Source organism: Flavobacterium arundinis, from assembly GCF_038289855.1.
Classification (GTDB): domain Bacteria; phylum Bacteroidota; class Bacteroidia; order Flavobacteriales; family Flavobacteriaceae; genus Flavobacterium; species Flavobacterium arundinis.
The window spans coordinates 227,947-285,617 of the sequence record NZ_JBBYHR010000004.1; the positions used below are offsets into that span (position 1 = coordinate 227,947).

Annotated in this window: 59 protein-coding genes (2 of these 59 only partly in view); 38 read left to right on the forward strand and 21 right to left on the reverse strand. The window is 42.0% G+C overall.

The features are described 5' to 3' along the window. On the forward strand, positions 1-1,062 hold the 3' portion of the coding sequence (locus tag AAEO56_RS09285) for an alkaline phosphatase (RefSeq protein ID WP_341696769.1). 357 nt of this gene lie to the left of the window's left edge; the window shows 1,062 of its 1,419 coding nt (coding positions 358-1,419); its start codon lies off the left edge, out of view; its stop codon occupies positions 1,060-1,062. Between the two features lie 3 nt (positions 1,063-1,065). Further along, positions 1,066-1,689, forward strand: a complete 624-nt coding sequence (locus tag AAEO56_RS09290) for a YiiX family permuted papain-like enzyme (protein WP_341696770.1) — start codon at positions 1,066-1,068, stop codon at positions 1,687-1,689. A gap of 78 nt (positions 1,690-1,767) precedes the next feature. On the opposite strand, the gene AAEO56_RS09295 is transcribed toward AAEO56_RS09290, so the two are convergent. Beyond that, positions 1,768-2,712, reverse strand: coding sequence for an NAD(P)H-dependent flavin oxidoreductase (locus AAEO56_RS09295; protein WP_341696771.1), 945 nt, complete (start codon positions 2,710-2,712; stop codon positions 1,768-1,770). A gap of 16 nt (positions 2,713-2,728) precedes the next feature. Then, complete coding sequence (locus AAEO56_RS09300; RefSeq protein WP_341696772.1) at positions 2,729-4,345, reverse strand: S8 family serine peptidase; 1,617 nt, start codon at positions 4,343-4,345, stop codon at positions 2,729-2,731. A gap of 104 nt (positions 4,346-4,449) precedes the next feature. Between AAEO56_RS09300 and AAEO56_RS09305 the strand changes: the two genes are divergently transcribed. Together AAEO56_RS09305 and AAEO56_RS09310 are read left to right on the forward strand one after the other, a co-directional pair. Then, entirely contained in the window at positions 4,450-5,337 is an 888-nt protein-coding gene (locus AAEO56_RS09305) for a hypothetical protein (protein ID WP_341696773.1), read from the forward strand. Between the two features lie 80 nt (positions 5,338-5,417). Then, the gene (locus tag AAEO56_RS09310) at positions 5,418-6,281 is read left to right on the forward strand and encodes a DMT family transporter (protein ID WP_341696774.1); all 864 of its coding nucleotides are present in this window, start codon (positions 5,418-5,420) and stop codon (positions 6,279-6,281) included. Between the two features lie 160 nt (positions 6,282-6,441). Here AAEO56_RS09310 and AAEO56_RS09315 read toward each other — a convergent pair whose 3' ends face one another. Together AAEO56_RS09315 and AAEO56_RS09320 are read right to left on the reverse strand one after the other, a co-directional pair. Further along, positions 6,442-7,344 (reverse strand): hypothetical protein, encoded by a 903-nt coding sequence (locus AAEO56_RS09315; protein ID WP_341696775.1) that lies wholly within the window; start codon positions 7,342-7,344, stop codon positions 6,442-6,444. 9 nt (positions 7,345-7,353) lie between these two features. Further along, positions 7,354-8,157, reverse strand: a complete 804-nt coding sequence (locus AAEO56_RS09320) for a nucleotide-binding protein (RefSeq protein WP_341696776.1) — start codon at positions 8,155-8,157, stop codon at positions 7,354-7,356. Positions 8,158-8,270: 113 nt separating this feature from the next. Between AAEO56_RS09320 and nadC the strand changes: the two genes are divergently transcribed. From nadC to AAEO56_RS09355, 7 genes are all read left to right on the forward strand, one after another. Continuing rightward, on the forward strand, positions 8,271-9,128 hold the full coding sequence (gene nadC / locus AAEO56_RS09325; protein ID WP_341696777.1) for a carboxylating nicotinate-nucleotide diphosphorylase: 858 nt from the start codon (positions 8,271-8,273) through the stop codon (positions 9,126-9,128). Then, complete coding sequence (locus AAEO56_RS09330; RefSeq protein ID WP_341696778.1) at positions 9,128-10,054, forward strand: YihY/virulence factor BrkB family protein; 927 nt, start codon at positions 9,128-9,130, stop codon at positions 10,052-10,054. The genes nadC and AAEO56_RS09330 overlap by 1 nt, the downstream gene beginning before the upstream one ends. A 20-nt stretch (positions 10,055-10,074) precedes the next feature. Beyond that, complete coding sequence (locus AAEO56_RS09335; RefSeq protein WP_341696779.1) at positions 10,075-10,503, forward strand: DUF2147 domain-containing protein; 429 nt, start codon at positions 10,075-10,077, stop codon at positions 10,501-10,503. A 611-nt stretch (positions 10,504-11,114) separates the two neighbouring features. Then, entirely contained in the window at positions 11,115-11,735 is a 621-nt protein-coding gene (locus AAEO56_RS09340) for an HD domain-containing protein (protein ID WP_341696780.1), read from the forward strand. A gap of 30 nt (positions 11,736-11,765) precedes the next feature. Continuing rightward, entirely contained in the window at positions 11,766-12,284 is a 519-nt protein-coding gene (locus AAEO56_RS09345; RefSeq protein WP_341696781.1) for a hypothetical protein, read from the forward strand. A 110-nt stretch (positions 12,285-12,394) separates the two neighbouring features. Continuing rightward, on the forward strand, positions 12,395-13,666 hold the full coding sequence (pepT, locus tag AAEO56_RS09350) for a peptidase T (RefSeq protein ID WP_341696782.1): 1,272 nt from the start codon (positions 12,395-12,397) through the stop codon (positions 13,664-13,666). Continuing rightward, complete coding sequence (locus AAEO56_RS09355; protein WP_341696783.1) at positions 13,638-14,216, forward strand: YdeI/OmpD-associated family protein; 579 nt, start codon at positions 13,638-13,640, stop codon at positions 14,214-14,216. The genes pepT and AAEO56_RS09355 overlap by 29 nt, the downstream gene beginning before the upstream one ends. A gap of 594 nt (positions 14,217-14,810) precedes the next feature. Here the strand turns inward: AAEO56_RS09355 and yajC are convergent. From yajC to AAEO56_RS09375, 4 genes are all read right to left on the reverse strand, one after another. Continuing rightward, on the reverse strand, positions 14,811-15,092 hold the full coding sequence (gene yajC, locus AAEO56_RS09360) for a preprotein translocase subunit YajC (RefSeq protein WP_341696784.1): 282 nt from the start codon (positions 15,090-15,092) through the stop codon (positions 14,811-14,813). 3 nt (positions 15,093-15,095) lie between these two features. After that, on the reverse strand, positions 15,096-15,572 hold the full coding sequence (locus AAEO56_RS09365) for a DUF1573 domain-containing protein (RefSeq protein ID WP_341696785.1): 477 nt from the start codon (positions 15,570-15,572) through the stop codon (positions 15,096-15,098). Between the two features lie 24 nt (positions 15,573-15,596). Next, positions 15,597-16,541 (reverse strand): transcription antitermination factor NusB, encoded by a 945-nt coding sequence (nusB, locus tag AAEO56_RS09370; protein WP_341696786.1) that lies wholly within the window; start codon positions 16,539-16,541, stop codon positions 15,597-15,599. Between the two features lie 87 nt (positions 16,542-16,628). After that, complete coding sequence (locus AAEO56_RS09375) at positions 16,629-17,729, reverse strand: Glu/Leu/Phe/Val dehydrogenase dimerization domain-containing protein (RefSeq protein ID WP_341696787.1); 1,101 nt, start codon at positions 17,727-17,729, stop codon at positions 16,629-16,631. A gap of 195 nt (positions 17,730-17,924) precedes the next feature. On the opposite strand from AAEO56_RS09375, the gene AAEO56_RS09380 reads away from it, so the two are divergent. From AAEO56_RS09380 to AAEO56_RS09390, 3 genes are all read left to right on the forward strand, one after another. Further along, positions 17,925-19,685, forward strand: a complete 1,761-nt coding sequence (locus tag AAEO56_RS09380; RefSeq protein ID WP_341696788.1) for an ABC transporter ATP-binding protein — start codon at positions 17,925-17,927, stop codon at positions 19,683-19,685. 71 nt (positions 19,686-19,756) lie between these two features. Then, positions 19,757-20,137, forward strand: a complete 381-nt coding sequence (locus tag AAEO56_RS09385) for a PUR family DNA/RNA-binding protein (protein ID WP_341696789.1) — start codon at positions 19,757-19,759, stop codon at positions 20,135-20,137. Positions 20,138-20,223: 86 nt separating this feature from the next. Continuing rightward, positions 20,224-21,006, forward strand: coding sequence for a hypothetical protein (locus AAEO56_RS09390; RefSeq protein WP_341696790.1), 783 nt, complete (start codon positions 20,224-20,226; stop codon positions 21,004-21,006). Here the strand turns inward: AAEO56_RS09390 and AAEO56_RS09395 are convergent. Further along, positions 20,975-21,325 carry a tRNA-binding protein gene (locus AAEO56_RS09395; protein WP_341696962.1) on the reverse strand — a complete coding sequence of 117 codons (351 nt, stop codon included), beginning with the start codon at positions 21,323-21,325 and terminating at the stop codon, positions 20,975-20,977. The two genes, AAEO56_RS09390 and AAEO56_RS09395, sit on opposite strands and share 32 nt — an antisense overlap. Positions 21,326-21,419: 94 nt before the next feature. Between AAEO56_RS09395 and AAEO56_RS09400 the strand changes: the two genes are divergently transcribed. Continuing rightward, the gene (locus tag AAEO56_RS09400) at positions 21,420-21,983 is read left to right on the forward strand and encodes a thioredoxin family protein (RefSeq protein ID WP_341696791.1); all 564 of its coding nucleotides are present in this window, start codon (positions 21,420-21,422) and stop codon (positions 21,981-21,983) included. Positions 21,984-22,113: 130 nt separating this feature from the next. On the opposite strand, the gene AAEO56_RS09405 is transcribed toward AAEO56_RS09400, so the two are convergent. Next, positions 22,114-22,656 (reverse strand): hypothetical protein, encoded by a 543-nt coding sequence (locus AAEO56_RS09405; protein ID WP_341696792.1) that lies wholly within the window; start codon positions 22,654-22,656, stop codon positions 22,114-22,116. Positions 22,657-22,794: 138 nt separating this feature from the next. Then, positions 22,795-23,727, reverse strand: coding sequence for a peptidylprolyl isomerase (locus tag AAEO56_RS09410; protein WP_341696793.1), 933 nt, complete (start codon positions 23,725-23,727; stop codon positions 22,795-22,797). Between the two features lie 108 nt (positions 23,728-23,835). Between AAEO56_RS09410 and AAEO56_RS09415 the strand changes: the two genes are divergently transcribed. Then, complete coding sequence (locus AAEO56_RS09415; RefSeq protein WP_341696794.1) at positions 23,836-24,636, forward strand: class I SAM-dependent methyltransferase; 801 nt, start codon at positions 23,836-23,838, stop codon at positions 24,634-24,636. Between the two features lie 40 nt (positions 24,637-24,676). Here the strand turns inward: AAEO56_RS09415 and AAEO56_RS09420 are convergent, their stop codons facing one another. Beyond that, positions 24,677-25,345, reverse strand: coding sequence for a hypothetical protein (locus tag AAEO56_RS09420; protein ID WP_341696795.1), 669 nt, complete (start codon positions 25,343-25,345; stop codon positions 24,677-24,679). A gap of 113 nt (positions 25,346-25,458) precedes the next feature. Between AAEO56_RS09420 and AAEO56_RS09425 the strand changes: the two genes are divergently transcribed. The 13 genes from AAEO56_RS09425 (at position 25,459) to AAEO56_RS09485 (ending at position 41,939) form a co-directional block, all read left to right on the forward strand. Next, positions 25,459-25,911: a DUF1569 domain-containing protein gene (locus AAEO56_RS09425; protein ID WP_341696796.1), complete on the forward strand. Its 453-nt coding sequence runs from the start codon at positions 25,459-25,461 to the stop codon at positions 25,909-25,911. Positions 25,912-26,004: 93 nt separating this feature from the next. Continuing rightward, on the forward strand, positions 26,005-26,679 hold the full coding sequence (gene trmD / locus AAEO56_RS09430) for a tRNA (guanosine(37)-N1)-methyltransferase TrmD (protein ID WP_341696797.1): 675 nt from the start codon (positions 26,005-26,007) through the stop codon (positions 26,677-26,679). A gap of 204 nt (positions 26,680-26,883) precedes the next feature. After that, positions 26,884-27,234: a 50S ribosomal protein L19 gene (gene rplS, locus AAEO56_RS09435; RefSeq protein ID WP_341696798.1), complete on the forward strand. Its 351-nt coding sequence runs from the start codon at positions 26,884-26,886 to the stop codon at positions 27,232-27,234. A gap of 169 nt (positions 27,235-27,403) precedes the next feature. After that, positions 27,404-27,637, forward strand: a complete 234-nt coding sequence (locus tag AAEO56_RS09440) for a hypothetical protein (protein ID WP_341696799.1) — start codon at positions 27,404-27,406, stop codon at positions 27,635-27,637. Between the two features lie 208 nt (positions 27,638-27,845). After that, the gene (locus tag AAEO56_RS09445; protein WP_341696800.1) at positions 27,846-30,071 is read left to right on the forward strand and encodes an NADP-dependent isocitrate dehydrogenase; all 2,226 of its coding nucleotides are present in this window, start codon (positions 27,846-27,848) and stop codon (positions 30,069-30,071) included. Between the two features lie 289 nt (positions 30,072-30,360). Beyond that, positions 30,361-30,609, forward strand: a complete 249-nt coding sequence (locus AAEO56_RS09450) for a type II toxin-antitoxin system ParD family antitoxin (RefSeq protein WP_341696801.1) — start codon at positions 30,361-30,363, stop codon at positions 30,607-30,609. Continuing rightward, positions 30,602-30,895: a type II toxin-antitoxin system RelE/ParE family toxin gene (locus AAEO56_RS09455; protein ID WP_341696802.1), complete on the forward strand. Its 294-nt coding sequence runs from the start codon at positions 30,602-30,604 to the stop codon at positions 30,893-30,895. Before AAEO56_RS09450 ends, AAEO56_RS09455 begins: the two co-directional genes overlap by 8 nt. Before the next feature lie 220 nt (positions 30,896-31,115). Beyond that, positions 31,116-31,412, forward strand: a complete 297-nt coding sequence (locus tag AAEO56_RS09460) for a hypothetical protein (RefSeq protein ID WP_341696803.1) — start codon at positions 31,116-31,118, stop codon at positions 31,410-31,412. Between the two features lie 254 nt (positions 31,413-31,666). Beyond that, the gene (locus AAEO56_RS09465; RefSeq protein ID WP_341696804.1) at positions 31,667-32,200 is read left to right on the forward strand and encodes a helix-turn-helix domain-containing protein; all 534 of its coding nucleotides are present in this window, start codon (positions 31,667-31,669) and stop codon (positions 32,198-32,200) included. Between the two features lie 185 nt (positions 32,201-32,385). Then, a complete protein-coding gene (gene uvrA, locus AAEO56_RS09470) occupies positions 32,386-35,226 on the forward strand; it encodes an excinuclease ABC subunit UvrA (RefSeq protein WP_341696805.1) in 2,841 nt (946 codons plus the stop codon). Between the two features lie 211 nt (positions 35,227-35,437). After that, entirely contained in the window at positions 35,438-36,163 is a 726-nt protein-coding gene (locus AAEO56_RS09475; RefSeq protein ID WP_341696806.1) for an LOG family protein, read from the forward strand. A 214-nt stretch (positions 36,164-36,377) separates the two neighbouring features. After that, positions 36,378-39,209: a gluzincin family metallopeptidase gene (locus AAEO56_RS09480; protein ID WP_341696807.1), complete on the forward strand. Its 2,832-nt coding sequence runs from the start codon at positions 36,378-36,380 to the stop codon at positions 39,207-39,209. A gap of 324 nt (positions 39,210-39,533) precedes the next feature. Further along, entirely contained in the window at positions 39,534-41,939 is a 2,406-nt protein-coding gene (locus AAEO56_RS09485) for an alpha-ketoacid dehydrogenase subunit alpha/beta (RefSeq protein ID WP_341696808.1), read from the forward strand. Between the two features lie 96 nt (positions 41,940-42,035). On the opposite strand, the gene AAEO56_RS09490 is transcribed toward AAEO56_RS09485, so the two are convergent. Beyond that, positions 42,036-43,388, reverse strand: coding sequence for an NAD-dependent succinate-semialdehyde dehydrogenase (locus tag AAEO56_RS09490; RefSeq protein ID WP_341696809.1), 1,353 nt, complete (start codon positions 43,386-43,388; stop codon positions 42,036-42,038). 131 nt (positions 43,389-43,519) lie between these two features. Here AAEO56_RS09490 and AAEO56_RS09495 point away from each other — a divergent pair, with 131 nt between their 5' ends. Together AAEO56_RS09495 and AAEO56_RS09500 are read left to right on the forward strand one after the other, a co-directional pair. Further along, positions 43,520-44,809 (forward strand): OmpA family protein, encoded by a 1,290-nt coding sequence (locus AAEO56_RS09495; RefSeq protein ID WP_341696810.1) that lies wholly within the window; start codon positions 43,520-43,522, stop codon positions 44,807-44,809. A gap of 73 nt (positions 44,810-44,882) precedes the next feature. Continuing rightward, entirely contained in the window at positions 44,883-45,281 is a 399-nt protein-coding gene (locus AAEO56_RS09500) for a glyoxalase (protein ID WP_341696811.1), read from the forward strand. A 51-nt stretch (positions 45,282-45,332) separates the two neighbouring features. On the opposite strand, the gene AAEO56_RS09505 is transcribed toward AAEO56_RS09500, so the two are convergent. The 4 genes from AAEO56_RS09505 to AAEO56_RS09520 form a co-directional block, all read right to left on the reverse strand. Further along, the gene (locus AAEO56_RS09505) at positions 45,333-45,572 is read right to left on the reverse strand and encodes a hypothetical protein (protein ID WP_341696812.1); all 240 of its coding nucleotides are present in this window, start codon (positions 45,570-45,572) and stop codon (positions 45,333-45,335) included. 191 nt (positions 45,573-45,763) lie between these two features. Then, positions 45,764-46,258, reverse strand: a complete 495-nt coding sequence (locus AAEO56_RS09510; protein WP_341696813.1) for a hypothetical protein — start codon at positions 46,256-46,258, stop codon at positions 45,764-45,766. A gap of 12 nt (positions 46,259-46,270) precedes the next feature. Beyond that, on the reverse strand, positions 46,271-46,543 hold the full coding sequence (locus AAEO56_RS09515; protein WP_341696814.1) for a hypothetical protein: 273 nt from the start codon (positions 46,541-46,543) through the stop codon (positions 46,271-46,273). 155 nt (positions 46,544-46,698) lie between these two features. Beyond that, a complete protein-coding gene (locus tag AAEO56_RS09520; protein ID WP_341696815.1) occupies positions 46,699-46,953 on the reverse strand; it encodes a hypothetical protein in 255 nt (84 codons plus the stop codon). 231 nt (positions 46,954-47,184) lie between these two features. Here AAEO56_RS09520 and AAEO56_RS09525 point away from each other — a divergent pair, with 231 nt between their 5' ends. Next, complete coding sequence (locus AAEO56_RS09525) at positions 47,185-48,534, forward strand: DEAD/DEAH box helicase (protein ID WP_341696816.1); 1,350 nt, start codon at positions 47,185-47,187, stop codon at positions 48,532-48,534. 138 nt (positions 48,535-48,672) lie between these two features. Here the strand turns inward: AAEO56_RS09525 and AAEO56_RS09530 are convergent, their stop codons facing one another. Beyond that, positions 48,673-49,779, reverse strand: coding sequence for a lactonase family protein (locus AAEO56_RS09530; protein ID WP_341696817.1), 1,107 nt, complete (start codon positions 49,777-49,779; stop codon positions 48,673-48,675). A 123-nt stretch (positions 49,780-49,902) separates the two neighbouring features. Between AAEO56_RS09530 and AAEO56_RS09535 the strand changes: the two genes are divergently transcribed. The 5 genes from AAEO56_RS09535 to AAEO56_RS09555 are packed head-to-tail and all read left to right on the forward strand — an operon-like array spanning position 49,903 to position 54,506. Beyond that, positions 49,903-51,828 (forward strand): BatA and WFA domain-containing protein, encoded by a 1,926-nt coding sequence (locus tag AAEO56_RS09535; RefSeq protein WP_341696818.1) that lies wholly within the window; start codon positions 49,903-49,905, stop codon positions 51,826-51,828. Beyond that, positions 51,825-53,078 carry a dihydroorotase gene (locus tag AAEO56_RS09540; protein WP_341696819.1) on the forward strand — a complete coding sequence of 418 codons (1,254 nt, stop codon included), beginning with the start codon at positions 51,825-51,827 and terminating at the stop codon, positions 53,076-53,078. Before AAEO56_RS09535 ends, AAEO56_RS09540 begins: the two co-directional genes overlap by 4 nt. Before the next feature lie 4 nt (positions 53,079-53,082). Continuing rightward, positions 53,083-53,529 carry a hypothetical protein gene (locus AAEO56_RS09545; protein ID WP_341696820.1) on the forward strand — a complete coding sequence of 149 codons (447 nt, stop codon included), beginning with the start codon at positions 53,083-53,085 and terminating at the stop codon, positions 53,527-53,529. Positions 53,530-53,531: 2 nt separating this feature from the next. Then, positions 53,532-53,855, forward strand: a complete 324-nt coding sequence (locus AAEO56_RS09550) for a DUF4870 domain-containing protein (protein ID WP_341696821.1) — start codon at positions 53,532-53,534, stop codon at positions 53,853-53,855. Positions 53,856-53,858: 3 nt separating this feature from the next. After that, positions 53,859-54,506 carry an alpha/beta hydrolase gene (locus tag AAEO56_RS09555; protein ID WP_341696822.1) on the forward strand — a complete coding sequence of 216 codons (648 nt, stop codon included), beginning with the start codon at positions 53,859-53,861 and terminating at the stop codon, positions 54,504-54,506. A 99-nt stretch (positions 54,507-54,605) separates the two neighbouring features. On the opposite strand, the gene AAEO56_RS09560 is transcribed toward AAEO56_RS09555, so the two are convergent. Genes AAEO56_RS09560 through AAEO56_RS09570 form a run of 3 tightly spaced genes read right to left on the reverse strand, consistent with a single transcriptional unit; the run spans position 54,606 to position 56,415 of the window. Continuing rightward, positions 54,606-55,103 carry a hypothetical protein gene (locus tag AAEO56_RS09560; RefSeq protein WP_341696823.1) on the reverse strand — a complete coding sequence of 166 codons (498 nt, stop codon included), beginning with the start codon at positions 55,101-55,103 and terminating at the stop codon, positions 54,606-54,608. Positions 55,104-55,139: 36 nt separating this feature from the next. Beyond that, positions 55,140-55,643: a hypothetical protein gene (locus AAEO56_RS09565; protein WP_341696824.1), complete on the reverse strand. Its 504-nt coding sequence runs from the start codon at positions 55,641-55,643 to the stop codon at positions 55,140-55,142. Between the two features lie 7 nt (positions 55,644-55,650). Beyond that, positions 55,651-56,415, reverse strand: a complete 765-nt coding sequence (locus AAEO56_RS09570) for an MBL fold metallo-hydrolase (protein WP_341696825.1) — start codon at positions 56,413-56,415, stop codon at positions 55,651-55,653. Between the two features lie 85 nt (positions 56,416-56,500). Between AAEO56_RS09570 and AAEO56_RS09575 the strand changes: the two genes are divergently transcribed. Beyond that, on the forward strand, positions 56,501-57,671 hold the 5' portion of the coding sequence (locus AAEO56_RS09575; RefSeq protein WP_341696826.1) for a TonB-dependent receptor. It continues 299 nt past the right edge of the window; 1,171 of the gene's 1,470 nt are visible here — the first part of the coding sequence; its start codon is at positions 56,501-56,503; its stop codon lies beyond the right edge, outside the window.

Consider the following 57,671-nt stretch of genomic DNA (forward strand, 5'->3'; position numbering starts at 1 on the left):
GTTGGCCCAAAAGGCGAAAGGCCGTTGCCAATACTCCAGAAATTTAAAAAAGCAGGTAAGATGGTCGGTTGCGTGACCACGGTGCCAATTACCCATGCTACCCCGGCGGGATTCTGCGTGAACAATGACAGCCGAAACTCACAGCCTGAAATCGCGGAAGATTACCTGAAAATAGGATTTGATATCATGATGGGCGGCGGCAATAAGTACTTCAGCGCTGAAAAGAGGGAAGATAAAAATGATGTATATGCCGACTATAAGGCCAAAGGCTGGCAGGTAGCAAAGAACAGGCAGGAAATGATGCAGGCAACCGAAGGCAAACCTATATTGGGCGTTTTTGCAGAGGATGCACTGCCCTTCAGCATAGACCGCAGCAGCAGTGGGACGCTAATGGCCAATACACCTACCCTGGCCGAAATGGCTAAAAAAGCCATTGACCACATGAAAAACAGCAAGAACGGTTTTGCCCTGCAAATCGAGGGCGGAAAGGTGGACTGGGGAGCGCATTCCAATGATATTGCCGCATTGCTCTACGACCAGGTGGCATTTGATGAGGCCATTAAAGTCGCAATAGATTTTGCAGAAAAAGATGACGAGACACTGGTAATCATTACGACCGACCACGGCAATGCCAATCCCGGGGTGATATATGGCAAGGAAGCCAACAAGAATTTTGACAACCTGCAGAATTATGTACAGACCAATGAATGGGTATTGAATGAGATAAAGCCAACTTCGACCACAGCACAGGTGCGGGACCTTATAAAAAATTCTCAGGCCACCACCATAACCGATGAGGAGGCAAAAACACTTTTGAGCTACTATACCGGTAAGTTTGGAAAGAAAGACGGGCTGTACAATTATAATAATCTTCCTTTTAGAGAATTTGCAGAAATGCAGAAAAAATACAATTCGGTGGGCTGGATAAGCATGGATCATTCGGCGGATTATGTAGAGCTGGCGATGTTTGGCCCCGGCAGTGAATTGCTGAAGCCTTTTGTAAAAAACACCGACCTGCATTACCTGATGCTTCAGGCAGCTGAAGTTGAGAATAAATTTTAGCCTATGAAAATCCTGCTTTGTTTCTTCGCTTCGGTATTGATTTTTAGCTGCAACACATCGGGAAACCTTCCTGATGAAGATGACCTCCAGGACGGTGACCTTATTTTCCAGGAATCTACATCAGCGCAAAGCAAAGCTATTCAATTGGCCACACATTCTAAATATTCACATTGCGGGATTATTTTTAAGGGAGAAGGAGAATGTTTTGTGGTTGAAGCTGTGCAGCCGGTGCAGTCGACCCCGGTTAAGGATTGGATAAAACGCGGGAAAGGCGGCCATTATGTAGTGAAGCGCCTTAAAGATGCTGATGATATACTGACGCCCAGGTTTCTTGGTGAAATGAAAAAAATAGCCAGGCTGTCGGCCGGGAAAGATTATGACCTTCATTTCAGCTGGGATAATGATAAAATGTACTGCTCTGAACTTATCTGGAAAATTTACAACCAGAAAGGCAAAGGGCCGGAAATAGGTCGGCTCCAGAAACTCAAAGATTTCGACCTCTCCAACCCGGTCGTAAAACAAAAGCTTACCGAACGCTACGGAAATAAAATACCTTATAATGAAAAAGTTATTTCTCCCGCTGAAATGTTTGACAGTGAATTGCTTGAAACGATTATTTCTGAGTGAGAAGCAACACGGATGAAACTGATTTTTTTGATTTACACAGATAATTTTTTAAACGCTAGTGAGGCATAAGGCCGTTGATTAAAACTGAACAGCCATCATTTCCTGCTTTGCGGATTCAAAGTCAGCAATCATTTCCTGTACAATTTCGCCTGCCGGCTTTATATCATGGATCAGTCCTGCTATCTGCCCTATTTCGAGTTCGCCTTCTTCAAGGTCACCCTCAAACATTCCTTTTTTGGCACGGGCACGGCCTAACAATGTTTTTAGGTCATCTACCGTTGGCGCGGTCGAATATAATGCCATCACATCATGAAAAAACTTGTTTTTTATCAATCGTACCGGCGCTAATTCTTTAAGGGTAACGTGGGTATCGCCATCCTGAGTATTGACAATTGCCTGCTTAAACTTTTCGTGCGATGAGGATTCTGTTGAGGCCGCAAACCGGCTCCCCACCTGCACCCCATCGGCACCCAATACCATTGCGGCGAGCATTCCGCGGCCCGTGGCGATACCGCCTGCTGCAATCAGGGGCACGGATAGTTGTTCCTTTACCATCGGGATAAGGGTAAAAGTTGTAGTCTCTTCGCGTCCGTTATGGCCCCCGGCTTCAAAACCTTCGGCTACAACAGCATCCACACCGGCCTCCTGCGATTTAAGCGCAAATTTCACGCTGCTTACCACATGTACTACAGTAATACCTTTCTCCTTTAAAAATGCCGTCCATGTTTTAGGATTTCCCGCAGAAGTAAATACGATTTTCACACCTTCTTCCACGATGATATTCATGATCTCTTCGATGTTCGGGTACAGCATCGGTACGTTTACAGCGAAAGGCTTATCGGTTGCTTTTTTACATTTTTGGATATGCTCCCTCAGCACTTCCGGGTACATTGACCCTGCCCCGATGATGCCGAGGCCGCCTGCATTGCTTACGGCGCTTGCCAGTTTGTAGCCACTGGCCCAAATCATTCCTGCCTGTATTATTGGATATTGAATGCCAAATAGTTGCGTAATTCTGTTCATGTGTTTGTTAAAGTGGTTATTCCTTTATTATCCTCCCCGATTGAACTCCCTGCAAGCTCTCGATACTATAACTATAAATGCCCTTGGTAAGCTCATTTGTTGTTAACGAAGCGTGATCTGCAGTTACATTCTCCTCTATCACTTTTTGTCCAATAGTATTGAAAACCTTTACAGTTGCATTGAGCATTCCTTTCGGAAACACAAAGTTTACGGTTCCGTGCGTTGGGTTTGGATAGATAAGGAAAGGCTGTTTTTCGATATTTTCAAGCCCAAGTCCGCTGTTCAGGGCCAGGGCAAAATCGGGAATGCCATAGCCAAACTGTGCATTAGGGTTGGCATAACGGTCCGCTGATTGTTTTACTAATTGAAGTATCTCTGCATTGCTCAAACCGGGCAGCGCCTGCCAAAGGCATGCTACCAATCCTGCGGTTATGGGGCTGGAAAAAGAGGTGCCGTTTGCAGCGCCTATAGCACCTTCGGTATTGGATAAAACCGATGCCACACCCTGGGCCATCACATCGGGCTTGACCCGCATATCATAGCTGGGCCCAATAGAGCTGAAGGGAGCATATTCTTCGGTTGCATTTACTGCGCCAACCGTTAAGGTATCGAAGGCATCGGCAGGCACAGCAATGTGTACATTGGCGGTAGTCGCACTATTTCCGGCAGAAGTAACACACAACATACCACGCGTAAAGGCAACATTGGCACCGCGCGTTATAAAAGCGGTCTGGCCATTGATATCTTCGTATGTATAACTATAGGCAGGATTATCATATATAAAATACCCAAGCGAAGTATTGATCACATCGGCACCCAGGCTGTCGGCCATCTCGGCGGCCTGTACCCAATAGGACTCCTCAACAGGGTTTTCGCCGGAAACATCTTCGGTTACAAAAAGGTAGTAAAACGCATCAGGGGCCGTACCCACAAGCTGTCCCTCGGTATAACCGCCCATGGTTGAAAGCACAAGTGTGCCATGCGTGCCCCCTGAATAATAGTTCTCCGACTGGCCAACAAAATTATAGCCGCCCAGTATAAGGTTGTTGTCCCGAAGCCTTTGGAAAGGCTGTAAATTATCAACTCCCGGAAACCCTGCGTCGAGTACCGCGATGGTCATTCCGGAGCCGGTGAAATTTTGCTGGTGCAACAGGTGGCCATTTAGCATTTGGATCTGGTTTACCGAAGTGCCGTAACTAAAATCGGCAGACGTTTCCATTACTTTATTAACCGCTGTTGGCTGGTGAATGCTTCCCGGCCTTCCGGAGGTATTCAACAGCTTGTTGGCAAAGTCAACATGGTCGACAAAATCAAGGTTGGCAAGCAGGTTTATGGCATCTTCACTTCCGCGGATGTGCAGGCAGTTGAGCCATTTAGATCGCGCCATAACTGTGATTCCTGGCGAAGCAGTTATTGCATCAATATACGCCTGATGAATGGGTATATCAATAATGTCCAGCGCAATATTGTGTGCTTCCCTCCTGTCGAGTGCTTTTTGCGAAAGCATTTCTAACGGGTTAGCGAGATAGAAGTCGGCATCAGGCTTATCTTTAAAATATACCCACGCATCCTCCTCCTGTGCAGAAACAGCTGCGGAAATAAGCAGTATCAGGACATATAACAGCTTTTTCATAGGCGAAAAGTATGACATTTTCTAAAATTAAGCAAGCGAGTAAACATCTTGCCGGATTAAATTTAAAATCTATTTTTGTTATATCTACGAAAGAAAACCATTTTATGAAAAAATTAATCGCCGGGCTCCTCCTGTTCGGCTGCTATACTGCCGTTGCGCAGGTAAAATTAAGTGATTCCGACTTTAAAAACCTGGTTGCCATAAGCGAGATACGCTCGAAAGATTACATGGCAAACGGAAAGGATTATGATAAATCGCTCAAAAAACTCCGCACGCCAAAACTTAGCCATATACTCGACGTATTAATGCTGCTTGATGGCAACGACAAAGCGCTACTCAACCCTGAACACCTTACCCGCCCCGATAACGAAGAACTCCAGCTTTGGTATGTCCTAAACGAGATTGGGAATAATTTGCAGGAAGACAACAAAAACCCAAGGCCAAATATTGATGTTGCCAAAGAAACCCTTGCCAAACAAATTGATGAGCGCTGGCTGGTGGACAATTATTACAACGAACTTGACAGGGGACTCTCGATGCTGTTTAATGAGAAAGACCTCAGTGCTATCAATCTTGACATCGACAGCTACAGGTTGAAAAACCAGACTGAAAAAGTGATCTTTTTCCTGAATATAACGAAACCCTTTATACAGCGTTTTCAGGTGCTTAACCATGTGAAGAACCCTGATAAGCTGATGGAGTTCGCTGCCCGGATGCCACAATTTAACGGTAAAGGCTATTATGCGTTTACCAATTTCGATTTTGAGGATTTTGAATATCCTTACGACGATGGCATGGCCTCCTATACAATGACCGGGCTGCAGCAGTACTACCATTCGCTGATGTGCCATTTTATGGCGACTGCCGAAAAAGGGATGTCGGCGGTTACAAGGGAAATATATTATAACTCGATACTGTCTGTCCCGAAATATTTCAAATATTCGGGCGTGGAGACCGACCTCACGGAGATATACAATGATGCGAAGAAATAGCTTTTATACTATTTATTTCACGATTCCTGATTTTTTTGTTACTTCACAAATCTTATTTTTGTAAGATAACTTTTAAAGAAATGCTATACCTTATTTTAAGTATTATCTGCAGTGTAACGGTGGGCGTTATCTTTAAGATTGCCAGGAAATACGACACCTGCATTACGCAGGTTATTGCCTGGAACTATGTTTTCGCTATCATCCTCTGCTACGTTTTTTTCAGTCCCGACCTGGCGGCTATAGCGCCAACGGAGCACTGGAGCCTTTATACCCCGCTTGCAGTATTACTGCCTGCCATATTCATTCTGATGGCTACTTCGATCAGGCATATGGGTATTGTACGGACAGATGCCGCGCAAAGGCTGTCGCTGTTCATACCTATACTTGCAGCATGGTTCATTTTTAAAGAAGACTTCAATATATTAAAACTGGCAGGGCTGGCCGTAGGATTCCCCGCCATTTTACTTATCGTATCGCGCCAGCAGGAAAACCAGGGGCGGCAATGGGTATATCCACTTCTGGTATTGTTCGGGTTCGGAATCATCGACGTACTTTTTAAGCAGGTGGCGTTACTTCCTTCGCCGGGCTATACAACATCGCTGTTCATTATTTTCTGCGGGGCGCTGGCGGTAACCGTACTAATCGTTCTATACCAGGTTATCTTCAAAAAAGCCGCCCTGAAGCTTATGAGCCTTGCCTTTGGGACACTGGTGGGCATATTCAATTTTGGGAATATCCTCTTCTACCTGAAGGCGCACAAGGAGTTCGCCGATAACCCGTCCACTGTTTTTGCCGCCATGAATATGGGCGTTATTGTTGTGGGAAGCCTTGCAGGGATATTGCTCTTTAAGGAAAAACTATCGAAAGGGAATTATGTTGGGATCGTTTTGGCGTTGGTGGCGATTGTTTTGATAACGTTGTCGCAAATTTATAAGGGGGCGTGATGGAACGCGGATGATAACGGATTTTCTTGGCAACATTTTTCATTTTGAGAGAAGGCAGAAATCTCTAATCGGTATGAGTGTAGTTGCGCTGGCGCGATGCTTCTGGCTCGTGTCCAAATCATTACCGGCACTGGCAAGATGCCCGCGTTAGCGGGGAATATTAAAACGGAAACCAACCTTTTTTTAAGCCTGAAATCTTTTGTATTTCAATTACTTTGTTATTTCTATCTAAGCAATAATCTTTTAATAAATTAAAAAAATTAGGCAAGTAATCCGATCTTTTCGGATGTTCTAGAATATATTTAATTTTTTTGGAACCTGTTTTCTGATAATCATATCCATATTTATTCAAGAAAATTAAAATACTTAGATGGAACAAATGAAATCTATCCCACCTTTTACGACTTTCCAAGGGTGACATTCCTTCAAAATATACAAATAAATCATCTAGAAGTTCATTATTATTACTTAAGTCTTTAATATATTCAGAATAGGACTTAATCCCATCATCAGTGATTAAACAATATGCATATTTATCAAATGTGTTTTTGTAAAAGTGATCAGAACCATCTGCATTTGCTTGCAATCCTTCCATGAATGTCAAATCACAAAACATACATTGAAATACGTTTAAAAATTTTATAAAATCTAAATCATCACGCGTTGCAATTGTTGTATCAAGATATATCATTTCCTTTTGAATTTTTTTAGTCCATGCAAACACAGCTAAAAATCTATATATAAATGAGTGAAAATAATATCTATCGGTATTCAAATAATCAACGCGTTGAACATTCAACCAATTCTGATTATAGTTATTCTCAAAATTCCACATACGATAATTAAAATCTTCGCATGCGATTAAAAGATGTACTTTATTTTTTGCTAAAACTTCTTTAATTTTTTTTCTCTGATCAAATTTATGCTCAGTATTTAATTTAGAGCGTAGAATCCTTGTATCAATAAAATTTTTGGTAAATAACGTTAAGAAAAACACCAGCACTGTGGTTATGGCACTTATAAAAACGGGTAATACTTTATCATTTTTTAAAAATTCGAACATAAAATAAATTTATAACTTATTTAAATCAATATTATAGCCTGATTTTCTCAACTCTTTTGATAGTTTTAGATGCCAAGCATCTTCTTCATCCATATTAACATAAACAATTCCTGATATATCATTAGGTTTTTCTACTAAATCCTTAACTAGTGCGCAAACATTATGTCGCCCAATTTTACCAATTAAATATCCGTGTTCAAAAACAACATTTTGCCTAGCTCTAGGTAGTAAGTCCGATGAGTTCTTCATTTTTCCCACGTCACACGGTGTATAAAGCACAACCCCAAAACCTACATTAGAATATTCTTCAATTTTTTCAATAATTGTTTTACCTTGGCTTGCTTGTTCATGTAATATTATTGGCGTAAGACCTAATTTTTCAACAAACCTAGCCGTTTTAATTTTTGCCTCGTTATCGTGACCATGTACAATAAAAACTTTAGTTTTATCTATTATAGTTTCTTCTTGTTTAGTTTCATCCTCTATTATTTTATCCTTAACTCTTTTAAAAACTTGTTTGGTAATATCTCTAGCAACATTTTCTTTATAAATTATATCTCTTGATTCAACTATATATGGAAAATCTTCATGCATACCTTGATTTTCTAATTCTTTATACACTTCAGAAGAAATTTTACTCTCTTTTACAACAATTCTCGATACTTTATTTGGCTGAATAAAATACCCATCAAATTGAAATTTAATATTTGACAAGTATGGAATAATTATGTCATTTTCAATTTCCAAAATATTTTCTTTGTCGAGTTCATGGTAATGTTCGTTAGACATTTCAACAAGTACGTGATAATACATAATATTTAAATTAACTTTATTAGGTAAAAATAACATTTTCAATTTAACAAATCATACAGTTTCTTTCTTCAATACAAATTTCCTACCTTAGCCTTCCTGATTAAAACCAAACAATGATCTCCGACATTCAATTCCAGAACGAACTTGACCTTATCATAGCCAATGCCATACGCGAAGACGTTGGCCCCGGCGACTACTCTTCCCTTGCCTGCATACCGGCCTCCGCTACCGGGCGCGCCAAACTGATCGTAAAAGACAATGGTATCCTGGCAGGTGTGGACTTTGCACAGCAGGTATTTAAATATGTTGACCCCAGCCTTGAAATTGAGGTATTTATTGAAGACGGTATGCCTGTAAAATATGGCGATATTGCTTTTCACGTTTCGGGGAGTTCGCAAAGTATTTTAAAGAGCGAACGACTGGTATTAAACGCCATGCAGCGTATGAGCGCCATTGCTACAAAGACCAAAAAATACGTCGATATCCTTGAAGGGACGGGTACCAAAATACTCGATACCCGCAAGACCACGCCGGGCATCCGCGCGCTCGAAAAATGGGCAGTGAAGATAGGCGGCGGCGAGAACCACCGCTTTGCACTGTACGATATGGTGATGCTAAAAGACAACCACATCGACTTTGCCGGGGGCATTACTCCTGCCATACAGAAAACGCATGAGTACCTGAAGGCTAACAATCTCGACCTGAAAATCATCGTTGAGGCACGCAGCCTTGAGGAAGTGAAAGAGATTATCAGCAATCCTGGCATTCACCGCATATTGCTGGATAATTTCGATTACGAAACAACACGCAAGGCTGTAGCGCTTATTGGCGACTACTGCCAGACGGAATCTTCGGGCGGCATCAATGAGGACACGATGCGCCACTATGCCGAATGCGGTGTGGACTATATCTCGTCGGGCGCGCTCACCCACTCCGTTTATAATATGGACCTTAGCCTAAAAGCATTTTAATGTCGATAGAACTGGAACATAGGTTAGAGCGGATACCCGTCATAAAGTATTTGGTGCGCTTTGGCAAAAGCATAAAACTTCCTTATAGCGAAGGCCTTACGCTCTATCACCTAACTGAATTGTACATCACCGGGATTGTGAACGGCGATATCTCCTACCGTGCGGGAGCCATCGCATTCAGCTTTTTCATGTCGCTGTTTCCGTTCACGCTGTTCCTGTTCAACCTTATTCCCTACATCCCGCTGCAGGGCTTTAAGGAAGACTTCATGCTGTTCGTACACGACAACGTCCCGCCCAACACATACGATGCCATTGCCGATATCATCACCGATATTATGACCGATAAGAAGGCTAACCTGCTTTCCTTTGGTATCGTGCTGGCCATCCTCCTGATGAGCAACGGTATGAACGCCATCCTTAGTGGTTTCCAGAACAGTATGCACATCACCATAAAACGTACGTATTTCAGGCAGTATGCGCTGGCTATAGGGCTTTCCCTCGTCTTTGCGATTATACTCATCGTTACCGTGGCATCAATTGTGATATTAGAGTATTTCATCCAGACCCTCACCAATCAGGGCTGGCTGGATGATGATGTCTGGCTGCTCAGACTGGTGCGTTACCTTATCCTTATCATGATGATCCTCACCACGACGTCGCTGCTATTCAAGTTTGCCGCCAAGGAAACGAGGCAGGCCGCTTTTTTCAGCTACGGTTCAGTGTTCAGTACGGTTTTATTTGGCTTAACGTCGTTTGGTTTCAGCATCTACGTGTCGCAATTCGCGCAGTATAACAAGCTGTATGGGTCTATTGGCACGCTACTTGTATTGATGCTGTATATATGGATCAACTGCTTTATCCTTTTATTAGGATTCGAATTAAATGCACTGATCCATAAATTAAAACGAAAAAATTTATATATTTAACAAATTAACAACTTTAAATTATGAAGAAAGCATTATTAACCATCATGTTTGTTGCCGTTGCGGGAATTTTTTCTGTGCAGGCACAAGTCACGGGCAGATGGAAAACCGTTGACGACGAGACAGGCCAGGCGAAATCAATCGTAGAGATCTACGAGAAAGACGGCAAGGTTTATGGCAAAGTAGTAGAGATACTCAACCCGGCCAAAAAGAACGCTACATGTACCAAATGTAAAGGTGCAGATAAAGACAAACCTATTCTTGGCCTTGTAATCATCAAAGGCCTTACCAAAGACGGCGACGAATGGACCGACGGCGACATTCTTGACCCAAGCAAAGGAAAGCTGTACAGCTGCACCATTGAGCTTGAAGGTAAAGACACACTGAACGTTCGCGGATATATGGGAATTTCCCTTTTGGGCCGTACCCAGACATGGACACGGGTGAAATAGTTTTCGGTCATACCTGTCATTCTGAACAAAGCGCAGCGTAGTGAAGAATCTCATTTAAGAAAACAAATAAACTAAATACCTGAAACACTTTCGGAAACGGAAGTGTTTTTTTATTTGGCCTTCTCCTACTATAGTCCTCTCCCCAACCCTTCTCCCAAGGAGAGGGGGCAGCTACACTCATGCCGTAACCCATGCATGAATATTAAACGCAAGTATTTTGTTTTGCAGCAGTTATCTAATTGCTTCTTTGTTATCGTCGGTCCCGCTGTCCGCTTTATCTGCTTCGTTCCTCAGCAGGATGCCGCTTCCATCGGGGCTATGGGGAAGGGTTGTTGTTGCTTCGGTGAAGTTATTGAGTATAACGAAGCCCCTTTGTCTCGCGAGCTGACTGATTATTGTGTGAAATTCAGGCACCGGGTATATAGAGCCCGTTCCAATCATAATTTTTGCAATTATAATTTCATCGTGAAGCTTTAGTATATTGGTGTATTAGCCTATATTTATAGCTATAAAAGAGAGCATCAAAATCGTATCCGCAATATTATTATATAAGCTGATTTCGACAAATAACTGATGGATATCGATATAACACGATAAAGCCATAGCTGTATATGCTTAAAACAACATTTTTTGACCTGGCAGGGAAATATACCACGGATAGCGAGCTGATTGCCCAACTTTGGACAGTCATTGAAAAGCACTATTCAGGTAAAGGACGTTACTACCATAATCTCAGTCATTTGGAGAATATGCTTGGCGAACTAGAACATTGCAAAAATGAGATAGCAGATTGGGATACAGTATTATTTGCGCTGTTTTACCATGACCTTATTTATAAATCTACAGCAAAAGATAATGAAGAGAAAAGCGGTGAAGAAGCGGTGAAGGCTTTGCGAAAGACAGGTTATCAGGAAGATAAGATAACCAAGTGCAGTGCGATGATACTTGCTACCAAATCGCATACTGTGAGCTCAGACAACGATACCAATCTTTTTACCGATGCCGATCTTTCGATATTGGGAAGCAGCTGGGAAAAATATTATATTTATTGCCAAAACGTCCGGAAGGAATATTCTGTTTATCCCGACTTCCTGTACAATCCGGGCCGAAAGAAGGTGCTTCAGCATTTCCTTGAAATGGAATACATCTTTAAGACGGAACTATTCAGGGAAAAATACGAAGGAAGTGCCCGTGAAAACCTGATCCGGGAAATAGCTATACTTCAGAAATAAAATCTAAATTGTCAGGATAAAAACAGTACTATGGTTACAAAAGAAGATCTCGAAAAACGATATGCAGCGCTTTCCAATTCGGAGCTGATGGATATCATCGACCGCAAGTTTGAGTATACAGAACTTGCTGTAACAGTTGCCATTCAGGAGTTGGGAAAACGGAATGTGAATGAACAGGATGTAGCGCGTTATAAAGAAAAGGTATTTACTGAATTTCATGACGAAATACAAAAGAATTTTGTTGATGATCTTACGGTTACGCAGAAATTATTGTTCTTTTATTTTTTCTGGATACCATTTGTTACCATCCCCATTAAAAACAATTTTGTCCGCGACGGTTTCCTGTTAAAGCGAAGCCAGGCTGGCTTTTTCTCGACAATGGGTTTTGCAGCATGCTTCATTTCAATACTTTTGGTTAGTGTCAGCTCTGTGCTGACGTACGCCATTTTTATCCTGCTTGGTTTTCTGACGCTACAGTATGACCTTATCATACGAAGAAAGAAACGCATGCAAACAGTTTACGAACAAATCAAGCAATCTGAAGAGTAGATTAGTTGGTTAATTTTGAAAATCTAAAAAAATAATACGCTGTTTAACTTGTCAAAATAGGGCAATTAACACTGTAAATTGTAAATTTGTCCTTCAACAAATAAAACAATATGCAGCACATAATAGACCGGTTCATTAGCTATGTAACCGTTGACACCGAATCTGACCCGAATTCTGATACTACGCCAAGCACCGCAAAACAATGGGACCTTGCCAATAAGCTTGTAGAAGAGCTTAAAGCCATAGGCCTTGAAGATGTGACGATTGACGATAATGCTTACATCATGGCGACACTGCCATCAAATGTAGAGCACGATGTACCGGTTATTGGGTTCGTTTCCCATTTTGATACCACGCCTGATTTTACAGGGGCCAACATAAAACCACAGATAGTGGAAAACTATGACGGCGGCGACATCATCCTGAATAAGGAACAGAATATCGTTCTTTCACCCAATTACTTTAAAGACCTTCTGCAATACAAAGGACAGACCATCATCACTACCGATGGCACTACCCTGCTTGGCGCCGATGATAAGGCGGGTATTACCGAGATCGTTACCGCGATGGAATACCTGATACAGCACCCCGAAATTAAGCACGGAAAAATTCGCATCGGCTTTACCCCTGATGAGGAAATAGGACGTGGCGCACATAAATTCGATGTGGCAAAATTCGGTGCCGACTGGGCGTATACCATGGACGGGAGCCAGATAGGCGAACTGGAATATGAAAACTTTAATGCAGCCGGTGCGAAAGTGACTTTCAAAGGTAAGAGCGTCCACCCGGGGTATGCTAAAGGCAAAATGATCAATTCGATGCTCATTGCCAATAAATTTATTTCTAAACTACCAAAAGAGGAAGTTCCGGAGATGACTTCGGGCTATGAAGGATTTTTTCATATTACGGGAATTACCGGAAGCATTGAGGAAACTACGGTACAGCTGATTATTCGCGACCATGATAAGAAGCGGTTCGAGAAACGCAAAAAGCTGGTTAAGAAAATCGCTGAAAAAATAAACAAGAAGTTTGAAAAGCAGTTTGGCGGCGACATTGCCATTGCTGAAATAAAAGACCAGTACTTCAACATGAAGGAAAAGGTAGAGCCTGTTTTCCATATTGTAGATATTGCGGAGCAGGCCATGAAAGACCTTGGCATCAAACCGCTTATCAAGCCAATACGCGGCGGTACCGATGGCTGCCAGCTCTCGTATATGGGCCTGCCCTGCCCTAACATTTTTGCAGGTGGACATAATTTCCATGGCAAATATGAATATCTGCCTGTAGAAAGCATGCAGAAAGCCGTTGAAGTGATTGTAAGGATTGCCGAGCTTACAGCGAAAGAAATAAATTATGGAGCAGCCGAAAAAAACATGGAATAAGGAACATTTATGGCCCGGGGGACTGGATGCACTGAAGACCATCATCAATACAACCGGATTGGTAGAAACAACAAAATGGGGCGGCCCTATCTACACCTATAATGGAAAGAACGTGCTGGCTATAGGTGGGTTTACTAACTATTTTGCGGTATGGTTTCATAAAGGCGTTTTCCTGAAAGACCCTGCAGGCGTACTGATAAATGCGCAGGAAGGTACAACTAAATCCTTGCGACAGTGGCGTTTTACCGATATAAGACAGATCGATGAAAAACTGTTGCTGGAATACATCAGCGAAGCAATTGAGGTAGAAAAGGCAGGACTTGCCATAAAGCCGGAACCGAAAGAGTTTCCAATGCCGGAAGTCCTGCAAAAGGAGCTCGATGCTTCACCTGAAATGGCGGAAGCATTTGCAAAGTTATCTCTTTATAAACAAAAGGAATTTTTAGAATTCATCGGTTCGGCAAAGCGTTTGGAAACGCAGGTCGCACGGATGGAAAAGTCTAGACCCATGATAATGGCGGGTATCGGATTGAATGATAAATATAGATAGTTTTCATTCGCATTAGTCATTCTGAACGTAACCCGCGGAGTGAAGAATCTCTTTTCAAAATTAATACTTTACTGAGATTCTTCCTTCGTCAGAATGACACTGAGTACCTTGTCATTCTGAACGTAGCTTGCGGAGTGAAGAATCTCTTTTCAAATTAGTACCTTACTGAAATTATTCCTTCGTCAGGATGACAAATTCCTGATTGAAGAAACAAGAAAAGCTGCCATACATAAAATGTAAGACAGCTTTATCTAATAGGTTTCGCTGCTATTGCAGCGATCAGGTCAAACTACGTTGTTGTATACTTATTCGCCGATATTTGCCGTGTTGCTGACCGGTTTCCGCATAAAGCGCCGGCGTAGGTTCCTATCCTGCACGAACGGGTGGAAAGTGCAGCACCCCTTACAGCCTCCAGCGGCAAAACTGACTACCCGTCATCTTCGCTTCGACATCGTGTACTGTAGGCTGTTCCCTGTTTATAATGTAAAGTTACACCATGAATTGTTATGCTGTTCTTAATGGCAACTTAAACTGTTGTTAATATAATATCAGCCTAATATGAAAAATCCCCATCAAATGATGAGGATTCTATTATTATGCTTTTGCCGGTGTGTTCAGTTTCTGGCTCAGCTCGTTGGAAATCGCGGTGCGCTCCATCTTCAGCTTTCCTGCCATAGTTTCTATAACCACGGTATCTTCAGCAAGTTCGGATATCCTTCCGTGGATGCCACTTTTGGTGATGATCTTATCGCCTACCTTAAGCGCCTTTTCAAATTCTTTTTCAAGTTTCTGCCTTTTCTGTTGTGGCCTGATCATTAGGAAATAAATGACCACGAACATTAAGACTAATGGTAAAAACGTTTGTAACTGTTCCATGAATTAGTGTTTTACAACGCCTATGCCGCCTGCTTTTGGCGTAACGTTGGCTTTAAAGTTAAGTACTTCGGTTCCTTTTTCTGTATTCAGGGTTACCGTAACCTGTTTTGACTGTGCGCCGCTTTTGCCGCTTGAGTTAAATGTAACCTTAATCTCGCCGCTTCCGCCCGGCTTAACCGGAGTTTCAGTATAGCTTGGAACGGTGCAGCCACAGCTCGCTTTTACATTGCTTACTACAAGGTCGGCAGTACCTTCGTTAGTGAAAGTATACGTGTGCTCTACCGTTTCGCCTTCTGAAATGGTACCGAAATCATGGTCCATACTTGCAAATTTTATGACAGGCAGTTTCCCTGATTCAGCGTGGGCAAGCTCTGCTTTTTTGGCAGTGGCATCGTCAATGCGCAGTGCAGCGTTTTCTTTTTTGCATGATGTAAGCGCTAAAGCTGCTATGGCAAGCATAGCTACAGATCTTTTAATCATAACTATTTTGTATTTTAAATTGTTTTACATTAAACCTCTTCCGGTCTTTACTAATTTATTATTGGCCTCATACTCCTTGATAAGATTATCGAGGATACCATTGATAAATATACTGCTTTTTGGCGTAGAATATTCCTTGGCTATCTCCAGGTATTCGTTTATGGTCACTTTTACCGGGATCGAAGGGAATTTCAGGAATTCGCAAATCGCCATTTTAAGGATTATCGCATCTACCTCTGCGATACGCTCGGTATCCCAATTCGGTGTTTTGTCAATAAACTCCCTGGCAAGCTCGACTTCATTGAGTACCGTTTTGCGGAACAGGCTCCTCACAAACTCCTTATCATCAGCGTCCTTGTACAGCTTTGGTATATAAAAAGCATCTTTGCCCTCAAGTGTCAGCTGCTTCAACTGCTTGCTGATGAGTGTGTTTACCAACGGAATATCATCTACCCACGTTAGCTTATGATCTTCAAGGTAGTCGTACAGCTTTTCGTTAGGAGCAACAACTTCGGTAAAAAGATCCACCACGAACTGGCGGTCTTCCTCAAAATTGTTCTCCTTGTTATGCATGTATTTCGCATACACTTCACTACTCTTCACATCTTCGAGAAGCAGGAGTATATAATCATCATTAAGCTTCCAGTTATTGATCCTGCGTTCATCAAGCGCCGAATTGAGCGCGTCACTTTCAGCAAGTATCCGGAGGATCTTGTTATTCAGGAATTTGTTGTTAGGATTGCGCTCCTCGGCAGTTGCAAGGTGCTTTTTTTGCGATTTTGCAATAAAATCCTCTTCGCTGTTCCTTATTTCTACCAATGCTGAAAGCATGATAAGATAGAGGTCACCAATGTTTTCTATGCTGTTAAAAAGAAATTTCTCTTCCTTTTCAAGATTATCTGAACCATTTTGATGCATGGCATAAATAGACTGCATCACCTTCACCCGAATATGTCTTCTGTTTAACATCCGCCTTTAAGAACCTTTAAAAATTAAAGAAGCGAAAGAAAGATTCTTTCGCTTCGCAAAATTAAGAATAATATCTTTTTACGCTAATTATTTAGCGGTTTCTTTTTTCCTGTCGTCAATACGCTTTTGAGCGATAGACATTGCAGCCTGTTGTGTAGTGATACCGTTGGCTTCAGCAAAATGGAATATCTCAAGCGTGGTGTTGTAAATATTCTCGGTCCTTCTCATAGCCTCAGCTTTGTCATAACCCACAATCTCAGCATATACGTTGATGATACCGCCTGCATTGATAAGGAAGTCCGGCGCATAAGCAATGCCTTTTTCCATCAGTATCTTTCCGTGTACCTGCTCTACTGCAAGCTGGTTGTTGGCAGCGCCGGCAATAACTTTAGCTTTCAGTTTGTTGATCGTTTCGTCATTGATCGTAGCACCAAGCGCACAAGGAGCATAAATATCTACGTCTGCACTATAAATATCGCCTTCGTATATTTTAGCGCCATATTTAATGGCTACTTCTTCCATTTTTGCCTGGTTGATATCCGCTATCTGTACCAGGGCGCCTTCTTTTGTAAGGTAATCGATAAGGGTTTCGCCAACGTGGCCTGTTCCCTGTACCAATACTTTTTTGCCGCTAAGGTTGTTTGAGCCAAACTGGTGCATTGCAGCAGCTTTCATACCCATGTAAACGCCATAGGCAGTTACAGGCGAAGGATTTCCGGAACCTCCTATAGATTCTGATATACCGGTAACGTGTTTTGTTACTTCATGGATACGGTCCATATCGGCAGTTGTAGTACCTACGTCCTCGGCAGTGATATATTTTCCGCTAAGCGAATCTACGAATTGTCCGAACCTCGTTATCATTTCAGGTGTCTTGTCAACTTTCGAATCGCCTATGATAACAGCCTTGCCCCCACCCAGGTTTAATCCTGAAATGGCCGACTTATAGGTCATACCCCTTGACAGCCTTAAAACATCATTCAGGGCTTCCCATTCGTTGGCATATTTCCACATCCTCGTACCTCCAAGTGCAGGCCCTAAAACTGTGTTATGGATACCAATAATTGCTTTTAAACCTGTATCTTTGTCATGGCAAAAAACAATCTGCTCATGATCATTGAAAGATGCCTGCCCAAAAACCGGATCGACCTTCGTAAGTTCGTTAGCCTTAATAACTTCTGTTATCATAATAGAATTTTTTAAATTTGAAATTATTCAAAAACAGGTTACAAAATTACACATATAATTAAGATAAGACAATATAATTGTATTTTTTTACGTATTCAATAATTAAAAGCGCTTTTTTCTGATTGCTTAAAAACTCTCACAACAAGCTGTTTTTAACATTTAAGCCAATAAAAGAATTGCATTCCATATAATACCATGAAAGAACTTCAGTATTTAAACAAATATTTTATAAAATATAAATTTCAATTTCTTCTAGGGATTTTAATAACAATTGCCGCGCAAATATTCTCTTTGTTCACCCCGCAGCTCGTTAAGGATTCTATCGACTCCACGCAGGAGTTCCTCGAAAAGGATAATGCGCCCGCCGCAGCCATTTATGACCTGCTTGCAGAAAACCTTCTCCTTATAATAGCAACTACCCTTATTGGCGGTGTACTCACCTTTTTTATGCGACAGACACTTATTGTTATGTCGCGCCACGTAGAGTTTGACCTTAAGAATGAAATCTTCAGGCAGTACGAGAACCTTACGCAAAGTTTTTATAAGCAAAACCGTACCGGCGATCTCATGAACCGCATCAGTACGGATGTTGACAGGGTACGCCAGTACGTTGGCCCTGCGATTATGTATTCGCTAAACACTATAGTGAGGACAGTTGTTGTAATAACACACATGATTATCATTTCGCCAAAGCTTACTCTATATACACTACTCCCGTTGCCGCTGCTTGCCTGGAGCATTTTCAGGATCAGCAGGGAGATCAATAAGCGCACTACCCTTTACCAGCAGAACCTTTCTAAACTTTCCAGCTTTACCCAGGAAATGTTCTCCGGTATCAGGATCATAAAAGCCTACGCGCTCGAAAAACAGAAACAAGCCGATTTTGACGAATTATCCCGCGACAGTGTGAAAAAGAATATGAGCGTTGCAAAGGTGAACGCGCAGTTCGGGCCGTTGATGATACTCCTTATAGGTATCAGTAACCTGGTAGTGATCTATGTGGGCGGTACAATGTACATTAATGGCAGTATTGATAAGATAGGTACTATTGCACAATTCATACTATATATCAATATGCTTACATGGCCCGTAGCATCGCTTGGATGGATATCTTCGATGATACAGGAAGCGGAATCTTCGCAAAAAAGGATCAACGAATTCCTGAAGATAGAGCCGGAAGTGAAAAATAATACTAAAGAACACACGCCTATATTAGGACAGATTGCTTTCGATAATGTGACGTTTACGTATGAAGATACCAATATAACAGCGCTCAAAAACGTTTCCTTTGAAGTCAATAAAGGTGAAACGCTTGCCATTCTCGGCAGGACAGGTTCGGGTAAGTCGACCATACTGTCACTCATCAGCCGGCTATATGATGTAGAAAGCGGCGCTATCACGGTTGATGGCGATAACATTAAGGATGCCAACTTGTACGACCTGCGCAACAGCATAGGGTTCGTACCCCAGGATGCTTTCCTTTTCTCGGATACTATAAAGAATAACATTAAGTTTGGTAATGAAGATGCCAGTGATGATGAAGTGGTTGCTGTTGCCAAAAAAGCAGTGGTACACAACAATATAAAAAACTTTACCAAACAGTACGAAACGATATTGGGCGAACGCGGCATCACGCTTTCAGGCGGACAGAAACAGCGGGTCTCTATAGCCCGCGCTATGATAAAAGATGCACCAATATTGCTGTTAGACGACTGCCTGTCTGCCGTTGATACTGAAACGGAAGAAGCGATCCTGAACAACCTGCTGAAATTTTGCAGGGATAAGACTACCATAATCGTGAGCCACCGCGTATCTTCTGCTAAAAATGCTGATAAGATAATTATACTGGAAGACGGCAAAATTATCCAGCAGGGAACCCATAATGCACTGGTAAATCAGCCGGGTTATTATAAGGAATTATACCTGAAACAACTTTCTGAAAAAGAATTGCAGTAATTTGTTGCTTTATTTAGATTTTTTTTAGATTTTTGATTGCTACATAGACCAATATAAAAGAACCCAGGATTATGAGAGAACATGACATGCTGGAAAAGGAAGAGATCTTTTCTAAAGTTTTAAGGGCGGGAAGAAGAACATATTTTTTCGATGTAAGGGCTACCAAAGCCGATGATTATTACATTACCATTACCGAAAGTAAGAAGTTTACCGAGGAAGATGGTTCTTTTCACTTCAAGAAACATAAAATCTATCTTTATAAGGAAGATTTCACCGCTTTCACAGAGATTCTTGAGGAAATGACCAATTATGTCCTTTCGAACAAAGGCGAGGAAGTTATTTCTGAAAGGCACCAGAAAGATTTCAGGAAACTGTTTGGTGAAAAAGGAGAAGAGGCAGTATCTTTTTCCACTACCGAAAGCTTTACCGATGTAAACTTTGACGATATTTAATATCTGTCACAGGGGAAAATTACGAAGTCCGGAATCTGAAAGGTTTTGGGCTTTTTTGTTTATAGTATATTATAGACTTAACTTACATGAAATATATCGCATTACTTTTTTTAGTGATTTTATACTCCTGCAAAAAAGAACCTCACCTTAAGAAAGAAACACAAAATACAATTGGCATCGGACTGCTTCACATTAGCATCGATAAAGATGTAGCTTTTTATATTGATGAGAATGCAAAAACACCATTTGATATTCTTTCTTTCAGTAAAACGAAAACCAATGCAAGTTATCACTTTAAATCAGATTGTCTGGAAAGTCACATGAAGGCTTACCGACAATATAATGGTGATGTCGATAAAAGTGCGGAAAGTACCGGCCCCTCTCTTATATTTAAGGTATTGAATACTACCGCCATCGGTTTTACAATACTATTGAATGAAGACACAGGCGAGACTGCTTATATAAAAAAGGAAGGCAGGAAATATTTCAATTCATTCTACGGACCCGGTAAAGCCTATCCGCAAAAAGATGGTTATAAAAAAATGCCTCCTCTATTAGTATTTGAATCCTGGAAAGATTATCTCACCCGGCTGGATTATATTTTTGTTGCCGAATACTTAGAACTATATAATGCTCCAAACGGCAGCGTTGTGCATCGCGAAAAATTAGGCAGGAGTCATATTTCTTTTAAGATTACGGATGTAAAAGGGCAATGGGCAAAGCTGGGACACATCAAAGGATATTCGATAGCTCGTCATCCCGGGGTCGATTATTACCAATGGATAAAATGGCATGACAATAATAATCTTCTCATTGAGATCAGGGATTGGAGTGACCCTACCCAATTCTCAGGCCATTCTCAACCTTAAAATCAGGGGCGAGCAATATCACATCGCCCTCCTCTCCTACTGCTCCAAGCACAAGGCATTCGCTTATAAATTTGCCGATCTGCTTTTTAGGGAAGTTTACCACTGCTACAATTTGTCTCCCAACTAAATCTTCCTTAGCATAGCGTTTTGTAATTTGTGCAGAGGATTTGCGGATGCCAATTTCTGTACCAAAGTCAATAGTCAGCTGATAAGCCGGTTTTCGTGCTTCGGGGAAATCATTAGCTTGTATTATTGTACCAACACGCATCTCAGTTTTTTCGAACTCTTCCCAGGTCAGGGTATTTGTTTCAGGTTTCATGTTGTGAATTCTTTCAGTAAGACCAACAACGTTATGAAAACCTTGCAGGTCGATAAAATTATCGTATTTTGCTAAGATAAATGTTTTCAGTAAAATGGCAAAAACACCTTCAAACATGCTTCCCCTCGGTACGCCCGCACCAAAGTTTTGGCTAAAAGATACCAACTCCAATTACAATTATTCCATTGAAGACCTAAGGGGTGATAAAGGCACACTTGTAATGTTCATCTGCAACCACTGCCCTTATGTGCACCATGTGATGGATGAAGTGATCATGATCGCCAACGATTATCGTGTACAGGGCATCGGGATCATAGCGATTAGCAGCAACGATACTGACAAGTACCCGCAGGATGGCCCGGAATACATGACACAATTTGCTTTTGAGAATAAAATGGATTTCCCTTATTTGTTCGATGAGACACAAGAAACAGCCAAAGCTTTTGACGCCGCCTGCACGCCTGACTTTTACCTGTTTGACAGCGGGGATAAATTAGTGTACCGAGGCCAGCTGGATGATTCCCGCCCAGGCAATAATATACCCCTAAGCGGCAGCGACCTGCGCAATGCGATAGATGGGATATTATACAACAGGAGCATTCCTGAAAACCAGAAACCAAGTGTAGGGTGTACAATTAAATGGAAAGCGCCAATGTAATAATTTTTCAATGGAGCAATGTATCAATTACTCACGATGTAGTGGAATTGGTACACTGACACACTAAAAAATCGATAAAGATTTCGTGCATTGCAGCTCAATTGTTACATTAAAAAATTGATTCATTAGATTATTCTTTTTCCAAAACAACATCCACCGGCTTATTCATTTTCCGCCCGAATTTCATAGCTGCCTGCTGGCTTTCATTCGAACACAGGACATACATATTATAACTGTACAAAGGAAGTATTACGGTTTTAAATTTGCCGCCATTCTCCTTACCGTCCTTATCCTCTATCTTTATCTGGAAACGGTCGGCTTCAAAAGTATTGGCTACAGAAATAAGATAATTATCTTTCGCAAATGGGAAAAACCAGCGTTCTTTTGAAGCAACGGCACCTTCTGCAAGGCGCTTATTGTCATCGCCTATAAGGTAATTGAAACTGAAAACCATTGGCTCATCTGCATTCTTAAAACTGTATTTATTAGCTGTATTGATAAGGTCGTTACCAAGGCTGTCTACTATGGTTATCCTGAGGTTTTTGATATTTTCTTTCTTTCCCGATTCATGCACATCGAGCACCACGTAGGAAGTAAAGTCATAGCCGCAATGCATTACCTGCGCTTTTGCAGAAAAAGTAATTAGCGTAATAAATATAATAAGGTATTTCATATTGGTCATATTGATTGCAAAGGTATAAAGATTTACATTCAAAAAGTGTTCCAATAAAAAACCCCAAAGATTTTAAAGCCTTTGGGGTTTGAATACTATTAGAACTACATATCGTAATTCGTAATTGATAATTCGTAATTACTTCACGTCCATCAATTCCACATCAAAAATCAATGTAGCATCCGGCGGGATAACACCACCTGCACCGCGTGAGCCATACCCAAGATGCGAAGGGATAACAAAACGTGCCTTGTCGCCTACCTGAAGCAGGGCGATACCTTCGTCCCAGCCTTCGATAACCTGGCCAACGCCCAGTTGGAAATCAATGGGCTGTTTCCTTTTATATGAAGAATCGAATACCTGTCCGTTCTCTAATGAGCCAGAATAATGAACCGATACTTTCTTGCCTTTCTCCGCCTGCTTTCCGTTTCCTTTCTGGATGAATTTATAACGCAACCCGCTTTCTGTTTTATCAAAACCTGCTGCCAGTTTTTCCATTGCTTCTTCAGCTTGCTTTTTAGCTTCGGCAATACGTTTTTCGCGCGAGCCTTCAAAGGTGCGGAAGGCCTCAATAGCGTTCCATGTTTTAGCCTCGTCACCTTCACGAATGATCTCAACGCTTTCAAGCTTATCGTTACCCTGGATAGCATCAACCACATCCTGCCCTTCAATTACCTTTCCAAACACTGTATGTTTGTCGTCAAGCCATGGTGTTGCTACGTGTGTGATGAAGAACTGCGACCCGTTCGAGCCCGGGCCGGCATTCGCCATAGAAAGTACGCCCGGACCATCATGCCTCAAAGAAGGATGAAACTCGTCGTCGAACTGGTAGCCCGGCCCGCCCGTGCCTGTTCCCTGCGGGCATCCGCCCTGAATCATGAAATCAGCAATGACACGGTGAAATTTCAGTCCGTCGTAGTACGGTTTGCCCTGCGGCTTTTCGTTATTTTCAAGATTCCCCTCTGCAAGCCCCACAAAGTTGCCTACCGTTCCCGGAGTTAAATCGTGAGTCAGCTTCACCAGGATGCTTCCTTTATTTGTATTGAATTTTGCGTAAATCCCGTTTTCCATTATGAGTGTTTTTTGTTTTTGAAGGGCAAATTTACAAATTATTTCCCTACACCCACTGTAAGGATGTCACAACAAAAATGTAAATTTGGATTTCAAATTCAGTAAGAAGTGAAGAAAGAAGATGATTACCTCAATATAAACAGGAAAGCGTGGAACCAACGTACGGAAGTACATGTGGATTCCGACTTTTATGATATGCCCGGTTTCCTGAATGGGAAGAGCAGCCTTAATGAAATTGAGCTTGCCTTACTTGGTGACATCAGTGGTAAGACGGTACTGCACCTGCAATGCCATTTCGGGCAGGATACGATTTCGTTTTCACGTATGGGCGCTATAGCCACAGGCATTGACCTTTCGGATAAAGCCATTGAAAAAGCACGGGAATTATCCGACAGGCTGAATATGCAAACGCGGTTCATCTGCTGCGATGTATACGATTTGCCTAATCACCTTGACGAGCAGTTTGACATCGTATTTACGAGTTACGGTACTATTGGCTGGCTGCCCGACCTTTCAAAATGGGCCAGCGTTATTTCGCATTTCCTGAAACCAGGCGGGAAATTTGTTTTCGCCGAATTTCACCCCGTGGTGTGGATGTTCGATACTAATTTTGAAAAGGTGCAGTACAATTACTTTAAGGATGAGGCCATTATTGAAACGGAATTTGGTACCTATGCCGATGTTACCGCACCAATTGAAAACGAAATGGTGACATGGAACCATGCACTTTCGGAAGTGATGACAGCCCTCCTTGCCAAGGAGTTAGAGATACATTCGTTTAATGAATATGACTATTCACCCTACAACTGCTTCAGCGGAACTGAAGAGTTTGAGCCGGGAAAATTCAGGGTAACGCGTTTTGGGAATAAGGTACCTATGGTATATTCGCTGATGGCGATCAAGAAATAAGTTTCAATAAGCTTTTCCATGCACTTTAACCGTATCGGAATCATCGCTTATAGACAGGGTTATCATTCGGAGTGGTTATAGCCAGCACCATTCCATACTCACGGGGCAAACCCAGTGATTCGGCATCACACCATTCGCCTTTACCAAGCACTGCCACGGCCTCATTTTTTTCCAGCACGCCTTCATAGTAATGCATGGTCTTGTTAAGACCAAGGAAACCCTGGCTTTTTTTATCGTGCTTCTTCAGATAAGCTTCAAGCTTTGGTGCGGCATCTTCAAAAGTGCCTGATCGGTATTTCTTGTCCATCTCAATGTACTTTTTGATATTGCTGTCGTTAATATATGCAACTTTGTCACCATCGCGCAGTACAAAGCGGCATTTGTCTTCTGTCTCTATTAGGGTTGAAGAACTTTTTCCGCTACTTTGCATTATATGAACACAATACCATACACACTCCCTTCCCGAAAGCGGTGCCTCAAGAGGTTCATCTATAAATTCCACCCTACCGGTTATTTTTGCCGTTTCTCCATGCTTAAAATCAGAAAGGCTTCGTAGTGGGGCTTTCTTAAGTTTACGCCGAATCATAGCCTTTCGGGTAAAAAAAGAACCTATTATAACAGCGATAGTCATAATGCCGAATATAATAGCAAACTCTTTCAGGCTCATGCTGTTGTGCCCATAATGATAGTGGATCGGTAAGATGTGCATAAAGGGTAAATTTTACCGCAATATAACGATATAACTTTGTTAAAAACACCAATTTTCCAACTGTACTATTTTTGGATATAATTACTACATTTGTTACGCTAAAAATTACCTACATGGAAAGCCTTTTCGACCCGCAAGGGAACCAAAAAATAGTAGAACGCATTGACAAATTAACACCAATAAAACTCTCCGAATGGGGCGTAATGACCGTTGCCCAGATGATGGAACACTGCCAAATGCCGCTAAAAGTGGTTTACGGCACAAAGGAAATTAAAGTAAACTGGCTGACAAAACTGCTTTTTGGTCACAGCGCTAAGAAAATGTTTACGGGGGAGAAGAAATTTAGCAAAGGCATGCCCACAGCCAAAGAATTTATGATTAAATACCACCCCGATTTTGATGAAGCAAAAAAGGGATTGAAAGAATTGGTTACAAAATTCAGCCGCGAAGGACATTCCGGCATTAAAGTGACCAGCCACCCGCTTTTTGGCACTATGACCTACGAGGAAATTGACCACGCACAGTGGAAACATTTGGATCACCACCTGAGACAGTTTGGGGTGTAAATATAACGATGTATCAATTAATTCAATGTAACAATTGACATCCCGCGGAGCAATTGCTACATTTGCAAATTAGAAAATTGTTATATTTAAAACATGCGCATAGACATCATCACCGTACTTCCCGATTTGCTTAGAAGCCCTTTTGAAGCCTCTATCCTAAAGCGTGCCATAGATAAAGGCATCGTTGAAGTACACCTGCATAACCTTCGGGATTACAGCACCAATAAACACAAAAACGTAGATGACTACCAGTTTGGCGGAGGCGCCGGAATGGTGATGTCGGTGGAACCGATAGATGCCTGCATTACAAAATTGAAAAGTGAAAGGGCATACGACGAAGTTATCTATATGACCCCTGACGGCGAGACCCTTAACCAGGGAATGGCCAACCGGATGTCGCTTCTGGAGAATATCATTATCCTGTGCGGACACTATAAAGGTGTGGACCAACGCGTGCGAGACCACTACATTACCAAAGAAATATCTATTGGTGACTTTGTGCTTTCGGGTGGCGAGCTTGCCGCGGCTGTGGTTGCCGATGCTATTATCAGGCTGATACCGGGCGTATTGAGCAACGAAACCTCTGCGTTAACCGACAGCTTCCAGGATAACCTGCTCTCCCCCCCCATCTATACCCGCCCGGCAGAATATAAAGGATGGAAGGTGCCAGATGTACTGCTGAGCGGTAATTTCGCGAATATCGATAAATGGCGCGAGGACCAGGCACTTGAACATACTAAAAACAGGAGACCCGACTTACTCGAATAGTTTTTTTAGTTTAAAGTTTAAAGTTGCTACTCCGACCTTGTAAGTTATGCATCTATTTGAACCAAACTTTCAAAAAACTTTAAACTTTAAACCTTAAACTTTTTGTTACTTCAAAATAATTTCTAAATTTGCACCCTCATTCGGACCAACCTCTGGCGAAAACCGTGAATGTTGCTCTGAGTCAATCATTTAAATTAAAAAATCATGTCTGATTTATTAAAATTTGTTCAGGACGAATTTGTTGCAAAAAAAGATTTCCCTAATTTCAGTGCAGGTGACACGATCACTGTTTACTACGAAATTAAAGAGGGTGAAAAAACAAGGACACAGTTCTTTAAAGGTGTAGTTATCCAAAGAAAAGGTGCTGGTAACACAGAAACTTTCACTATCCGTAAAATGTCAGGTGCTGTAGGTGTAGAGCGTATCTTCCCGGTAAACATGCCAGCTTTGCAAAAAGTTGAACTTAACCAGAGAGGTAAAGTTAGAAGGGCACGTATATACTACTTCCGTAACCTTACAGGTAAAAAAGCAAAAATCAAAGAAAGAAGGAGATAATCCACGCTTTCAGAGTTATACAGGATCCCATCGCATTGCGGTGGGATTTCTTTTTGTAAACGATTTTTTTACCATGAATTGTGCAAATTTCACAAATTCATTCGTACTTCATTATCGAGCCAACACTTCCAAAATCAGATTCTTTCGCTAAAAATCACTACATTTGGGCATGGATCCGATTTTTATAAAAATAGCCGATGTGCGCGGTGGCGTTCACTTCATAAATATTACTCATATTTATGAGGTTGAGGAAATAGTAACCGCAAAAGGCAAAGAACGGCATACGCACATCAGGTATTACTCTATACCCGATTGCGCCAAATGCCAGGTGAACAAAGTAATTACAAAAGAATTCCCGACTTCGGTACTGGAGCGGATTAACCAGCTTAAAGAAAAACTGTAAATTAGCAGGGCGTTTCACCAACCGAAATCTTACGTTATTTCATAAAATTTCAATCGTTTTTTTACCGATTTAGCAACACGCTTATCGGGCACTTTTTCCTATATTTGCTCGCCTTGCTTCCTTTGCGATGCAGACACAAACAAACACAATATAACTTAGTAATAATCAGCCTTTCCTATACCGGAAAGGGTCATTAAAAATTAATCTAATGTCCAAAACATCGAAGATTTTTTACACGATAACTGATGAGGCCCCGATGCTGGCCACGCATTCTTTCCTTCCAATTGTACAGGCCTTTACAGCCCCTGCCGGAATTGAGGTTGAAACCCGTGATATTTCGCTTGCAGGAAGGATCCTTGCCAACTTCCCGGAACACCTTGCCGAAGACCAAAAAGTGGGCGACGCTCTCGGCGAACTGGGCCAGCTGGCTACCACTCCTGAAGCGAACATCATCAAATTGCCAAACATTTCGGCATCGGTACCGCAGCTGAAAGAAGTGATAAAAGAGCTGCAGGGACAGGGCTATAGCATTCCTGATTATCCGGAAGACGCCAAAACCGATGAAGAAAAAGAAATTAAAACGAAGTATGCCAAAGTGCTGGGGTCTGCCGTAAACCCGGTACTGCGTGAAGGAAATTCCGACCGCAGGGCGCCAAGGGCCATTAAGAACTATGCCAAGGCACACCCGCATTCTATGGGGCCATGGTCGGCAGATTCTAAAACCCACGTTGCAAGTATGGCGGAAGGCGATTTTTACGGAAGCGAGAAGTCGGTTACCGTAAAAGAAGCCACTGATGTGAGGATTGAATTTACAGGCAATGACGGTACTATTACCGTATTAAAAGCAAGCACCCCTTTAAAAGCAGGCGAAATAATAGATACTTCGGCATTAAGCCTGAAAAAACTTAAAGATTTTGTAGCGAAAGAAATCACTGATGCCAAAACAAAAGGCGTACTCTTTTCATTGCACATGAAAGCGACGATGATGAAGGTTTCCGACCCGATCATTTTTGGCGCTGTGGTAGAAGTTTTCTTTAAGGATGTTTTCTCCAACTATGCTGCCCTTTTCAAAGAGCTGGGCGTTGATACCCGTAATGGGCTTGGCGATGTATATGCTAAAATAGCAGGCAACGCGAAGGAAGCTGAAGTAAAAGCTGCACTTGACGAAGCAATGAAAAAAGGCCCTGCACTTGCGATGGTAAACTCGGATAATGGGATAACCAACCTGCATGTACCGAGTGACGTAATCGTGGATGCCTCGATGCCGGCAATGATACGCACCTCAGGCCAGATGTGGAACGCTGAAGGCAAAGGGCAGGACACCAAAGCGGTGATCCCTGACAGATGTTATTCAGGGCTTTATACAGCTACCATAGATTTTTGTAAAAAACACGGCGCTTTCGACCCTGCAACTATGGGCAGCGTACCGAACGTAGGGCTTATGGCGCAAAAAGCAGAGGAATACGGGTCGCACGACAAAACGTTCCAGGCTGCTGCCGATGGTGTTGTAAAAGTGATCGATAACAATAACGGCACCGTATATATGGAGCAGCAGGTTGAAGCCGGCGACATCTTCAGGATGTGCCAAACCAAAGATGCACCTGTACAGGACTGGGTAAAGCTTGCCGTAAACAGGGCAAGGCTTTCGGCTACCCCGGCGATATTCTGGCTGGACGACAAGCGTGCGCACGACGTACAGCTTATCGAAAAAGTAAACACCTACCTGAAAGACCATGACACTAACGGCCTTGACATCAGGATCATGGACCCGATAGCGGCTACAAACTTTACGCTTGAAAGAATAATAAAAGGTGAAGACACGATCTCAGTGACCGGAAACGTACTTCGTGATTACCTTACAGACCTCTTCCCTATCCTGGAGCTTGGCACATCGGCCAAAATGCTTTCTATCGTTCCGCTTATGAATGGCGGCGGATTGTTCGAGACCGGCGCGGGAGGCTCTGCCCCTAAGCACGTGCAGCAGTTTCTTGAGGAAGGCTACCTGCGCTGGGATTCGCTTGGCGAGTTCCTTGCATTGGGCGTATCGCTGGAGCATTTGGGACAGACATTAGGCAATTCGAAAGCATTGATATTGTCTGAAACCCTTGATGCAGCTAATGAGAAATTCCTTGAAAATGATAAATCGCCGGCGCGTAAAGTTGGCCAGATCGATAACCGCGGCTCGCATTTTTACCTTGCGCTGTATTGGGCACAAGCGCTTGCCGCACAGGACAAGGATGCTGAGCTAAAAGCCAAGTTTGAACCGATAGCAAAGGAACTTGAGGAAAATGAGGCTAAAATTGACGCTGAACTTATAGGCGCACAGGGCAAACCGCAGGAAATAGGCGGCTATTACCACCCTGATTTCAAGCTTACCGACAAAGCCATGAGGCCAAGCGGGACATTTAATACCATACTTGCAAAATTAGATTAAGCTAATAGTTTTATATTGAAAGCCATCCGAAAGGGTGGCTTTTGTTATTTATACTGTTGTGATGCTCCAGCGATTTCCCTGACATGAATGATAACTCTGGCGGCACGAGCAGGATGCCCGCGCTGGCATTGGAATGATCGAGTATCATTTTGATTAAAAACTAAAGGGTGTTCTGATCTTGACAAATCACCCTGATAAAGAGGTTTTGTGGTTTCTTAGATTTAGTATAGTATAAATAATTGCACTAATTACCATTTTTTGGTAACTTTGAATTTAAAAATTCTTAGTAATGGGAAAGAATACATCCATATCGTTAGGCAATCACTTCGAAGATTTTATTGAAAGTACTATCAATAACGGGCGATTCAATAATGCCAGCGAAGTGATACGTGCAGGGTTAAGGCTCCTTGAAGATGAGGAGAATAAAATCATTGCCCTGAGAAAGGCAATTCAGGAAGGCATTGACAGCGGGGTTGCCGAAAACTTTGAACCTAAAGCCTTTTTAGAATCTTTAAAGGGAAGAAAGAGTAATGACTAAATATCACTTTTCTAATAAGGCGCTTGAAGACTTGATTTCGATTTGGGATTATACAGTAGAAGAATGGTCGGAAAGCCAGGCCGAAAAATACTACAACCTGATAATAGCCTCTTGTGCAGATTTAGCAGAGAACCCCCAGCTTGGAAAATCGTACGACATCTTAGCGCTGGACATTCTAGGATACAAGTGCAGCCGTCACATTATTTTCTATCGTGAAGTTTCGAAGAATGAAATTATAGTAGAAAGAGTGCTGCATGGAATGATGGATTTGAAGAATAAGATTTAATTTGCTTCCAGTTGGCACTATCGTTGACATGTGCATTTATTGGTACGAGCGTGACTCTCGCACTAGCGGGGCTATAAGTTTCTGTATTTCTTTTACCGGCACGAGCAAGATGCTCGCGCTAGGGGGGGGTAATTTTTGTGAATAATATATCACCTCTCGGTTTTTTTGTTAAATATTTTTATCGTATTGTATAGTAATGTCTAACTAACAAATGAATAATATGAAACCGAGAAAATTTATAAATTATGAAAAGGAATCTTTAATAAAATTAATTAAATCCTTGCAAAGTAAATTCGACTCACACGAATTTATTACATTATTTTCTGAAATATATAAGACTCATTATGATAACTTTTTAAACTTGTATATGGATGACTCTCACAGAAAAGTCCATCAACAAATAGCACTTGGACTTGTTGACAATATGGACTATTTTAAAATTGATAAAAATGGAAAAGTTAAAAGCTTAAATATCTTTGGCTTTAATAATAAAAATGAAGAGTGGATAAAACTATAGTTTATCTTTCAGATTATAATATTTACTAATTATATTAAAACACTATAAGCATAGACATTCTTAGGAATAACGATTGAGTAATTTTTCTAAGATGGCGTGATATCCCTGACCCATGCATTTATGGCATCTCGGCATCTAAACACTTACTTATACCAATATAAATTTTATTCTTCACTATCAATTGATCCAAATAATAAAATTAGTAATAATGAAATAACTCCTAAATTTGTATTGCATAAATAATAATTAAAATTATGGAAGAAATTACATACGATAATATTTCAAACTTTATAAAACGTTTTATGAAAAATAATAATTTAGAAATAAAAACAATAGCAAAGGAAATCAATTGCTCTATTTCGACCTTAAATAGAATCATTAAAAAGGAATCTCTCCCAACCTCGAATATGCTTAAGCAAGTTGGAATCATGATATCTATAGGATTTGAAAAATACAGAAAATTGTCTAATTCTGAAAAAGAATCAATCTCGGAAAAAATTGGAGCATTCGGAGGTGGAATATTAGGTTTTGGTTCAATTACTGCTGCTATAGGAGCCTCTGGGACTGTAGCTGGGCTTTCTGCTGCTGGAATTACATCTGGGCTTTCTGCTATTGGAGGTATTGTCGGCGGAGGAATGACTGTTGGAATAATAACTGTGGCTTTTATTCCTATTGCTACTATTGGAGTTGGGTTTGGTATTATAAAAGGAGTCAAGTCAATTATATCAAATAATAGGTTAAACAACGTTGAATATGATTCTTATTGGGAGTATCCAAATCCTAATTAAGATTAACTTTGTAACCTATAAATTGAGAAAAACCCTCACCGCCACGAGCAAAAATGCTTACACAAGCCAGTAAAATAACAAATAATCAATCAAAAATAGTCAATACTTTTAACATTCCCTTATCCTCCGCCCTCACCTCAATACTCCCCAAAAATCAGTACCTTTGCGGTTTGCACAAAAATGCTATGTCAGATACTACAGGATTTACAGAATACATAGAAGTATTGGGCGCCCGCGCCCACAACCTCAAAAACATAGATGTCATAATTCCGCGCGAAAAGCTGGTGGTCATTACCGGGCTTTCGGGTTCCGGGAAGTCGTCGCTTGCCTTCGATACTATATACGCCGAAGGGCAGCGCCGCTATATCGAGACGTTCTCGGCCTACGCGCGGCAGTTCCTCGGTGGGCTGGAGCGCCCTGATGTCGATAAGATAGACGGCCTCTCCCCTGTTATCGCCATCGAGCAAAAGACGACCGGGAAAAGCCCGCGCTCTACTGTGGGGACTATCACCGAGATTTACGACTTCCTGCGCCTTCTCTATGCACGCGGCGCTGATGCATACAGCTACAACACCGGTGAAAAGATGGTAAGCTATACCGATGACCAGATAAGGGAACTTATCGTGGAGAAATTCAACGGTAAGCGTATTACCATATTGGCACCGATAATACGTTCGCGTAAAGGGCATTACCGCGAGCTGTTCGAGCAAATTTCCAAGCAGGGCTTCCTGAAAGTCCGCGTGGATGGTGAAATTAAAGATATAGAAAGCGGCATGAAGCTGGACCGCTACAAGAACCACGACATTGAAACGGTTATCGACCGTATGGCAGTGGATGCTTCTCCGGAAACGGATAAACGCCTTAGCGACAGCATAAAAACGGCGATGTACCATGGCGAGGATGTGCTGATGGTCATAGAGCAGGAAAGCGGCGAGGCGCGCTATTACAGCCGTAACCTCATGTGTCCTTCATCCGGTATTTCCTACCCTAACCCGGAGCCGAACAACTTTTCGTTCAACTCACCCAAAGGTGCGTGCGATCATTGTAACGGATTGGGTGTTATCAATGAGATTAATATAAAAAAGATAATCCCGAACCCAAAAATCTCCATAAAAAAGGGAGGTATTGTACCCATAGGTGAATATAAAAGCTCATGGATATTCAAACAGATAGAGATCATAGGGGAAAAATTTGAATTTAAGATAACCGACCCGATTGAAAAAATTTCCGCGGAAGCGATGGAAATGATTCTCAACGGCGGCAAGGAGAAATTCACGGTAACGTCAAAAACACTGGGCGTTAATCGTGAATATAAAATTGATTTTGAAGGTATTTCCAGCTTCATAAAAAACCAGCATGACGAGAGTGGTTCGGCCTCAATTAAACGATGGGCAAAGGATTTCATGGACGAAGTGGAATGTCCCGTTTGCCATGGCTCAAGGCTTAAAAAGGAATCACTGTACTTTAAGGTAAACGGACAAAACATTGCCGAGCTATCAGCTATGGATATATCCGACCTGGCGAATTGGTTTGAAAACCTTGAGGAACACCTTTCCGAAAAACAAAAAGCCATTGCGATGGAAATCGTAAAGGAAATAAAGGCACGCCTGAGTTTTTTGGTAGATGTAGGCCTAAATTACCTGGCACTGAACCGTAGTTCCAAATCGCTTTCGGGCGGTGAGGCACAACGCATCAGATTGGCTACACAGATAGGCTCACAGCTTGTAGGCGTACTGTATATTCTCGACGAGCCGTCAATAGGCCTGCACCAAAGGGATAACGAAAAGCTTATCAAATCGCTGGAGCAACTGCGCGACATTGGCAACTCTGTCATTGTAGTAGAACACGACAAAGACATGATAGAGCGTGCCGATTATGTTATAGACATCGGTCCGGCAGCGGGGCGTTTCGGCGGGGAGATCGTCAGCAAAGGCACCCCGGCGGAACTGCTGAAGGAGCATACGCTTACCGCAGCGTACCTTAATGGCGAAAAGGAAATTGCCGTACCTGAAAAACGCCGTGAAGGCAACGGGAAAACACTGAAGCTTACCGGCGCAACCGGCAACAACCTTAAAAATGTTTCGATAGAGCTGCCTCTGGGTAAGCTGATATGCGTTACAGGTGTATCGGGAAGCGGTAAGTCGACATTGATAAACGAGACACTGTACCCTATACTGAACGCCCATTTCTTTAATGGCGTAAAGAAACCCGCTCCCTATAAAAAAATTGAAGGGCTTGAACATATCGATAAAGTTATTGATATTGACCAGTCGCCTATAGGCCGCACACCCCGCTCCAACCCTGCAACGTATACGGATGTGTTCAGTGAGATACGTTCCTTGTTCACGCAAACCCCCGAGGCTATGATACGGGGTTATAAGCCGGGCAGGTTCAGCTTTAACGTGAGCGGTGGCCGTTGCGAAACCTGTGAAGGATCTGGCCTTCGTGTTATCGAAATGAACTTCCTGCCTGATGTATATGTGGAATGTGAAACCTGCCAGGGCAAGCGCTTTAACCGGGAGACACTGGAAATCCGCTATAAAGGTAAATCCATTTCGGATGTGCTGGATATGACAGTAGATGATGCCGTGCCTTTCTTCGAGAACATTCCGAAAATATACCGCAAGATCAAGACGATACAGGATGTCGGCCTGGGTTATATTACCCTCGGACAGCAGAGTACCACGCTTTCCGGTGGTGAAGCGCAACGGATAAAGCTGGCAGCGGAACTGTCTAAAAAAGATACCGGTAATACCTTCTACATCATGGACGAGCCGACTACCGGGCTCCACTTTGAGGATATCCGGGTGCTGATGGACGTTATCAATAAACTTGTAGATAAAGGCAACAGCGTACTTATCATTGAGCACAATATGGACGTGATAAAGCTTGCCGACTATATCATAGACATTGGTTATGAGGGCGGTAAAGGCGGCGGGCAGCTGGTTGCCAAAGGAACGCCGGAAGAAGTGGCGAAAAACAAAAAAAGCTATACGGCGCATTTTCTAAAAAAAGAATTATCTTAGACCCCGTTTGTTTAGATACAATAAAAAATTTAACCACATAGGCACATCGATTTAATGAGTTATTATACAGGTGCTGCATAGTTGACATAGATGAAGCAACGCTTCAAACTATATGGCAATATGTTACCTTACCTGCCCGATCATTACTAAGAAGGCTATGTATCTATGTGGTTGAATTTTAAAATTATGGACTTAAATTTTTATTGAAGTAATGTCAAAAGAAAAATACAATAGCGAGGATGAATGGATCCACGAAGGGCTGAAGCAAAAACCGTGGAATGAGATTAGAAGCAACGACTCCTGGGCCATTTTTAAGATAATGGCGGAGTTTGTGAACGGTTTTGATACTATGGCAAAAATAGGCCCGTGCATCTCCATATTCGGTTCGGCCCGTACTAAGCCGGATGATAAATATTACCTGCTTGCAGAAAAGATTGCCGAGAAGATCGCCAATGCCGGATATGGCGTGATTACAGGTGGTGGCCCTGGTATCATGGAGGCTGGAAACAAAGGTGCGAGCCGTGGTATAGCGCCATCGGTTGGCCTTAATATTGAGCTTCCTTTCGAGCAGCATTTCAACCCTTATATCGACCATGACAAGAACCTGAACTTCGACTACTTCTTTGTCCGCAAGGTAATGTTCGTAAAATATTCGCAGGGATTTGTAGTAATGCCGGGCGGGTTTGGTACGCTGGATGAGATGTTCGAGGCGATAACGCTGATACAGACCAAGAAGATCGCAAAATTCCCAATCATACTGGTAGGCACCGAATTTTGGAGCGGACTCATGGAATGGATTAAAACCGTTATGATTGAGCGGTATGCAAATGCCAACCCTGACGACCTTAAGCTTATAAGGATAGTAGATACAGAAGATGAAGTGCTTGAAGCGATTGATAACTTCTACAAAAAATACAGCCTTAGCCCGAATTTTTAACGTAAATCTGTGTCATTTCGACCGAAGCATAGCGGAGTGGAGAAATCTCTGTAGTAAATGTTGAGATTTCTCCTATCGTCGAAATGACACAAATGCACGTTGCGACAGATAGCTTTAACATTATAAGAAGCAACCCGGGGCACAATTTCGTATCTTTAATGCAGTACTATACGCCAAACGGAACCATGTAGTAATAAATACCGTATTTAATAACGTGAAGCTTACAAAATACAATTTCCTTTTTTTACTTATGCTTTCAGGTTTCCTGCATGCACAGCACCAAAACAGGCTGTTTGCAGACGTAGATTATAATGAAAGGGTTATCAGGGTTAGGCAGGAGATCGTATTTAACAACCAATCGGCCGACACTCTGCAGGAATTCATCCTTAACGACTGGAACAATGCCTATTCTAATAAGGAAACGCCTTTGGCAAAACGCTTTTCGGACGAGTATATCAGGGCATTTCATTTGGCAAGGGAAGATGACCGTGGCAGTACTACCATACTATCAATAACCGACCAGAATGGACGGATGCTTAACTGGAAGCGACCTGACGGACACCCTGATCTTATTGAGGTGCAACTAGCTGGCCCTATTTACCCGAACCATGAGTTTAAGTTTACTTTCACTTACAATGTAAAAATTCCGAATGACCGTTTCACCAGATTCGGTTATGATGATAAAGGTATATTTACATTGAAAGACTGGTACCTATCCCCTGCCCGCACCGAAGGGAATAAGTTTGTACGTTACAGCAATGAGAACCTCGATGATATTGCCAATGCCGTTGCGGATTATGAGCTTACACTTACAGTACCTGCCGGGACTTTCGTTGCCTGCGACCTTTACCAGGGCAATAAGGCCGGTAAAAACGCGACAGACGAATACTATTTCATCGGCAAGGGACGCATGGGCTTTAACCTTATACTTGAAAAGAAAAATACTTTCGAAATACACGCAAATCCTTTGGTTGAAGTAAGCTGCAATTTGAAGGATAATGGCGTGACCGATATACAGCGGGCTGTCCTTATAGACGACATTGTAAAATTCACAGCCGAAAACCTTGGCCCCTACCCGTATGGGAAAATTATGGTAACCCAGGCAGAATATGACCGAAACCCTGTGTACGGGCTTAACCAGCTTCCCTCCTTCCTCAGGCCTTTTCCGGATGCTTTTATTTATGAAATACGCTTCCTGAAAACCTACCTGAATGTTTATCTTAAAAATACGCTGCGCCTTGACCCTCGGAAAGACAACTGGATTTATGACGCTATCCAGATTCAGCTGATGATAAAATACATCAATCAGTACCATCCGAACCAGACAATGATGGGTACACTATCCAGCGTGGGGATACTCAAAGGGCATAAGCTGTTTAATATCGGTTTTAACGAGCAGTATGATTACGTTACGCTGCTTATGGCGAGAAAGAACCTTGACCAGCCTATTGGCGACCCTAAAAGCACCTTCATAAAATTCAATGAGCAGATAGCAGGTAAATATAAGGCGGGGCTTTGCCTCAGCTACCTTGACGATTATCTTGGCAATGGCATTACGGATCAGGTAATTTCAGAATTTTATAAACTGAATACTACAAACAGGAAGACGGACAGGGAAGATTTCGAGGGCATCCTTAAATCGAAAACGGATAAAAATATTGATTGGTTTTTTGAGACGGTTATCGATACCCGTGAGCTTATCGATTATAAATTTGGCAATATCAAAAGGGATAAAGACTCCGTTAGAGTAACGGTAAAAAATGTAACAGGTACCAATGTGCCTGTATCTCTTTACGGGATAAAGAAAGGCAATGTCGTGTTCAAACAATGGGTGGATAACATTGCTGCCGACAGTACATTCACGATACCGCGGCAGGGCGCTGACAGGCTCGTGATTAACTACAACAACGAAATCCCTGAATATAACCGCCGCAACAACTGGCGAAAGCTGGGTGGTTTTTTCCCGAATAACAAGCCTATAAAGCTTACGTTCTTCCAGGATGTGGAAGACCCGCGCTATAACCAGCTGTTCTATGTACCAAGCTTTAGCTTTAATATATATGACGGGGTATCGCCGGGAGTGCGATTCCACAATAAGTCGATGCTGGAAAAGCCTTTTGTTTTTGATGTCAACCCTATTTACTCCCTCAAAACAGGCCAGCTTATAGGTTCGGTATCCCTGCTCTACAACCAGTATATACGTGACCAGCAGCTGTACAATATCCGTTATACCCTGTCGGGCTCAACCTTTCACTACGCGCCCGATGCGAGTTATATCAAATTTACACCGGGAGTTCAATTCCGAATCCGTGAAGACGACTATCGCGAAAATAAAAAGCAGTCTATCACAATTCGCCAGGTATTGGTAAACAGGGAGAAGTCGCAGTTTGTAACTACAACCGACCAAACTGAAAACTATTCTGTATTCAATGCCAGATATGCTAAGTTTGAGTCGGAAATAACAAGGCATTATAACTTTTATACCGATATGCAGCTGGCGAGCTCTTTCGGTAAATTGTCCGGAGAAATACAATACAGAAGGCTTTTTAATGACAACAGGCGTATAAACCTCCGGCTTTTTGCAGGGGCGTTTATGTACAGGAGCACCAATTCTGACTTTTTTAGTTTCGGGCTGGACAGACCTACGGATTATATGTTCGATTATAATTATTATGGCCGCTCTGAGACCACGGGATTATTCAGCCAGCAGTATATTATGGCGGAAGGTGGGTTTAAATCTAAAATGGCCACGCGCTTTGCCAACGAGTGGATGACAACCGTGAACGGAAGCTTTAATATATGGAACTGGGTAGAGGTGTATGGCGACGCAGGTTTGTTTAAAAACCACTATTCTGATGCCAAATTTGTTTACGACAGCGGTATCCGTCTAAACCTTGTCCCGGATTACTTTGAATTATATTTCCCGGTATATTCCAGCAATGGGTGGGCGTTCAGGCAGCAGGAAGCCTACAGTACAAAGATCCGCTTTGTGGTCACGATCAGTCCTGGTACACTAATCAACCTATTTACCAGGAAGTGGTTTTAATGGGTAAATGGAAGGCAGATCTAAGCTTATTCTTTTCTCATGGAATTTCACATTGGTTAGTAAAGCGTAGACGTTAAACATTAATAGCCCACGCTATCAGGCAAGTTTTGCAGTAATATATTCAATAGCCCCGTTTTATCTTTAATCATTTAAAAATTCGAAAATAAATATACTATATGTATTTTTTATTTTGTTTCGTTGTAAAATCTGCATTCAATACTTCACTATCCATCTTTTTATTATTAAAAGTGAAATCAAATTTTTGGGGTGTTTTTATATTATATCAATCTTTTACTTAAATTTGTCACTTACAACACCATTTTTATGACCGAAACAGAGACTAAAAAATCGCTTTCTTTTGAAGATTTCAGGGCAGAAGTGCTCAACGATTATAAAATTGCAATTACCAGCAGGGAGTGCAGCCTCCTGGGCCGCCGCGAGGTACTTACGGGCAAAGCCAAGTTCGGTATATTTGGTGATGGTAAGGAAGTGCCGCAGCTTGCTATGGCAAAAGCCTTTAAAAATGGCGACTTCCGTTCGGGATATTACCGAGACCAGACATTTATGATGGCTATAGGCCAACTGACCATACAGCAATTCTTTGCCGGGCTTTACGGCCACAGCGACCTTGAGCACGACCCAATGTCGGCAGGTAGGCAAATGGGCGGGCATTTTGCCACGCACAGCCTTGACGAAAACGGCAACTGGAAAAACCTTACCCAGCAAAAAAACTCAAGTGCCGACATCTCCCCTACTGCCGGGCAGATGCCCAGGCTTTTAGGATTGGCACAGGCCTCTAAAGTATACCGCAATATAACAGGTGTACAAAATAAGACCAACTTCTCTATCAACGGGAACGAGGTTGCCTGGGGTACCATTGGTAATGCCAGTACTTCCGAAGGGTTATTTTTTGAAACCATCAATGCCGCAGGCGTGCTACAGGTACCCATGGTAATGAGCGTATGGGATGATGATTACGGCATCTCGGTACACGCACGTTACCAGACTACGAAAGAAAATATATCGGAGATACTCAAAGGCTTCCAGCGCGATGAGAATGCCAAAGGCTACGAGATAATTACCGTAAAAGGATGGGATTACCCGGAACTGGTATCGGCTTATGAAAGGGCTTCAGAAATAGCACGTAATGAGCATGTACCGGTACTTATACACGTATATCAGCTGACACAGCCGCAGGGCCACTCTACATCAGGGTCACACGAACGTTATAAAAATGCCGATCGCCTTTCGTGGGAAGCCGAATACGACTGTGTGGCGCAGATGCGGAAATGGATGCTTGAAAATAACATGGCTACAGCCGAAGACCTTGACGCTATTGACGAGCAAGCCAAAAAGGACGTGCTTGAAGGTAAGAAAGCAGCATGGTCGGCTTATGTAAATCCGATAAAAGAGGAGCAAAAAGAGCTTATTGCGTTATTAAATAATGTCGCGTTACAAAGTGATAATAAAGTATTTATCGAAAAATACACCGCAGACCTGTCGTCCATAAAAGAGCCGATACGAAAAGACCTTTTGATCACTGCCCGTAAAGTACTCCGCATGGTTGTGAAGGAAAATGGTAAAAATGCACTATCACAATGGGTTACTGCTTACACCGAAAAAATACAGCCGAAATTCAGTTCGCATTTATATTCGCAGTCGGATAAAAATGTGTATTCGGTTAAAGAAGTAAAGCCACAATATGATGAGAATGCCGAAGACGCCGATGGCCGTATGGTTATCAGGAACAACTTTGATGCTATTTTCAGCAAATACCCTGAGACGCTAATTTTTGGGGAAGATTGCGGAAACATTGGCGATGTGAACCAGGGCCTCGAGGGTATGCAGGATAAATATGGTGACTTCCGCGTATGCGATGCCGGTATCCGCGAAGCAACAATACTTGGGCAGGGAATTGGGATGGCTATGCGTGGCCTCCGCCCTATAGCCGAGATACAATACCTTGACTACCTGCTGTATGCCATACAGATAATGAGCGATGACCTTGCTACCCTTCAATACAGGACAGCAGGAAGGCAAAAAGCACCGCTGATAATAAGGACACGCGGCCACAGGCTGGAAGGCATCTGGCACTCGGGTTCACCAATGGGTATGATCATCAATGCCATACGTGGAATACACGTATTGGTGCCGAGGAACATGACCAAAGCGGCAGGATTTTATAATACATTATTAGAAACCGATGAGCCTGCACTGGTTATCGAATGCCTTAACGGTTACCGCCTTAAAGAGAAAATGCCGACCAACCTTGGTGAATTCAAAACACCTATAGGGGTTGTGGAAACCATAAAAGAAGGAAGTGATATTACCCTTGTGTCGTATGGCTCTACACTTCGTGTTGTAGAACAGGCTGCCAAAGAACTTCTTGAAGCCGGTATTGATGCCGAAATTATCGATATACAGTCTTTGCTGCCGTTTGATATCAATCATGATATTGTAAAAAGTGTGGCAAAAACCAACAGGCTGCTTGTTATAGATGAAGATGTACCGGGAGGCGCGTCGGCATTCATATTGCAGAACATTCTTGACGAGCAGAATGCTTACAAGCACCTTGACAGCAAGCCGGAAACGCTAACTGCTAAAGCCCACAGGCCATCGTATGGCACCGACGGCGATTATTTTTCGAAACCGTCGGCAGAAGATATTTACGAAAAAGTATATAGTATAATGAGTGAAGCAAAGCCGAATGAATATCCTGAATTATATTAGCTTTCAGTCATTTCATTTTCATAAAAGACAAAGCCGCCCATGTTTATAGGCGGCTTTGTCTTTTATAATTTTACAGGTTGTTTTTTAATGTGAAAATCATTTAATATAAACTGTTTTTACGTTCACGAATTCTTTAAGGCCATTTTCGGCAAGTTCCCTCCCGAAACCGGAACGTTTTACACCACCAAAAGGAAGCGCAGGATCTGATTTTACCATTGCATTTATAAAAACAGCTCCTTCCTGGAAAAGATGCACTTTCTTTTTAATACCTTCAATGTCTTTGGTAAATACTGTAACACCCAAACCGAAATTGGTTTTATTGCTTAGTTCGACTGCCTGTTCAAAAGTATCAAAAGCCATTACTGCCGCAACAGGTCCAAAGACCTCTTCTTTAAATACAGGCATATCAGTAGTTACACCTATAAGTATAGTAGGGTCATAAAAAGCATCCTTCCTTTTTCCGCCTATCACAAGCTTTGCCCCCATCGCAACAGAATCATTCACCTGCTTTTCTATATCGATAGCAAGGTCTTCGCGAGCCATCGGGCCAATCTCAGTTGCTTTATCCATCGGATCGCCTGTTTTTAAAGCCTCGACACCTTTTTTAAATCCTTCGACAAAGACATCGAACACAGATGCATGCACTAAAAAACGTTTGGCAGCGATACAACTTTGTCCGGTGTTTTGCATACGTGCATTAACTGCTACCGACACAGCATCATCAAGATCAGCATCTTCGCAAACGATAAATGCATTGCTGCCCCCTAACTCTAACACTGCTTTTTTGATCTGCTTTGCGGCGGCAGAAGCTACTGCAGCCCCAGCCTTTTCACTGCCGGTTAGTGAAACAGCCTTTACTATAGGATTGTTGATCACATCTTCAACCTGTTCGCCTGAGATAAGGAGATTTTGGTAGATGCCTTCCGGGAAACCCGCTTCGGTGAAAAGCTCTTCAAGCAATATACCACAACCGGCGACATTGGATGCATGCTTTACAACGACTGTATTACCTGCAATTATAGCGGGTATCGCAAAACGGAAAACCTGCCAGTACGGAAAATTCCATGGCATAACACCAAGAATCACACCTAAAGGCTCAAATGTTATAAAACTCTCGCCTGCATCGGTATCAATTTCATATCCTGAAAGAAAATTCTGAGAATTTTTAATGTAATATTCACATAAGGCTATACATTTTTTTACCTCTGCTTCTGACTGCATAATGGGCTTTCCCATCTCCAAAGAGCACTTTTCTGCCAATAAATGTTGTTGTTTTGTTAAGGCAAATATTAAATTTTCGATAAATTTTAGGCGCTCCCCTATGGGTATACCTTTCCACACAGCAGAAGCCTTTTCACTGTTCATTAAACTCTTATTAATCTGATTTTCAGAAAAATAACTATAATTTGACAAAAAAGTTTTGTTAAAAGGATTAGTTATAGAAAACATTTTTTACTTTTGTTAAAATTTCAATTCTAAAGATAGGATATTTTCTTGATATAAAAATATTACTTTTGCCCCAACAATAGTGATTACCGATAAGATTAAATGACAATACTGATAAACAATAAACAATTATTATGAAGAAAGTTGTACTCCCATTATTAATGCTTTGCCTTTCCTCTGCAGCACTACGGGCACAGGACACAGAATCTACCACCAGCAATGACTACAATAAATGGTCTATTGATGGTAATTTTGGTGTTAACAAGGCAGGTAACCCAATGACTGAAGGTTACCACATGAATGTAACTAACCTGTTTCATGCAGATTTAGGATTCAGGTATATGTTTAATACCAAATTTGGATTGAAACTGGCCGGAGGCTATGATATCCTGAATGACGACGGTAGCGGTAGCCGTACATTTAAATCTACAGTTATTGGTATAAACCTTCAGGGTTATGCAAATCTTGGGCGTATTATGCAGTTTGAAACATTCACAAAAAGGCTTAATCTATTAGGCCACATGGGTGTTGGTGTTGCACAGTTAACAAATGATGAGCGCCAGGACGGCGGTTTTAGCGGGCAAGACCACTTAGGAAGTTTCCTTATCGGACTTACAGGACAGTTCAGGATATCTAACAGGGTTGCCGTTAATGCCGACTTCACAATGATAAACAACTTCTCACAGCACAAAACGTGGGATGGCGGAACTTACCAACGTACCTACCAAGGCTTTGACAGTACATTATATAATGCTACTATTGGTCTTTCTGTATACCTTGGCAAAAGCGGAAGGCAGCATGCTGACTGGTTCGTTGAGGATCCGGATTCTGACAAGCTAAAAGATATTCAAAACCGTCTTGAGGAGCTTGAAACAATGATGAATGACAGCGATAAAGATGGTGTGCCGGATTACCTTGACAGCGAGCCAAACACTATTACAGGTGTAGCCGTTGACAGCAAAGGAAGGACTATCGACAGAAATACCAATGGTGTACCTGACGAACTTGAAACATATATTGACAATAACAATAGAGAAATCGAGAAGACAATTGATAGCAAAATTGCACAACAAGCTGTAGGCATCGAGAAACTTGTAAATTCAGGTTATGTAAATGTATACTTCGATGTTAATAAAGACCAGCCTAATGCACAATCTGTTGATGGTATCAATTTCCTTATCACTTACCTGAAACAAAACCCAGGCAAATCTGCTGACGTAATTGGATATGCTGACGAAGTTGGTGCAACTGCTTACAACCAGGATCTGTCAATGAGAAGGGCTGAAAATGTTAAGAAGATATTGGTTGACGCAGGAGTTAACGCGGCTAACCTTAATATCGTAGCTAACGGCGAGCAAAGCCTTGGAAATGACTCAAGGCGTGTACGTACCGTTGTAAGAAGGGTAACGTTTATACTGAAATAATATTTAGTTAATAACTATATGAAAATCCCCTGCTTTTGGCAGGGGATTTTTTTTATCTTTAAAATAAAACAAAATGAATGATCGCGATACGGGCCTTTTGGCCTTGCGTGGAGAAGCTATAGGCGCAATACTCCCCCATTCCGGAAAAGAAGAAATATTTCAGAATCAAACCTTAAGGCCAATACTAAAACTGCAAAACGATATTTTTATTGAATCATTCCTGAATTATGTAAATAAATCTAAGAGCGACTTTTATGCGCTCTCTACAGAGAAGAAAATGCAGTTTATAGACAATGCCGTACACAAGGACATAAAATTCCGAAATGCCCTTAAAGGCATGGTAATGGCAATGTTCACTATTGAAGAGTTCAGGGAATATACGATCAACTCCTCAAGCCTTAACAAACGCATGATGAACATGCTTATAGAACGCCTGAAAGACCAGGTGCAGTTATTGATAAAACCAGAATAAAAGGACATAGTTTTTATAAATAAAAACCGGAAGAAAGCCTTTCCGGTTTTATTACTTATTCTTTTTAGAGAAGGTATTCGCTATATATAGTATAGGCCTGTTTTTACGTATACGCCGGTACAGCAGCCCCCAGTTTATTATGATCCCAACAACGCATATTGCCATGAGTATAACAAGCAACGACACGTAGATAATATCGTTAAGGCCTACCCTAACCGGTAGCTCAAGTATAAAGAAATACAATGAAACAAAAAAAACAGTAACAGATAACAGTAGTGAAAATAATTTCATGCCCTTTTACTTTTAATAGAGAATAGCAAGTATTTTTTCAGCAAAAGGGAACTTTTTAGAATAATTTAAACTATAATTTCATTGATGCATTGATCGTCTTCGCAATTAACCACTTCATAACAGTAAACAAAATTACTTTTTTTAAATACTATTTTAAAGGCTGCAATAGGTAAGTATCAACAATAGATTGTTTATAACCCCAGTAACAGCGCCTGCATCGAGGCATAAACTTCTTCCCTGCCGGTGATTTTATACCTGAAGAAATAAGTCATTTCGTCATCAATGAAATCTTTATAAAATTTGCTGTCAAGCACCATTCTTTCATGCTCATCTATACCGGTTGGCTGTAATGCCATATCCTTATTGCAAACACCTTCGGATACGAATTCAAAAATATCTTTTTCGTACGTTTTAATTGTACCTGTAATATTGAAGTCGGGGCTGTCGACATTTTTATAAACATCAAGGTCCAGCTTTATACCATGGTCTTTATATTCTGCAGTGATACTGTGCTCGTTTTCCTTAAATTTAAAGTGCCCGTCGCTTTTGAAAAATTCTTTAAAGCCATCAAAGATTTTTTTAATCTCTTCCTTCTTTAACTCTTTCTTCTTATACGTGTAGCGCTTCCTGAGCTCATCATGCTCCGCTTTTATATCAATTTTTATTTTCAGGTAGCCTAAATCCATTGGGTTTCGTTATTATAGTTCTGCAACTTTTGGTTTGTAGAAATTCACATAAAAAAAATTGGCAGGATCAATTCCCGCTTCAACAAGCAAGGTGCTGATTTTTTCGGCCTTTGCGTTTTCTGCACCTAAAGCAAGCCCCAAAAAGGTCAGGAACTCATCCAGGTTACTGAATTTAAAACTCAGGTTCGTATTTAAGGAATATCCCGTAATACTATATTCGGCAGTGTGTACATCAACCCCCGCATGTTGAAATGCTTCGCTGATGATTTTGAAATTATCTGTCATGGTGCTTTGTTTTTAAGGTCTGATACAAATTAATATTTATCTTTTAATAGTGCTCTTAAATAAAGCTTAAACTTTAAGACGTATTCATATAAATAAAAAAAAGCTCCGTGCACTACTCCGAAGCTTTGATATAAAAAACAAGTAACCTAATTATGCTACATCTTGTCGTCTTCCACGATCTGTACTTTGCCATTGGGCACTTCGCCCGATGTATCTTTAATGATACGGACACCAAGTACATTCAGGGGGATGTCAATCGGCTCTTCAGAATTTTTTATCTCCTCTGTAATATTCTCGTAATCCATAGGATTCAGTACAAGCGAATCGCCATTATCAATTTTCTTTGCAAAGAGAAAGCTTCGTATAGAAGCAATCGAAATTTCGTTTCCTATAACTACAAATTCGGACATGGCTATTAATTTTATATAGCTAAAATACTACTGTCAAAATGAATTATTGAAAAGGTTATGTTAATTTAAAGATGCAACACATATCATACGGATTGGGCAGATTTTCACAGATTTATAAATAAGTTAATTTAAGCAATTGAAAATCTGTGAAAATCTTTTAAATCTGCTTCATCCGTGTTCCAAAATTACGACTAAATTATAAATCCCTATCTTTGCCGAAAATACACTATAATGGCCACATTCCAAGACCTCGACCTACCCAAAGCACTACAGAAAGCAATTGATGAGCTTGGCTTTGTAACACCTACTCCGATTCAGGAGCGGGCAATGCCGGTAATTATGTCGGGGCGCGATATGATGGGTATTGCGCAGACAGGTACCGGTAAGACCTTTGCCTACCTCCTTCCGATACTCAAACAATGGAAATTTGCAAAGACACACGTACCCCGTGTCGTGATTGTTGTCCCAACGCGTGAGCTTGTAGTACAGGTGGTCGAAGAAGTTGAAAAACTGACGAAATATATGTCGGTGCGTACACTTGGCGTATACGGCGGCGTAAATATCAATACGCAGAAAACCCGTGTTTACGAAGGTGTCGATGTACTTGTAGGCACACCCGGAAGGATGATGGACCTGGCACTTGATAATGTGGTGCGCTTTGATGAAGTGCAGAAACTGGTAATTGATGAATTTGACGAAATACTGAACCTGGGCTTTCGTGTACAGGTCACATCAATACTGTCGATGATGAAGCAGAAAAGGCAGAATATCCTGTTTTCGGCTACCATGACCGATGAAGTGGATGAAATGCTGAACGATTTTTTTGATTTCCCTGAAGAGGTTTCACTGGCGCCTTCGGGCACGCCACTGGAGCAAATAACGCAGCTGGTTTATAACGTGCCTAACTTCCTCACCAAAATTAACCTGTTAAAAGGATTAATGAAAGATGAGACTCTTAGTCGGGTACTTATTTTCGTAAACAATAAAAAGATCGCCGACATGGTGATGGATGCTGTTGAGGAAGAATATCCTGGACAATTTGGGGTTATCCACTCCAATAAGTCTCAAAATTACAGACTTAATACTATGGCTTCCTTTCAGCGGGGAGAAATCAGGGGGCTTGTTACTACCGATATTATGGCGCGCGGACTTGATATTTCGGACATTACCCACGTTATCAATATGGAGTTCCCGGAAGCCCCTGAACAATACATCCACCGTATTGGGCGTACCGGCCGTGCTGATAAAACCGGTATTGCTATAAGTTTTGCAGGTAAGCACGAGCAGGACATCCAGGTGCAGGCCGAAGTGCTTATGGAAAAAGAAATGGAAGTGCTCGAGATTCCGGAAGATGTTGTAATTGCTGAGCGTTTGCTGGAGTTTGAAAAAGACTGGAAGAAATTAAAACAGGTCTTCAAAAAGAAGAAAGATGAAGGTGGTGAGGCTTTCCATGAAAAGAAAGAGAAGAACAAAAAAGTAAATCTTGGCGGTCCCGGCAAAACCAAGCCCCGTAAAACGAAATCCCGTAACCGTGGTATTGAAAGGGCCCGTGACAAGAAGCGGAAAGATAAAGATAAATAGGATTGTTTTTTAAGCACGAATTACACAAGACAGTTTAATTATCAGACCTGACAGGTTTTAAAAACCTGTCAGGTCTTGAAGTTTATATATTTTGTAAATTCAGTAACCTGCCGAGGACAAGTTTCCCAACAAAAAAGTCTACTTATTCGCCGTAAACACCAAACACACCGGCGCACATACTTCTATGCGCTGTGTAGTGTCCGAAAGCATTCCCGTAGTTTTATCCCTTTTAAAGACTACGATGTTATTGCTTTTCTGATTGGCCACCAATAGGAAATTATCTTTGGGATCTATAGCAAAATTACGTGGCGAGACACCCTGCGTGCTTATCTGCTGTACCATGTTCAGCATCCCGTTGGCATGTACCCTGAATACCGTAATCGTATTCGCATCTCCCCTGTTGGTCGCATATAGGAACTTTCCGTCGTTAGAAAAATGAATATCGGCAGCCCCGTTAACGCCGTTAAAATCTTTTGGCACAACACTTGTTTCCTGCAACTTCCCTAAAACACCATCTTTATAACTATAGCATGCTATTGCCCCATTAAGCTCATGCAAAACATAAACGAAAAGTCCGTTTGGATTAAAAACCAGGTGTCTCGGCCCACTCCCGGCAACCGTCGATGTGCTCTCTTTTAGTATAAGCGCCTTATCGCCTCCATCAGGATTGTAACTGTAAATATATATTTTATCGGTGCCAAGATCGTTAGACAAAACAAATTTTTTATCAGGAGAAAAATACACCATGTGCGGATGCGGTTTCTCCTGGCGTACTTTATTGGTACTGCTGCCGCTATGTTTTACTACCTGTTTTGCATCCCCAAGCGAGCCATCCGCTTTCTTGCCAAAAACAGTTATTGTGCCTCCCGTGTAGTTGGCCACAATCACATTTTTTTCGTCATTAATAATGTAGCAGGGATCAGCGCCTTTAGAATCTTTTTTATTTATGAAATTCAGTGAACCGTCATTCAGTCCATATTTGAAAGCGCTCACGGTACTCTTGTCTCCATCTTCGTTAACGCTGTATATAAATTTTTTATCGGGAGACACGGTAAGAAAACTCGGATTGATAACTTTTTCAGTGCTCTTTCTTAGCTTAAGTTGAGCTGTTACAGCATTAAAGTCATAAACATAAATTCCTTTACTGTCGCATTCGTTGGTATACGTTCCTATTACAAGGTTATAATTATCCTGTGCGCTCATTGCCATTGCTCCTAAAAAAATAAATATTCCGGCTAATTTCATTATGTCCCTTTTAGATTGATAAACAAAAATAAGATATAAAAGACGGCAGGCAAAAATTTAACAACGGTATTTACGTTAGGGTTTATGAGAAAAATTTGTATTTTTGACAAACCCTATAAACGAATGCAATTTAAACATCCGGAAATCCTTTACTTCCTTTTCCTGCTGGCAATTCCCATACTGGTCCATTTATTTCAATTGCGCCGTTTCCGTAAAGAATATTTCACCAATGTGCGGTTCCTTAAAGAACTCAGCATGCAGACCCGCAAAAGCTCCAAAATAAAAAAATGGCTGCTATTGTGTGTCAGGCTGTTGCTCCTCGCCTGCCTTATAATTGCTTTTGCCCAGCCTTTTTTTAAGGCAAAAGGAGACAACAACAAAGGCAACGAAATGGTTATCCTTCTGGACAATTCATTTTCTATGCAGGCCAAAGGCAGTAAAGGCGAACTGCTGAAACGCGCCGTGCAGGACTTGCTGGAAAATACACCCGAAAATCAGCAGTTTTCGTTGATAACCAACACCAATGCCTACTGGGACACCGATATAAAATCCATCCAGAAAGAATTGCAGAACATGGCTTATAGCGATGTGCCTTTTCGCCCCGACTTTTTGCTGACCAAAGCGCAGGCAAAAAAGCCCAATACAGGCAAAGACATTGTAATTATTACCGATGCGGTAAACCTGGACTCCAAAGACATAAGCAAATTTACCGGAAGCCCTTTGTATGCCGTACTGCCGGAAACCGAGAATACCAACAACATCAGTATTGATAGTGTGTACATTTCCCAGGCAATGGATAATTTTTATGAGATTAAAGTAGATATGCAGGCTTACGGGAAGTTTGAAGATGAAATACCGGTTGCATTATACAACGGCAAAGACCTGACCGCGAAAACTATCATAAAATTTGATACGGATAAAAAATCGGCGGCCTTTACCATCCCTAAGAAAGACTTCCATGGCTATGTTTCGGTTAACGATAACAGTCTGGCCTATGATAACAACTACTACTTCAGCATATCGAAACCGGAAAAGGCGAATGTAATTGCTATCGGCGAAACGGCAAAGAATAATTTCCTATCCAGGATCTACACCGATGATGACTTTAATTTTACAGCATCTGAATTAAGTGGCCTTGACTATAACAGCCTCGAAAAGCAGGATGCCATTATTGTAAATGAGCTCAAGGAAATCCCACAGTCGCTCATCACTACATTAAAAGATTTTTATGCCAAAGGCGGCAACGTGGTCATAATTCCTTCCGGCGAAGGAAGCCTGCAGAACCTTAACGGACTGCTTGGAAGTTTCGGCGGGAGCAGCTACAGGCCTTTGACACAAAATTCAAGGCAGATAACCAAAATATCCTTCAGCCATCCGCTGTACCAAACGGTGTTCGAAAAGAAAACCGATAACTTCCAGTACCCAATGGTGAAGTCAGGTTTTACATTGTCAGGCAATGCGCTTCCGGTACTAACATACGACGACCAGACGCCTTTTCTTGCTTCGATGAGCAACAGGTTAGGCAATGCTTATGTCTTTTCGGCGCCAATAAATAAAGTAAACAGCAACTTCCAGAACTCGCCGCTTATTGTGCCAACATTCTACAACATGGCACAGAACAGCGGTAAAATGGGTATTAACGCCATAACAATTGGTGAAAACCAAACCCTGTTGCTGGATGTGGTGCTTTCCAAAGATGAAGTCCTTACCGTGCGCAATGCCGATTCTGATTTTATACCGATGCAGCAGGTACTTAACAATAAGGTGAAGCTGTCATTTGGCGATTACCCTGAAGTTGCCGGGAATTATTCAATTACAAAAGGCAATGAAGTGCTGAAAAACATCAGTTTTAACCATGCCCGCACGGAGAGCAACCTTAGCCTTCAGAACAAATCGGTACTCAGGGATTTTACAGAGACCGAATCGGTGGGCACAGTATATAGCGACATCAAGTCCGAAAGGACAGCAAGCGAGCTATGGAAATGGTTTGTCGTGGGGACACTGATATTCCTGTTACTCGAACTTTTGATACAAAAATTTGTAAAATGAACCTGATATTCAAAAACGCAACCATCATTGATAAAAACAGCCCTTTCCACAATCAGGCCGTTGATATCAGGGTGGAAGATGGAATCATAACAAAAATAGGGACAAGCTTACCTGTTGAAGGCTTTAAAATTGTAGAGCTCGATAACCTGCACATCTCCAAAGGATGGTTTGACAGTTCGGTAAGCCTGGGCGAACCCGGCTACGAGGACAGGGAAACCCTGGCAAATGGCCTTAACGTAGCGGCAAAAAGTGGCTTTACCGATATTGCCCTCCAGCCGAATAACAACCCAATTGCTGAAAAACAGGGAGACATCAGCTTCCTTGTAAACAAAGCTGCCGGACATGCCACGAACCTACATCCCATCGGTGCACTGACAAAAGGCAGCGAAGGCAGGGATATGGCTGAGCTTTTCGATATGAAAAACGCAGGCGCTGTAGCCTTCGGGGATTATAATAAAGCTATTTCGGATGCGAATATATTGAAGATAGCCCTGCAATATGTACAGGATTTTAACGGTCTTGTGATAGCCTATGCACAGGATGATAAAATAAAAGGAAAGGGCGTTGTACATGAAGGGATTGTGAGTACGCAGCTTGGCCTTAAAGGCATCCCGGCATTGGCTGAGGAATTGCAAATTGCGAGAAACCTGTTCTTAGTAGAATATACCGGTGGTAAGATGCACATCCCCACAATTTCCACAGGAAAATCCGTGCAGATGGTACGCGAGGCTAAAGCCAAAGGGCTGAATGTAACCTGTAGCGTCTCAGTACACCATCTGGTACTTACCGATGAAGTGCTTGTTGACTTCGACACCCGTTATAAAGTAGCTCCCCCACTCCGACCGGATACTGAAAGAAAACTACTCATAGATGGCGTTCTCGACGGCACAATAGACCTTATTACTTCCGACCACAACCCTATCGACATTGAGAATAAAAAACTCGAATTCGACCTTGCGAAAGACGGCACTATCGGGCTGGAAAGCGCTTTTGGTGCATTAATGACGGGGCTTACGCTTGAAGTTATTATTGATAAATTCACAGCGGGAAAAATGATATTCGGACTTGGTAACCATGATATTGCGGAAGGATCTAAAGCATCATTCACGCTCTTCGATCCAAATACAGAATGGGCATTCGCCAAAATTAACATCCTTTCGAAATCAAAAAACTCCGCTTTCCTCGGGCAGCCGATGAAAGGGAGAGCATACGGCATATACAATAATGGGAAATTAATTCTAAAAGGTTAATAACATGAAAAAGGCACTGATACTTGGCATTGCGCTTTCATTAGCGCTGGCCTGCAAAAAAGATGTTGAAGAAAAAACAAAGAACGCCATTAATGAAGGCGGGAAAGCTGTAGAAGAAACTGCAGATAAAGTGGTTGACGAAGTATCGGCACATTTTGAAGACAGCAGAGGCTGCAAGCTGGAGCTTTCGGAAGACTTAAAGAACAAAGGTATTGGCACAGGTAAATTCTACATTGAGAAGGATACCGTTACTAAAAAGCACAACAAGCTGGTTATCTACCTTATCAATGATAAAAATTACAAAGGCGCTATCAACTTTAAGGTTGCCGATAAAGAAGGCGTTGAAATTGGCCGCACGACACATACTGCCGATACAAAAACCGGCTATCAGGACATCCTGTTTGATAACCGCACCGACATTGAACCTAAAAGCACTATAAGCATTTATTAAAAATGGACCAAACAACAGAACAAGGCAAATCAAATGCCATCATAAGCTATCTTACTATCATAGGTGCCATTATCGCTATGATACAGAACAGTGAAAAAAAGAACCCTTTCGCATCTTTCCACATCCGCCAGGCGCTTGGTGTAGAACTTACTTTCTTTGCATTGGGCTACCCGGTTGGATCTTTCGATAACTGGACCGTTACAATGGCTTTTTACATATTCTTCTTTGTATTGTGGGCATTTGGGTTTGTAACCGCACTACAGGGCGAGTATGGTGTGATACCTATATTAGGGCCGTTATTCCAGAAAATATTTAAAAATGTGTAATTCATGAATTTATCTTTATACCACCTTGTCAGGGAGCCGAAAGTAAAGCAGGAAAAGAACCCATTATTACTGCTGCTCCACGGTTATGGCAGCAATGAGGAAGACCTTTTCTCATTTGCGGCACAACTTCCCGATGAATACTTTATCATATCCGCACGTGCGCCGTACAACCTTCCACCCTACGGACACGCGTGGTATGCTATCAATTTTGATGAGGATATGAATAAGTTTTCTGATGAAATCCAGGCAAAAGAATCGCGCGACCTTATCGGGAAATTTATTGATGAATTAATTGCTGCTTACCCTATAGATAACGAAAAGGTTACACTTATAGGTTTCAGTCAGGGTGCGATATTAAGCTATGCTGTAGCCCTCACCTATCCTGAAAAGATTGCGCGTGTTGCGGCACTAAGCGGTTACCTAAATGCAGATATTATAGAAAAGAATTTCCAGCATAAGGACATTTCAAAACTGCGTTTCTTTATATCCCACGGAATAGTGGACCAGGTCATACCTGTAGAATGGGCGCGTAAAGCACCAGAGTTCCTTAAAACATTAGGCTTGACCGAAGAATACCATGAATACCCTATTGGTCATGGCGTGGCGCCACAGAATTTTTATGACCTGCTTAATTGGCTACAAGCCCATTAGATCTCAAAGAGGGAATTTCACTCCGGCCTAATAGCGATTCGTTGCAATGATTTAGGCATAAGAGTGAGTAAACAGTAGTAAAAATTCTTCCTTCGGGGGTTAGGGGGTCTGAGGTTCTGCCTTGTCGTCCCCTGTTATTTGGGCTTCCTGTATTTCTGCGCCGGCAAAAAGAAGTTCAGTTCCTTTTTGCAGCTGATAGCCCTTTTTCAAATGCAGTTTCCATGCGCCATTAGTATAAGCATCGCCTTTTCCTTTTTGAAGCATAATTGACTTTGGCGAATCCGGAAGGAAAAGTTCTGCCCTGTCGCCCTTATTGTCTTCAAAAATTACAAATGCGCTTTTGGCAGTACTCTCGCCCTGCAGCTCATCTATAGCGTTTAGGCGGTAGCCTTCCTCAAAAGGCCTCACACATTCGTCACGCAGCTCCGACCATTTGTAACCGGCAGCCGTAACACATCCTTTCTCATCCTTGATGGTACCCAACTCAACCTGTTCAGTGGTTTTCACTTCGGTTTTATCATCACTATGGTCTTTGAGCAAAAAGTCACAGGAGGAAAGGGAAAATACCAGTACGGAAATTAAAAGCAATTTTTTCATCGGGTAATAATAAGGGATACTAAAGTACGAAAAAAATTAATTTACCGTATCGGCATAAAGGAGTGTTTCGATCGTTTCGTATTTAAAAGTGCCGTTTGGCTCTGCGAAATATTTTATCAGTACTTCGCCCCATGCCTTCCCGTTGCTGAAATCGGCAATGATCCACCTGTGGTTGAGCACCTGTACTTTATTGATAAGAAAGTTTTTACCATTTAATGCGTCATACCCCGTTAGCGGATTGCCATTCGGGTTTTCATTATAGGCAAGCAAACCGTCTTTAATCCTTCCTTCAAGGGTTGCAATATCGGTGCTTTCGGCAAAATAATCAAGTGCCTTGTCGTTGTATGCAAGCGCAAAATAATTTGCATCAGAAAGTTTCGCCTTTTCTGCTTCAAGGCTGTCTTTTATCGCTTTTTTACCAGCTTCCAGTTTTTCAAACCTGCCGTCTTCAAATTTTTGCTTGTTGGAAAAATACATGTAGGTAAACACGTTGATAAGCAATGTAAATATGAACAGGTACAAAAAAATATTTCTTTTCATGGTCGTGTTAAATGGTTATTTCTAAATTATCATAAGCTAAAAATACATTCGGGGGCAGCATTTTCCCTACCTCGCCATGAAAGCCCATGTGATGGCTGATATGGGTAAGGTATGCACGATCGGGCTTAAGAAGGCTAATGAGGCTGAGGGCTTCTTCAAGATTAAAATGCGTATCATGCGGTTCCTGCCGGAGGGCGCTCACAACGAGTACTTTGAGCCCCCTGAGTTTTTCGGTTTCTAAAGGTGGAATGTACTTGATATCGGTCAGGTAGGCAAAATCCTCTATCCGGTAGCCAAAAACATCAAGGTCTCCATGCTTTATGCTGATAGGCTCAGCTATTTTATCGCCAAGCGGAAAAGCATGGCCGGCCGTAACTTCATTAACGGTAACCGACGGTGCGCCGGGATACTTGTCCTCATCAGTAAATATATAGTCAAAACGCTTTTGAAGGTTTTTTATCACCCGCTCATGGGCATAAACGGGAATATCTCCCTGTCTGAAGAAAAAAGGCCGTATATCATCCAATCCGGCCGTATGGTCGGAATGTTCGTGCGTATATAGAATGCCGTCTACTTTAGGGCATTGGCAGGCAAGCATCTGTTGGCGGAAGTCGGGCCCGCAGTCGATAATGTAAGAATGATCGCCCCACTGTACCCAGACCGACACCCGAAGACGCTTGTCGCGAGGGTCTGTGCTGCGGCATACCGCATCATCGCAACCGATGACCGGAATTCCCTGAGACGTGCCTGTACCTAAAAACCATACTTTCAAAACGGGTTATTTTTTTACAAAAATAGCATTATTTGTTTTAAAAAAGCCTTTGTTTTGCTAACTTTGCAATATATCATTACCCGCTATGAAATTAACAGATGCCGATATAACACTGAAAGGCGACAGGATCATTGAACATATCCCTTCCGTAAAAGATAAGGCGCTCCGTATCAATCTCAATGAAAATATTTACGGTACTTTTTCAGAGATAGGCGCAGGCCAGGAAACCGTGCGTCATTTCTTCAGATCGGGCGGGTCATCGGGTACTATCGCAAAAGCGATGTCGGCATACGATAAAGATTTCAGCGATGCTATATATGGCGTGGAAGAAGACGGTCGCTACGTTACAGAAAGCCGCCTGAAAAAAATGCTTGCCCATGAGGTAAGGATCATAGAGCAGCGCCTCAAGCGCGAAAAGCACCCAAGCAAAGTGTTTTTCAGTTATGCCAACACCGTTGCCACGATAGACTTTGCAAAACAGTTTAAAGGCCACGGATGGGTAGGTATCAAATACCAGGTAGAGCCCGACGAGGATTATAACGAAATAACGCTGCATATACGCTTCAAGGAGAATGATGCACGCCTGCAGCAGGAAACCCTTGGCATACTTGGCGTAAACCTTATATACGGTGCCTTCTACAAATACAATGAGCCTAAAAAGCTACTGCGTTACCTTTATGATAACCTGGATAAGGACCAGCTTGAAATAGATACCATAAACTTTTCAGGACCGCGTTTTGCCGATGTGGATAACAGGCTTATGAGCCTCCAACTGGTAAAGAACGGCATGACCGATGCGGTAATGTTCGACCCTCAGGGGCATAATGTGCTTCCCGCTGCTGTACTTTATAAAAAGAATATTCTGGCCTTAAGAGGCAGTTTCAGGCCGGTAACGAAAGTGAACATGGATATGTATGAGAAATCATATAAAATGTTCCTTGAAGAAAATAAGGTCGACAAAGATAAAACCCTTGTGGTCTTCGAAATAACGCTTTCCAACCTTCGCTCCGAAGGCGAGATAGATGAACGTGATTTTATGGATCGGGCTGAACTTTTATGTTCTCTTGGTCAGACAGTTATGATATCTAACTTTCAGGAATACTATAAGGTTGTTGAATATTTTTCTGCCTATACTAAAGCCCGTATGGGACTTGCTATGGGTGTGAGTAACCTTGTAGATATTTTTGACGAAAAATACTACCGCCACCTGAGCGGAGGCATACTTGAAGCTTTTGGAAAGCTTTTCTACCGGGACC

Coding starts and splice junctions, on each gene's coding strand:
- AAEO56_RS09290 (WP_341696770.1), top strand. CDS start 1,066: ATGAAAATCCTGCTTTGTTTCTTCGCTTCGGTATTGATTTTTAGCTGC.
- AAEO56_RS09295 (WP_341696771.1), bottom strand. CDS start 2,712: ATGAACAGAATTACGCAACTATTTGGCATTCAATATCCAATAATACAG.
- AAEO56_RS09300 (WP_341696772.1), bottom strand. CDS start 4,345: ATGAAAAAGCTGTTATATGTCCTGATACTGCTTATTTCCGCAGCTGTT.
- AAEO56_RS09305 (WP_341696773.1), top strand. CDS start 4,450: ATGAAAAAATTAATCGCCGGGCTCCTCCTGTTCGGCTGCTATACTGCC.
- AAEO56_RS09310 (WP_341696774.1), top strand. CDS start 5,418: ATGCTATACCTTATTTTAAGTATTATCTGCAGTGTAACGGTGGGCGTT.
- AAEO56_RS09315 (WP_341696775.1), bottom strand. CDS start 7,344: ATGTTCGAATTTTTAAAAAATGATAAAGTATTACCCGTTTTTATAAGT.
- AAEO56_RS09320 (WP_341696776.1), bottom strand. CDS start 8,157: ATGTATTATCACGTACTTGTTGAAATGTCTAACGAACATTACCATGAA.
- nadC (WP_341696777.1), top strand. CDS start 8,271: ATGATCTCCGACATTCAATTCCAGAACGAACTTGACCTTATCATAGCC.
- AAEO56_RS09330 (WP_341696778.1), top strand. CDS start 9,128: ATGTCGATAGAACTGGAACATAGGTTAGAGCGGATACCCGTCATAAAG.
- AAEO56_RS09335 (WP_341696779.1), top strand. CDS start 10,075: ATGAAGAAAGCATTATTAACCATCATGTTTGTTGCCGTTGCGGGAATT.
- AAEO56_RS09340 (WP_341696780.1), top strand. CDS start 11,115: ATGCTTAAAACAACATTTTTTGACCTGGCAGGGAAATATACCACGGAT.
- AAEO56_RS09345 (WP_341696781.1), top strand. CDS start 11,766: ATGGTTACAAAAGAAGATCTCGAAAAACGATATGCAGCGCTTTCCAAT.
- pepT (WP_341696782.1), top strand. CDS start 12,395: ATGCAGCACATAATAGACCGGTTCATTAGCTATGTAACCGTTGACACC.
- AAEO56_RS09355 (WP_341696783.1), top strand. CDS start 13,638: ATGGAGCAGCCGAAAAAAACATGGAATAAGGAACATTTATGGCCCGGG.
- yajC (WP_341696784.1), bottom strand. CDS start 15,092: ATGGAACAGTTACAAACGTTTTTACCATTAGTCTTAATGTTCGTGGTC.
- AAEO56_RS09365 (WP_341696785.1), bottom strand. CDS start 15,572: ATGATTAAAAGATCTGTAGCTATGCTTGCCATAGCAGCTTTAGCGCTT.
- nusB (WP_341696786.1), bottom strand. CDS start 16,541: ATGTTAAACAGAAGACATATTCGGGTGAAGGTGATGCAGTCTATTTAT.
- AAEO56_RS09375 (WP_341696787.1), bottom strand. CDS start 17,729: ATGATAACAGAAGTTATTAAGGCTAACGAACTTACGAAGGTCGATCCG.
- AAEO56_RS09380 (WP_341696788.1), top strand. CDS start 17,925: ATGAAAGAACTTCAGTATTTAAACAAATATTTTATAAAATATAAATTT.
- AAEO56_RS09385 (WP_341696789.1), top strand. CDS start 19,757: ATGAGAGAACATGACATGCTGGAAAAGGAAGAGATCTTTTCTAAAGTT.
- AAEO56_RS09390 (WP_341696790.1), top strand. CDS start 20,224: ATGAAATATATCGCATTACTTTTTTTAGTGATTTTATACTCCTGCAAA.
- AAEO56_RS09395 (WP_341696962.1), bottom strand. CDS start 21,325: ATGAAACCTGAAACAAATACCCTGACCTGGGAAGAGTTCGAAAAAACT.
- AAEO56_RS09400 (WP_341696791.1), top strand. CDS start 21,420: ATGGCAAAAACACCTTCAAACATGCTTCCCCTCGGTACGCCCGCACCA.
- AAEO56_RS09405 (WP_341696792.1), bottom strand. CDS start 22,656: ATGAAATACCTTATTATATTTATTACGCTAATTACTTTTTCTGCAAAA.
- AAEO56_RS09410 (WP_341696793.1), bottom strand. CDS start 23,727: ATGGAAAACGGGATTTACGCAAAATTCAATACAAATAAAGGAAGCATC.
- AAEO56_RS09420 (WP_341696795.1), bottom strand. CDS start 25,345: ATGCACATCTTACCGATCCACTATCATTATGGGCACAACAGCATGAGC.
- AAEO56_RS09425 (WP_341696796.1), top strand. CDS start 25,459: ATGGAAAGCCTTTTCGACCCGCAAGGGAACCAAAAAATAGTAGAACGC.
- trmD (WP_341696797.1), top strand. CDS start 26,005: ATGCGCATAGACATCATCACCGTACTTCCCGATTTGCTTAGAAGCCCT.
- rplS (WP_341696798.1), top strand. CDS start 26,884: ATGTCTGATTTATTAAAATTTGTTCAGGACGAATTTGTTGCAAAAAAA.
- AAEO56_RS09440 (WP_341696799.1), top strand. CDS start 27,404: ATGGATCCGATTTTTATAAAAATAGCCGATGTGCGCGGTGGCGTTCAC.
- AAEO56_RS09445 (WP_341696800.1), top strand. CDS start 27,846: ATGTCCAAAACATCGAAGATTTTTTACACGATAACTGATGAGGCCCCG.
- AAEO56_RS09450 (WP_341696801.1), top strand. CDS start 30,361: ATGGGAAAGAATACATCCATATCGTTAGGCAATCACTTCGAAGATTTT.
- AAEO56_RS09455 (WP_341696802.1), top strand. CDS start 30,602: ATGACTAAATATCACTTTTCTAATAAGGCGCTTGAAGACTTGATTTCG.
- AAEO56_RS09460 (WP_341696803.1), top strand. CDS start 31,116: ATGAAACCGAGAAAATTTATAAATTATGAAAAGGAATCTTTAATAAAA.
- AAEO56_RS09465 (WP_341696804.1), top strand. CDS start 31,667: ATGGAAGAAATTACATACGATAATATTTCAAACTTTATAAAACGTTTT.
- uvrA (WP_341696805.1), top strand. CDS start 32,386: ATGTCAGATACTACAGGATTTACAGAATACATAGAAGTATTGGGCGCC.
- AAEO56_RS09475 (WP_341696806.1), top strand. CDS start 35,438: ATGTCAAAAGAAAAATACAATAGCGAGGATGAATGGATCCACGAAGGG.
- AAEO56_RS09485 (WP_341696808.1), top strand. CDS start 39,534: ATGACCGAAACAGAGACTAAAAAATCGCTTTCTTTTGAAGATTTCAGG.
- AAEO56_RS09490 (WP_341696809.1), bottom strand. CDS start 43,388: ATGTTTTCTATAACTAATCCTTTTAACAAAACTTTTTTGTCAAATTAT.
- AAEO56_RS09495 (WP_341696810.1), top strand. CDS start 43,520: ATGAAGAAAGTTGTACTCCCATTATTAATGCTTTGCCTTTCCTCTGCA.
- AAEO56_RS09500 (WP_341696811.1), top strand. CDS start 44,883: ATGAATGATCGCGATACGGGCCTTTTGGCCTTGCGTGGAGAAGCTATA.
- AAEO56_RS09505 (WP_341696812.1), bottom strand. CDS start 45,572: ATGAAATTATTTTCACTACTGTTATCTGTTACTGTTTTTTTTGTTTCA.
- AAEO56_RS09510 (WP_341696813.1), bottom strand. CDS start 46,258: ATGGATTTAGGCTACCTGAAAATAAAAATTGATATAAAAGCGGAGCAT.
- AAEO56_RS09515 (WP_341696814.1), bottom strand. CDS start 46,543: ATGACAGATAATTTCAAAATCATCAGCGAAGCATTTCAACATGCGGGG.
- AAEO56_RS09520 (WP_341696815.1), bottom strand. CDS start 46,953: ATGTCCGAATTTGTAGTTATAGGAAACGAAATTTCGATTGCTTCTATA.
- AAEO56_RS09525 (WP_341696816.1), top strand. CDS start 47,185: ATGGCCACATTCCAAGACCTCGACCTACCCAAAGCACTACAGAAAGCA.
- AAEO56_RS09530 (WP_341696817.1), bottom strand. CDS start 49,779: ATGAAATTAGCCGGAATATTTATTTTTTTAGGAGCAATGGCAATGAGC.
- AAEO56_RS09535 (WP_341696818.1), top strand. CDS start 49,903: ATGCAATTTAAACATCCGGAAATCCTTTACTTCCTTTTCCTGCTGGCA.
- AAEO56_RS09540 (WP_341696819.1), top strand. CDS start 51,825: ATGAACCTGATATTCAAAAACGCAACCATCATTGATAAAAACAGCCCT.
- AAEO56_RS09545 (WP_341696820.1), top strand. CDS start 53,083: ATGAAAAAGGCACTGATACTTGGCATTGCGCTTTCATTAGCGCTGGCC.
- AAEO56_RS09550 (WP_341696821.1), top strand. CDS start 53,532: ATGGACCAAACAACAGAACAAGGCAAATCAAATGCCATCATAAGCTAT.
- AAEO56_RS09555 (WP_341696822.1), top strand. CDS start 53,859: ATGAATTTATCTTTATACCACCTTGTCAGGGAGCCGAAAGTAAAGCAG.
- AAEO56_RS09560 (WP_341696823.1), bottom strand. CDS start 55,103: ATGAAAAAATTGCTTTTAATTTCCGTACTGGTATTTTCCCTTTCCTCC.
- AAEO56_RS09565 (WP_341696824.1), bottom strand. CDS start 55,643: ATGAAAAGAAATATTTTTTTGTACCTGTTCATATTTACATTGCTTATC.